Origin of the sequence: Acinetobacter sp. YH01010 (assembly GCF_013420775.1) — a bacterium.
Taxonomy (GTDB): domain Bacteria; phylum Pseudomonadota; class Gammaproteobacteria; order Pseudomonadales; family Moraxellaceae; genus Acinetobacter; species Acinetobacter amyesii.
The window spans coordinates 56,434-114,104 of record NZ_VOYF01000001.1 but is presented as its reverse complement, the minus strand read 5'-3'; the positions used below and the strand labels follow the sequence as shown (position 1 = coordinate 114,104).

54 protein-coding genes, 4 tRNA genes and 1 pseudogene (2 of these 59 only partly in view) are annotated in these 57,671 nt (G+C 39.9%); 40 read left to right on the top strand and 19 right to left on the bottom strand.

The genetic code is table 11. The annotated features are described in order from the left end of the window. Positions 1 to 1,246: the 5' portion of an NAD(P)/FAD-dependent oxidoreductase gene (locus tag FTT77_RS00610; protein ID WP_180108788.1), read on the bottom strand. It extends 284 nt beyond the left edge of the window; only the first 1,246 of its 1,530 coding nucleotides appear in the window; the start codon lies at positions 1,244 to 1,246; its stop codon lies off the left edge, out of view. A gap of 157 nt (positions 1,247 to 1,403) precedes the next feature. On the opposite strand from FTT77_RS00610, the gene FTT77_RS00605 reads away from it, so the two are divergent. The 5 genes from FTT77_RS00605 (at position 1,404) to FTT77_RS00585 (ending at position 8,453) form a co-directional block, all read left to right on the top strand. Next, a complete protein-coding gene (locus FTT77_RS00605) occupies positions 1,404 to 2,411 on the top strand; it encodes an AraC family transcriptional regulator (RefSeq protein ID WP_111885051.1) in 1,008 nt (335 codons plus the stop codon). Between the two features lie 84 nt (positions 2,412 to 2,495). After that, on the top strand, positions 2,496 to 3,647 hold the full coding sequence (zapE, locus tag FTT77_RS00600; RefSeq protein ID WP_111885050.1) for a cell division protein ZapE: 1,152 nt from the start codon (positions 2,496 to 2,498) through the stop codon (positions 3,645 to 3,647). Between the two features lie 524 nt (positions 3,648 to 4,171). Further along, a complete protein-coding gene (locus FTT77_RS00595) occupies positions 4,172 to 6,334 on the top strand; it encodes a malate synthase G (RefSeq protein ID WP_180108743.1) in 2,163 nt (720 codons plus the stop codon). Between the two features lie 87 nt (positions 6,335 to 6,421). Then, the gene (locus FTT77_RS00590) at positions 6,422 to 6,898 is read left to right on the top strand and encodes a hypothetical protein (protein ID WP_111885048.1); all 477 of its coding nucleotides are present in this window, start codon (positions 6,422 to 6,424) and stop codon (positions 6,896 to 6,898) included. 112 nt (positions 6,899 to 7,010) lie between these two features. Continuing rightward, positions 7,011 to 8,453 carry an aldehyde dehydrogenase family protein gene (locus FTT77_RS00585; RefSeq protein ID WP_180108742.1) on the top strand — a complete coding sequence of 481 codons (1,443 nt, stop codon included), beginning with the start codon at positions 7,011 to 7,013 and terminating at the stop codon, positions 8,451 to 8,453. A gap of 445 nt (positions 8,454 to 8,898) precedes the next feature. Here FTT77_RS00585 and FTT77_RS00580 read toward each other — a convergent pair whose 3' ends face one another. Beyond that, positions 8,899 to 9,576, bottom strand: a complete 678-nt coding sequence (locus FTT77_RS00580) for a hypothetical protein (RefSeq protein ID WP_180108741.1) — start codon at positions 9,574 to 9,576, stop codon at positions 8,899 to 8,901. Here FTT77_RS00580 and FTT77_RS00575 point away from each other — a divergent pair. Continuing rightward, positions 9,560 to 10,219 carry an SOS response-associated peptidase family protein gene (locus FTT77_RS00575; protein ID WP_180040273.1) on the top strand — a complete coding sequence of 220 codons (660 nt, stop codon included), beginning with the start codon at positions 9,560 to 9,562 and terminating at the stop codon, positions 10,217 to 10,219. The two genes, FTT77_RS00580 and FTT77_RS00575, sit on opposite strands and share 17 nt — an antisense overlap. 21 nt (positions 10,220 to 10,240) lie before the next feature. Here FTT77_RS00575 and FTT77_RS00570 read toward each other — a convergent pair whose 3' ends face one another. Beyond that, the gene (locus FTT77_RS00570; protein ID WP_078193646.1) at positions 10,241 to 10,705 is read right to left on the bottom strand and encodes a MarR family winged helix-turn-helix transcriptional regulator; all 465 of its coding nucleotides are present in this window, start codon (positions 10,703 to 10,705) and stop codon (positions 10,241 to 10,243) included. A 616-nt stretch (positions 10,706 to 11,321) separates the two neighbouring features. On the opposite strand from FTT77_RS00570, the gene FTT77_RS00565 reads away from it, so the two are divergent. The 3 genes from FTT77_RS00565 (at position 11,322) to FTT77_RS00555 (ending at position 14,520) form a co-directional block, all read left to right on the top strand. Then, a complete protein-coding gene (locus FTT77_RS00565) occupies positions 11,322 to 12,842 on the top strand; it encodes a transporter associated domain-containing protein (RefSeq protein ID WP_180040254.1) in 1,521 nt (506 codons plus the stop codon). 378 nt (positions 12,843 to 13,220) lie between these two features. Further along, positions 13,221 to 13,949 carry a hypothetical protein gene (locus FTT77_RS00560; protein WP_180108740.1) on the top strand — a complete coding sequence of 243 codons (729 nt, stop codon included), beginning with the start codon at positions 13,221 to 13,223 and terminating at the stop codon, positions 13,947 to 13,949. Positions 13,950 to 13,968: 19 nt separating this feature from the next. Then, entirely contained in the window at positions 13,969 to 14,520 is a 552-nt protein-coding gene (locus FTT77_RS00555) for a DUF3828 domain-containing protein (protein WP_180108739.1), read from the top strand. A gap of 94 nt (positions 14,521 to 14,614) precedes the next feature. Here the strand turns inward: FTT77_RS00555 and thiM are convergent, their stop codons facing one another. The 3 genes from thiM to FTT77_RS00540 all read right to left on the bottom strand — a co-directional run bounded on the left by thiM (position 14,615) and on the right by FTT77_RS00540 (position 17,066). Beyond that, on the bottom strand, positions 14,615 to 15,484 hold the full coding sequence (gene thiM, locus FTT77_RS00550; RefSeq protein ID WP_180108738.1) for a hydroxyethylthiazole kinase: 870 nt from the start codon (positions 15,482 to 15,484) through the stop codon (positions 14,615 to 14,617). A gap of 11 nt (positions 15,485 to 15,495) precedes the next feature. After that, positions 15,496 to 16,653 carry a hypothetical protein gene (locus tag FTT77_RS00545; protein WP_111885041.1) on the bottom strand — a complete coding sequence of 386 codons (1,158 nt, stop codon included), beginning with the start codon at positions 16,651 to 16,653 and terminating at the stop codon, positions 15,496 to 15,498. A 149-nt stretch (positions 16,654 to 16,802) separates the two neighbouring features. Beyond that, a complete protein-coding gene (locus FTT77_RS00540) occupies positions 16,803 to 17,066 on the bottom strand; it encodes a hypothetical protein (RefSeq protein WP_078193641.1) in 264 nt (87 codons plus the stop codon). 494 nt (positions 17,067 to 17,560) lie between these two features. Between FTT77_RS00540 and FTT77_RS00535 the strand changes: the two genes are divergently transcribed. The 6 genes from FTT77_RS00535 (at position 17,561) to FTT77_RS00510 (ending at position 24,927) form a co-directional block, all read left to right on the top strand. Continuing rightward, the gene (locus FTT77_RS00535) at positions 17,561 to 17,836 is read left to right on the top strand and encodes a hypothetical protein (protein WP_180007321.1); all 276 of its coding nucleotides are present in this window, start codon (positions 17,561 to 17,563) and stop codon (positions 17,834 to 17,836) included. Positions 17,837 to 18,191: 355 nt separating this feature from the next. Beyond that, positions 18,192 to 20,801 carry an aminopeptidase N gene (gene pepN, locus FTT77_RS00530; RefSeq protein ID WP_180108737.1) on the top strand — a complete coding sequence of 870 codons (2,610 nt, stop codon included), beginning with the start codon at positions 18,192 to 18,194 and terminating at the stop codon, positions 20,799 to 20,801. Between the two features lie 332 nt (positions 20,802 to 21,133). Further along, a complete protein-coding gene (locus FTT77_RS00525; RefSeq protein ID WP_180003031.1) occupies positions 21,134 to 21,346 on the top strand; it encodes a hypothetical protein in 213 nt (70 codons plus the stop codon). Between the two features lie 225 nt (positions 21,347 to 21,571). Continuing rightward, positions 21,572 to 22,348 (top strand): Rossmann-like and DUF2520 domain-containing protein, encoded by a 777-nt coding sequence (locus FTT77_RS00520; protein ID WP_180108736.1) that lies wholly within the window; start codon positions 21,572 to 21,574, stop codon positions 22,346 to 22,348. 62 nt (positions 22,349 to 22,410) lie between these two features. Then, positions 22,411 to 23,094 (top strand): class I SAM-dependent methyltransferase, encoded by a 684-nt coding sequence (locus FTT77_RS00515; RefSeq protein ID WP_180108735.1) that lies wholly within the window; start codon positions 22,411 to 22,413, stop codon positions 23,092 to 23,094. Positions 23,095 to 23,310: 216 nt separating this feature from the next. Further along, on the top strand, positions 23,311 to 24,927 hold the full coding sequence (locus FTT77_RS00510) for a GMC family oxidoreductase (RefSeq protein ID WP_180108734.1): 1,617 nt from the start codon (positions 23,311 to 23,313) through the stop codon (positions 24,925 to 24,927). 105 nt (positions 24,928 to 25,032) lie between these two features. On the opposite strand, the gene trmB is transcribed toward FTT77_RS00510, so the two are convergent. The 3 genes from trmB to FTT77_RS00495 all read right to left on the bottom strand — a co-directional run bounded on the left by trmB (position 25,033) and on the right by FTT77_RS00495 (position 29,597). Further along, positions 25,033 to 25,749: a tRNA (guanosine(46)-N7)-methyltransferase TrmB gene (trmB, locus tag FTT77_RS00505; protein WP_078188891.1), complete on the bottom strand. Its 717-nt coding sequence runs from the start codon at positions 25,747 to 25,749 to the stop codon at positions 25,033 to 25,035. Positions 25,750 to 25,924: 175 nt separating this feature from the next. Continuing rightward, positions 25,925 to 27,865 (bottom strand): sensor histidine kinase, encoded by a 1,941-nt coding sequence (locus FTT77_RS00500; protein ID WP_257224688.1) that lies wholly within the window; start codon positions 27,863 to 27,865, stop codon positions 25,925 to 25,927. 289 nt (positions 27,866 to 28,154) lie between these two features. Then, positions 28,155 to 29,597 (bottom strand): SulP family inorganic anion transporter, encoded by a 1,443-nt coding sequence (locus FTT77_RS00495; RefSeq protein WP_180041312.1) that lies wholly within the window; start codon positions 29,595 to 29,597, stop codon positions 28,155 to 28,157. A 215-nt stretch (positions 29,598 to 29,812) separates the two neighbouring features. On the opposite strand from FTT77_RS00495, the gene FTT77_RS00490 reads away from it, so the two are divergent. Then, positions 29,813 to 30,424, top strand: coding sequence for a glutathione binding-like protein (locus FTT77_RS00490; protein ID WP_078188886.1), 612 nt, complete (start codon positions 29,813 to 29,815; stop codon positions 30,422 to 30,424). 80 nt (positions 30,425 to 30,504) lie between these two features. Here the strand turns inward: FTT77_RS00490 and FTT77_RS00485 are convergent, their stop codons facing one another. The 6 genes from FTT77_RS00485 to FTT77_RS00460 form a co-directional block, all read right to left on the bottom strand. Beyond that, the gene (locus tag FTT77_RS00485; protein ID WP_180007314.1) at positions 30,505 to 31,191 is read right to left on the bottom strand and encodes a hypothetical protein; all 687 of its coding nucleotides are present in this window, start codon (positions 31,189 to 31,191) and stop codon (positions 30,505 to 30,507) included. A gap of 67 nt (positions 31,192 to 31,258) precedes the next feature. Further along, positions 31,259 to 32,044 (bottom strand): thiazole synthase, encoded by a 786-nt coding sequence (locus FTT77_RS00480; RefSeq protein ID WP_111885685.1) that lies wholly within the window; start codon positions 32,042 to 32,044, stop codon positions 31,259 to 31,261. A 12-nt stretch (positions 32,045 to 32,056) separates the two neighbouring features. Further along, positions 32,057 to 32,254: a sulfur carrier protein ThiS gene (thiS, locus tag FTT77_RS00475; protein WP_180007313.1), complete on the bottom strand. Its 198-nt coding sequence runs from the start codon at positions 32,252 to 32,254 to the stop codon at positions 32,057 to 32,059. A 57-nt stretch (positions 32,255 to 32,311) separates the two neighbouring features. Beyond that, complete coding sequence (locus FTT77_RS00470) at positions 32,312 to 32,677, bottom strand: DUF423 domain-containing protein (RefSeq protein WP_078188880.1); 366 nt, start codon at positions 32,675 to 32,677, stop codon at positions 32,312 to 32,314. A 171-nt stretch (positions 32,678 to 32,848) separates the two neighbouring features. Then, positions 32,849 to 33,718 carry an RNA polymerase sigma factor RpoH gene (rpoH, locus tag FTT77_RS00465; RefSeq protein WP_180108732.1) on the bottom strand — a complete coding sequence of 290 codons (870 nt, stop codon included), beginning with the start codon at positions 33,716 to 33,718 and terminating at the stop codon, positions 32,849 to 32,851. 142 nt (positions 33,719 to 33,860) lie between these two features. Then, positions 33,861 to 34,055: a sulfurtransferase TusA family protein gene (locus FTT77_RS00460; protein WP_078189214.1), complete on the bottom strand. Its 195-nt coding sequence runs from the start codon at positions 34,053 to 34,055 to the stop codon at positions 33,861 to 33,863. Between the two features lie 415 nt (positions 34,056 to 34,470). On the opposite strand from FTT77_RS00460, the gene FTT77_RS00455 reads away from it, so the two are divergent. Together FTT77_RS00455 and rhlB are read left to right on the top strand one after the other, a co-directional pair. After that, entirely contained in the window at positions 34,471 to 34,683 is a 213-nt protein-coding gene (locus tag FTT77_RS00455; protein ID WP_005014923.1) for a cold-shock protein, read from the top strand. Between the two features lie 99 nt (positions 34,684 to 34,782). Then, positions 34,783 to 35,934 carry an ATP-dependent RNA helicase RhlB gene (rhlB, locus tag FTT77_RS00450; protein WP_180003018.1) on the top strand — a complete coding sequence of 384 codons (1,152 nt, stop codon included), beginning with the start codon at positions 34,783 to 34,785 and terminating at the stop codon, positions 35,932 to 35,934. Positions 35,935 to 36,032: 98 nt separating this feature from the next. Here rhlB and FTT77_RS00445 read toward each other — a convergent pair whose 3' ends face one another. Beyond that, positions 36,033 to 36,422, bottom strand: a complete 390-nt coding sequence (locus FTT77_RS00445) for a hypothetical protein (protein WP_078188876.1) — start codon at positions 36,420 to 36,422, stop codon at positions 36,033 to 36,035. 212 nt (positions 36,423 to 36,634) lie between these two features. Here FTT77_RS00445 and FTT77_RS00440 point away from each other — a divergent pair, with 212 nt between their 5' ends. The 14 genes from FTT77_RS00440 (at position 36,635) to FTT77_RS00375 (ending at position 50,193) form a co-directional block, all read left to right on the top strand. Further along, a complete protein-coding gene (locus FTT77_RS00440; RefSeq protein ID WP_218954047.1) occupies positions 36,635 to 37,225 on the top strand; it encodes a nitroreductase family protein in 591 nt (196 codons plus the stop codon). A gap of 60 nt (positions 37,226 to 37,285) precedes the next feature. Continuing rightward, positions 37,286 to 38,359 (top strand): NAD(P)H-dependent glycerol-3-phosphate dehydrogenase, encoded by a 1,074-nt coding sequence (locus FTT77_RS00435; protein ID WP_180041318.1) that lies wholly within the window; start codon positions 37,286 to 37,288, stop codon positions 38,357 to 38,359. Between the two features lie 79 nt (positions 38,360 to 38,438). Next, positions 38,439 to 38,894 carry a histidine phosphatase family protein gene (locus FTT77_RS00430; protein ID WP_180059042.1) on the top strand — a complete coding sequence of 152 codons (456 nt, stop codon included), beginning with the start codon at positions 38,439 to 38,441 and terminating at the stop codon, positions 38,892 to 38,894. A 27-nt stretch (positions 38,895 to 38,921) separates the two neighbouring features. Beyond that, the gene (gene gspL / locus FTT77_RS00425; RefSeq protein WP_180059043.1) at positions 38,922 to 40,061 is read left to right on the top strand and encodes a type II secretion system protein GspL; all 1,140 of its coding nucleotides are present in this window, start codon (positions 38,922 to 38,924) and stop codon (positions 40,059 to 40,061) included. Beyond that, entirely contained in the window at positions 40,061 to 40,540 is a 480-nt protein-coding gene (gene gspM / locus FTT77_RS00420) for a type II secretion system protein GspM (RefSeq protein ID WP_078188869.1), read from the top strand. The genes gspL and gspM overlap by 1 nt, the downstream gene beginning before the upstream one ends. Positions 40,541 to 40,630: 90 nt before the next feature. Further along, positions 40,631 to 41,632 carry a quinone-dependent dihydroorotate dehydrogenase gene (locus tag FTT77_RS00415; RefSeq protein ID WP_180003012.1) on the top strand — a complete coding sequence of 334 codons (1,002 nt, stop codon included), beginning with the start codon at positions 40,631 to 40,633 and terminating at the stop codon, positions 41,630 to 41,632. A gap of 5 nt (positions 41,633 to 41,637) precedes the next feature. Then, entirely contained in the window at positions 41,638 to 42,225 is a 588-nt protein-coding gene (locus FTT77_RS00410; protein ID WP_180059045.1) for a CvpA family protein, read from the top strand. A gap of 24 nt (positions 42,226 to 42,249) precedes the next feature. After that, a complete protein-coding gene (gene purF, locus FTT77_RS00405; RefSeq protein ID WP_078193623.1) occupies positions 42,250 to 43,788 on the top strand; it encodes an amidophosphoribosyltransferase in 1,539 nt (512 codons plus the stop codon). 91 nt (positions 43,789 to 43,879) lie between these two features. Continuing rightward, a complete protein-coding gene (locus FTT77_RS00400; RefSeq protein WP_180007308.1) occupies positions 43,880 to 45,769 on the top strand; it encodes a M48 family metalloprotease in 1,890 nt (629 codons plus the stop codon). A gap of 174 nt (positions 45,770 to 45,943) precedes the next feature. Beyond that, the gene (locus tag FTT77_RS00395) at positions 45,944 to 46,591 is read left to right on the top strand and encodes a hypothetical protein (RefSeq protein ID WP_180108731.1); all 648 of its coding nucleotides are present in this window, start codon (positions 45,944 to 45,946) and stop codon (positions 46,589 to 46,591) included. A 20-nt stretch (positions 46,592 to 46,611) separates the two neighbouring features. Beyond that, the gene (locus FTT77_RS00390; protein ID WP_180010335.1) at positions 46,612 to 47,583 is read left to right on the top strand and encodes a D-glycerate dehydrogenase; all 972 of its coding nucleotides are present in this window, start codon (positions 46,612 to 46,614) and stop codon (positions 47,581 to 47,583) included. Positions 47,584 to 47,668: 85 nt separating this feature from the next. Further along, positions 47,669 to 49,108: a M48 family metalloprotease gene (locus tag FTT77_RS00385; RefSeq protein ID WP_180074025.1), complete on the top strand. Its 1,440-nt coding sequence runs from the start codon at positions 47,669 to 47,671 to the stop codon at positions 49,106 to 49,108. A gap of 121 nt (positions 49,109 to 49,229) precedes the next feature. After that, positions 49,230 to 49,589 carry a hypothetical protein gene (locus FTT77_RS00380; protein WP_111885700.1) on the top strand — a complete coding sequence of 120 codons (360 nt, stop codon included), beginning with the start codon at positions 49,230 to 49,232 and terminating at the stop codon, positions 49,587 to 49,589. 46 nt (positions 49,590 to 49,635) lie between these two features. Further along, positions 49,636 to 50,193: a GNAT family N-acetyltransferase gene (locus FTT77_RS00375; protein WP_180108730.1), complete on the top strand. Its 558-nt coding sequence runs from the start codon at positions 49,636 to 49,638 to the stop codon at positions 50,191 to 50,193. 112 nt (positions 50,194 to 50,305) lie between these two features. Here FTT77_RS00375 and FTT77_RS00370 read toward each other — a convergent pair whose 3' ends face one another. Both FTT77_RS00370 and rpsU read right to left on the bottom strand, forming a co-directional pair. Further along, entirely contained in the window at positions 50,306 to 50,752 is a 447-nt protein-coding gene (locus FTT77_RS00370) for a GatB/YqeY domain-containing protein (RefSeq protein WP_078193617.1), read from the bottom strand. A 39-nt stretch (positions 50,753 to 50,791) separates the two neighbouring features. Continuing rightward, positions 50,792 to 51,007: a 30S ribosomal protein S21 gene (rpsU, locus tag FTT77_RS00365; protein ID WP_001136722.1), complete on the bottom strand. Its 216-nt coding sequence runs from the start codon at positions 51,005 to 51,007 to the stop codon at positions 50,792 to 50,794. A gap of 146 nt (positions 51,008 to 51,153) precedes the next feature. Between rpsU and tsaD the strand changes: the two genes are divergently transcribed. Together tsaD and FTT77_RS00355 are read left to right on the top strand one after the other, a co-directional pair. Then, positions 51,154 to 52,170: a tRNA (adenosine(37)-N6)-threonylcarbamoyltransferase complex transferase subunit TsaD gene (tsaD, locus tag FTT77_RS00360; RefSeq protein WP_180108786.1), complete on the top strand. Its 1,017-nt coding sequence runs from the start codon at positions 51,154 to 51,156 to the stop codon at positions 52,168 to 52,170. 124 nt (positions 52,171 to 52,294) lie between these two features. Continuing rightward, positions 52,295 to 53,626: pseudogene (locus FTT77_RS00355) on the top strand (esterase-like activity of phytase family protein). Between the two features lie 153 nt (positions 53,627 to 53,779). Here FTT77_RS00355 and FTT77_RS00350 read toward each other — a convergent pair. Next, on the bottom strand, positions 53,780 to 54,658 hold the full coding sequence (locus tag FTT77_RS00350; RefSeq protein ID WP_180007302.1) for an ATP-binding protein: 879 nt from the start codon (positions 54,656 to 54,658) through the stop codon (positions 53,780 to 53,782). Positions 54,659 to 54,847: 189 nt separating this feature from the next. Between FTT77_RS00350 and FTT77_RS00345 the strand changes: the two genes are divergently transcribed. The 6 genes from FTT77_RS00345 to FTT77_RS00320 form a co-directional block, all read left to right on the top strand. Beyond that, positions 54,848 to 56,359, top strand: a complete 1,512-nt coding sequence (locus FTT77_RS00345; RefSeq protein WP_180049395.1) for a DUF3336 domain-containing protein — start codon at positions 54,848 to 54,850, stop codon at positions 56,357 to 56,359. Continuing rightward, complete coding sequence (locus FTT77_RS00340) at positions 56,349 to 57,161, top strand: protein kinase (RefSeq protein WP_257234515.1); 813 nt, start codon at positions 56,349 to 56,351, stop codon at positions 57,159 to 57,161. The genes FTT77_RS00345 and FTT77_RS00340 overlap by 11 nt, the downstream gene beginning before the upstream one ends. A 107-nt stretch (positions 57,162 to 57,268) precedes the next feature. Beyond that, positions 57,269 to 57,353, top strand: a tRNA-Leu gene (locus FTT77_RS00335). A gap of 37 nt (positions 57,354 to 57,390) precedes the next feature. After that, a tRNA-Trp gene (locus FTT77_RS00330) sits at positions 57,391 to 57,464 on the top strand. 36 nt (positions 57,465 to 57,500) lie between these two features. Beyond that, positions 57,501 to 57,585: transfer RNA gene (locus tag FTT77_RS00325), tRNA-Leu, on the top strand. A 73-nt stretch (positions 57,586 to 57,658) separates the two neighbouring features. After that, positions 57,659 to 57,671: transfer RNA gene (locus tag FTT77_RS00320), tRNA-Leu, on the top strand (it continues 72 nt past the right edge of the window).

Genomic DNA, 57,671 nt, shown 5'->3' with positions numbered 1-57,671 from the left:
CCTCAATCATAAATACCACTGAATTATGGGCAAGCACAGTATTGGGGCCTAATAATTGGAACAGATTTGGAAAGCCTTTGGTGCAAATGCCATAAAAGCTTTCTGCGCCAGCTTGCCAAACTTGTTTGAGTTCTTGAGCATTTTCACCAATACATTCAAATGATTTTAAATAAATTCTTGGATCGGTAATAAAGCCTGTGCCATAGATCAGACAATCGATTTCACGGGATTTTCCATCTTTGGTAATAATGGCATTTTCAGTGATTTCTTGTATTGCATCACTGACCAATTCCACATTCGGTCGATTAAACGTTGGAAAGTATTTATTAGAAATTAAAATGCGTTTACAGCCCATGATGTAGTTTGGGGTTAGTTTCTTGGCAAGTTCAGCATCTTTCACTTGATACTTAATATATAGTTCTGCCAGTTTTTGCGCATATTTCATGGTGGTTGGTTTAACAATTGGCACGACACGTGATTCGTTGGTCCAATACAGGCGAGCACGGTGAATTTTTCGAAACCAATCATATTTTTTAAATAGTGATTTTTCTAAACCATGATAACTACGCTCATCTCGTGGAATGACCCAAGCAGCTGTACGCTGAAAAACATACAGTTGCTTTGTTTGTGGTGCGATTTCAGGAATGTATTGGATGGCACTGCCGCCTGTACCAATCGATGCGACTTTTTTACCTGCTAATGGATATTGATGATCCCATTGCGAAGAATGGAACACTTTACCCTTAAATTTTTCAATGCCTGGAATATGTGGAATTTGTGGGACATGTAACGGGCCAGATGCAAAAATCACGTATTGAGCGATAATTTTAACGCCATCTTTAAGTTCTAAATGCCAATCACAGGTTGATTCATTGTATTGGCTTGAAAGCACTTCACTGTTAAAGCGACAGAATTGTTTTAAATTATATTCACGGGTGACATGTTGGATATAATCAAATATTTCCGGCGCTTCGGCGTAACGCTTTGACCAATCTGTTTTGGGTGCAAAAGAAAGTGAATACATATGTGATTGCACATCGCAGGCAGCGCCAGGGTAGCGGTTTTCACGCCAGGTTCCACCAAAATCATTGGCTTTTTCGAGGATCAGAAAATCTTGATTACCTTGTTGTAAAAGTCGTATCGCCATAGCAATACCACCAAAACCACCGCCGATGATGGCGATTTGTGTATGTATTTCAGAATTGGCGTTTGGGGTTTGCACTGTTTTTGTTTGCGCTTCCTGCATCATTTTTTTAATTCCAAGCGAGATTACAAACTAAGCATACTTGAGTTCATGATCAGAACAATATGATTGAGATGACAGAAAAATTGATCGAAACGGCAATGTTCATAATTGCAAATTTGTAGTAAAAAAGAAGAAATTTAATGTCATTTTACGATTTATGAAACGATCCATTCTAAGCCTGATGTATCTTGTACAAGGAATGCGTAAAGCAGGCGTAGATGTCGATCAACGTTTGCAAACTATCGGGCTGCGTGTCGATGCACTCGATCCTACTTCGGTGATTCATCCGAGTTTGGAGTGGGATGTACTGAAAGTCATTGGTAAAGATGTAGAACCTGAGCAAGGGTTATTTATTGGTCAGCATTATACGTTGGCGGGTTATGGTCCGTTGCTGATGTTATTGGTCACCAGTGATACTTTACGCCAAGCTTTAAATCAGGGGATTCGATTTCAACAGTTGACGCATCTAACTGGGCGTTTGAGTTTGCAAATCAGTCAGCATAAAGTGGCCTTATGTTATCAACCCCAAGATGTGTATGCACCACTGGGTGCATTATTGGCACAGTCGGAAATTTCTGGAACGTATAAATTCATCCGTGATCTGTACAAAATGATGGGTCTATCTACACCGCAAGTTCAAATTGATTTGCCGTTTGCTGAACCCAAAGATCCTGAAAAATTAAAAATGTTTACTGATTATTATGGCTCTCAAGTTCGATTTGGTGCGCCATTTGCGGCATTTTGGTTCGATGAAGATGTTTTAGATATTCGGATCCCTTCCGCAGATATTATTACTTTTCGATTATATGAGTCGAAATGTATTGCGGAGTTAGAACGTTTAAGCGCCGATGAAGATGCGCCATCATTGGTTCAACGTGTGCAAGATTATTTGGAATTACAAAGTGGTGCGATGCCAAGTATGGCAGCAACTGCTCAAGCGTTGAACTTGCCTGAAAGAACTTTGCGTCATCAACTGCAACAGTTAAATACCAGTTATAAGCAAATTCGTGAAGATATTATTAAAGATAAAGCACTCCGTATGATTGAATATAATGAATATTCAATTGAAATGATTGCAGAATTGCTGGGCTATTCAGAACCTGCGGCGTTTAATCATGCGTTTAAACGTTGGTTTGGGCATAGTCCGAGACAATATAATAAATAGCCAATGCGCTTTACTGCCAAAGTGTTATATCTTCGAGTTTATTCTTCGTTATAATTCATTTAGCCCAAAAAAGTATTTAATGATATGTCAGATTTTCAGTCACCACACAACACCGCATTTACTCCGATTTCACCGGCTGAGCGTTATGCTCAAGCTTTAGCATCTGGTCAGTTTTTACCAGATCAGGAACAGGCGCAAGCGGTGCATGAGTTGGATCGAGTTTGGCAAGAATTAATCCAACGTTTTAAGGCTTCTAAAAAAGCGTTTCGTCGTTTCCGTCGTCAAACTGCACCGAAAGGGGTGTATATGTGGGGCGGTGTAGGACGTGGTAAAACGTGGCTGATGGATCAGTTTTATGATTCTGTGCCATTTCGACGCAAAACTCGTATGCATTTCCATCACTTTATGCAGTACGTACACCGTGAATTAAATAAGCTTTCAGGTCAGCGTAATCCACTAGACCTTGTTGCCGACCAAATTTATAAAGAAGCAGTCGTGATCTGCTTTGATGAATTCTTTGTATCCAATGTCACGGATGCAATGATTTTGAGTGATCTATTCCAAAAATTATTTACGCGTGGGATCACCCTTGTTGCAACATCTAACATCGCACCAGATGGTTTATATAAAAACGGGATCCACCGTGACCGTTTTATCCCAACCATCGAAATGGTAAAAAAGAACTGTGTGATTTTAAATGTAGACTCAGGCGTAGACTATCGTTTACGTGTATTGAAACAAGCGCAGTTGTTTAAGTCGCCTTTAACACATGAACATAAGTTGTGGATGGCACAGCGTTTTACAGCATTAACGCAAACCCAAACGGTTTCACAAGAGCCAATTATTATTAATCAGCGTATTGTAGAAACCATTGGTCATACGGAAGATGTGCTGTGGTGTGAATATTCTGAGCTTTGCCTAAAACCACGTAGTCCAGCGGACTTTATTGAAATTGCCAATATTTATAATACGGTCTTGGTAAGTAATGTGCCGCACATGACCGATTATTTGTCTGAAGGGACACGTCGTTTTATCTACTTGGTTGATGAATTTTATGACCGTGGGGTGAAGTTGTTGCTTACTTCAGAAGATACGATTATTGAATTATATCAAGGTGAAAAATTGGCATTTGAAATTGAGCGTACACGTTCGCGCTTATTGGAAATGCAATCTGATGATTATCTACATACCTCTCACCGTCAAATCAATGCACCAGAATCTACCGCAGAAAATTAAGCCTTTCTGTTGGAATGAAAAAGAACGTCTTATTGGCGTTCTTTTTTTTGATTTTTTGTTTTAGATAATTTGTATAAATTAAGAAAAGCTGTGGAACGAACAATAGAAGTTAAAGCCAAGTCTCAAGATAAAAGCATCATTTAATAAGAAGTAGGGCAGTTTAATAATTCATCGATAAAAGCGTTAAATTTAAACTGATTGGTTGAAGTTGTAGCATCGACATTGGCAGCATTTCATGGCTTAATCGAGTGAGTTTGTTTGACGCTTGGGTCTATTTGTTCAGTTTTAGAACAAAATTCTGCACTTAAGTCTAATTTCGACATTTCAAAAACTTTATACACTGTAAAAAGGTATTCAGGCTGATGATGACGTCGTATTTCTGATCTTTATTATGTTGAATGATGAGGGTATTTCATTACATAGAAAATGATCATTATTTAGGAATGTGATAGTACTATTCAGCAAAGTATAAATGGGTATACTAGAATCTCTTGTTATAAAAAATAGCAATATCAGGAAAGACAATGACTGCACGTATTCAAAAAGGCAAGTTAGCGATTGCTAAAGAACTTTACGATTTCATCGAAAATGAAGCACTACCGGGTTCAGGTTTAGACAGTGAAACTTACTGGAAAAACTTTGAACAAGTCGTTGTCGATCTTAGCCCAAAGAATAAAGCACTATTGGCTAAGCGTGACGACATTCAAGCTAAAATTGATGAATGGCACCGCAACAACAAATTTGAACTCGAAGCTTACAAAGCTTTCCTTACTGAAATTGGCTACTTATTACCAGAAGTAGAAGATTTCCAAATCAGCACAGAAAATGTAGACGAAGAAATCGCATTATTGGCTGGTGCGCAATTGGTAGTACCTGTGCGTAATGCACGTTACTGCTTAAACGCTGCGAACGCACGTTGGGGTTCACTCTACGATGCTCTTTACGGTTTTGACGTGATCTCTGAAGAAGGCGGCGCGGAAAAAGGTAAGGGCTATAACCCAGCTCGTGGCGCAAAAGTTATCGAATTTGCTAAAAACTTCTTAAATGAAACTTTCCCGCTAGCTAATGGTTCGCATGCAGATGCAACTAAATATGCAGTAGAAGGCAAAAAGTTAGTTGTAAGCCTAAAAGATGGCTCAACTGCAACTTTAGCGAAAGAAGCTCAGTTTGTTGGTTTTAATGGTGACGAAGCTGCGCCAACTGAAATCGTACTTTTAAACAATGGTTTGCATGTAATCATTGAAATTGATGCGACGAGCCCAATTGGTTCAACTGATGCTGCGGGCGTTAAAGACTTAGTTCTTGAAGCTGCAGTAACCACAATTCAAGACTTAGAAGACTCAATTGCAGCAGTTGATGCTGAAGAGAAAGTTGAAGGCTACCGTAATTGGTTAGGCTTAATGAAAGGTACACTTTCTGAGTCAATCGAGAAAAATGGTAAGACCATCACGCGTACATTAAATAAAGACCGTACGCACAAAAACTTAATCGGTGGTGAAACTACGCTTCACGGTCGTTCATTGATGTTGCTTCGTAATGTAGGTCATTTGATGACAAACCCTGCGATCCTTGTAGATGGTGCTGAAATCTACGAAGGCATCATGGATGCATTGATCACACCGTTATTGACGTTTGCAGACATTAAAGGCGAAAACGAAAACAAGAACTCTCGTAAAGGTTCTATGTACATCGTTAAACCAAAAATGCATGGTCCAGAAGAAGTTGCATTTGCAGTTGAATTATTTGAGCGTGCTGAACAAGCGCTTGGTCTACCTGCGAAGACTTTGAAAATCGGTATCATGGACGAAGAACGTCGTACTTCTGTGAACTTGAAAAACTGTATCGCGCAAGCGAAAGATCGTACGATCTTTATTAATACAGGTTTCATGGACCGTACGGGTGATGAAATCCATACTTTCATGGAAGCAGGTCCATTCGTTCGTAAAGGCGAAGTGAAGTCTCAAATCTGGTTCCCTGCATATGAAAACCGTAACGTGATGATCGGTCTTCAAGCCGGCTTACGTGGTAAAGCGCAAATCGGTAAAGGCATGTGGCCAAAACCAGATATGTTGCTTGATATGTACAAAACTAAGATTGAGCATCCAGAAGCTGGCGCAAGCTGTGCATGGGTTCCGTCTCCATCTGGCGCTGTAATTCACGCGATCCATTACCATCAGTGCAATGTTTCTGAGCGTCAAAAAGAGTTGTTGAATACTCAGCCGCTATCTTTAGATGACTTGTTAACGCCGCCTTTAGCGACAGATACAAACTGGTCTGAAGAAGAGAAAACCAAAGAACTCGAAAACAACCTTCAAGGTATCTTGGGTTATGTGGTTCGTTGGGTTGATTTGGGTGTAGGTTGTTCAAAAGTACTAGACATCAACAACGTTGGTTTGATGGAAGACCGTGCAACTTTACGTATTTCTTCTCAACACGTTGCGAACTGGTTACGTCACGGTATCGTAACTGCTGAACAAGTTGAAGAAGTATTTAAGCGCATGGCGAAAGTTGTAGATGAGCAAAATGCCAACGATCCACTTTACACACCAATGGCACCAGGCTTTGATGGTTATGCATACAAAGCTGCTTATGACTTAGTATTCAAAGGTGGCGAGCAGCCTTCTGGTTATACAGAGCCGCTTCTTCATGCTTACCGTTTAAAATTAAAAGGTTATACAGGTGACTAATCTGTAAATCAAAAAAAGCCTCTTCGGAGGCTTTTTTATTGCTTGAGAAAGTTAGAATGTCGACATAAAAAATGAAAAGGAAACTCCATGTATTTATGGAATGTAAATCGGTTGGTGGATGATATACGACTGAATAAAGTCTCTGAAACCCATTATAAAAACTACTATATTGCCAGCTCAATATTGATTTTCTTTAGCTACTTAGCACTGACCTTAACCCCAGAATCCAAACCTACAGAAGCTTGGGCTTCGTTTGTTTTACAAGTTGGTCTACTGATTAGCTGGGTGAATGCCATATTTAAAGCCAATGGCGGCGAGCAAGGCCGAGATTTTTTAAAGCGCTTTATTGCATTGTATCTGCCGGTGACGATTCAGAGTTTAGTCCTGTTTATCTTGATCGCTGTGGTTGTCGAAGGGCTGTTACCTATGTTGACCCTAAACATGGAGGAGGCTGCACTTGAGCAACTCACCACAGTTAAAGACCTGAGTTTTGAAGTCATTATTAGCTGTTATATTTATTGGCGAATCTATAAAGCGATGCGGCAGATTCATCAGCCGGTTTAGATTAAAGGGCTGCACCCGAAATTATTTCTTAAAGTTTCATCCTGTTTTTCTCATAGCTTTTCGATGCTGAAGCCTTTACATTGGAATGAATGATAAAAATGGGATAGAAGCGATGTCAACATATACCGCATTAGATTTGCAATATATTGGTGGGCAGTGGCGGGCAGGGACGTCAACCCGCCACATCAAAAATATCAATCCTTTTAGCCAAGCAGAGATTTTTGAATTGCAGGCAGCCAGCAGTGTCGATGTAGACAGTGCTTATAGTGCGGCAGAAGCTGCCTTTAAATTAGAAATGACCAAGTCTATTAAAGTACGTCAGCAAGTTATCAACAAATTAGCTCAAACCATTCAGCAACGCAGAGAAGAAATTATTCAATGGCTGATAGATGAATCTGGGAGTACACGTTTAAAAGCCAATATTGAAGTTGATGCTGCGCTCGGCATTATCCAAGAATCGTTGTGTTTTCCTGAAAAAATGCAAACTATGAAGCTAGAGAGTAAAGACCCTAGCCGCAAGAGTTTTGTACTGCGCAAACCCTTGGGAGTCATAGCAGTGATTAGCCCTTGGAATTTTCCATTTCATTTATCGATGCGTTCTGTGGTGACGGCGATTGCTTGTGGAAACTCTGTTGTTCTTAAACCAGCCAGTGATACGCCAGTCACAGGTGGTACATTACTCGGCAAATTATTTGAAGAAGCAGGTTTGCCGCATGGCGTATTGAATGTTGTTGCAGGCAGCGGCAGTGAAATTGGGGATTATTTTGTAGAACATTCTGTACCTAAAATGATTTCTTTTACTGGCTCTACAGAAGTCGGTAAGCAAGTTGGCGTGAAAGCTTTGGCAAGTTCACGAATTAAGCGGCTTGCACTAGAGTTGGGTGGTAATGCGCCATTGGTAATTTTGGATGATGCAGATTTAGATTTAGCTGTTGAATTGACTGTAATGGGGCGGTTTTTGCATCAAGGTCAAATCTGTATGAGTACGAACCGCGTCATTGTGGATGAATCTATACATGATGCTTATGTGGATAAGCTTATTCAGCGAGTAAAAACAATTGTCGTCGGTGATCCAAATGCTACTGAAACCCTCATAGGGCCTATCATCAACAAGGCGCAGGTTGATAAATTAAAAACCATTATTCAAAATGCTATTCAGCAAGATGCAATTTTAGCCTATGCAGGCGGCATTGAAGGTCAATTGGTTGCACCGCATATTTTTACCCATGTGGATGCACACGCTGATATTGCATTGGAAGAAAGCTTTGGGCCAATCTTGCCGATTTTAAAAGCGCGAGATGAAGCACATGCACTAGAATTGGCGAATTCAACCCGATTTGGTTTATCGAGTGCGGTATGTACGTCAAACTTAGCGCGCGGCGGAGAGTTTGCTGCCAAACTCGATATAGGCATGACGCATATCAATGGCATCAGTGTGGCGGATCATTCTAATGCACCCTTTGGTGGTGAACGTAATTCAGGCCTTGGCCGTTTTAATGGTGAGTGGATATTTGAGGAATTTACCCGCACCCATTGGCAGACTTTCCCCGCTTAAAATACACAAAATGAAGTCTATTCTATCTTGTGCAATAGACTTCACAACAGGTTCTGTTGCGCAGGAGCAGGACCTCTCTAGTTTATTTCCATGAAATATCAGGAAGTATATAGTCCCAAAAACGACTCCAACGTGTTTTGTAATACAGAAAAGCGCCAATATCCTGACTTGAACAATTATTCTGATAGTACATTTGCTGATTCATCAACAGCATAGGCTTACGTTGCAAGGTCGTTATATACAGCTTTACCTGCACTTTATAATTGTAGATTGAATAATTAGAAGAAATAGTCTCGGTTTTCATTTTTTGGATATTGTTAATATACACATCAAACTTCAAGCCATTTTTGTAATCCGTTGCCTCATGAATTGTTCGATCTTCGATTGGAATAAGCGAATTGTTATCACTAAACGCTAAATATGCATTATGTTTTTGTTTTCCTTGTTAATCATTAAACTGAATAGCTGAATTTGCAGTGGTGAAATAGGGGAGCGCATCCAGAGGATTGATCTTAAAAGTGCCTGTACAATCTGTCCTGACACGGCCTTCATCTGTGTTCACTGTAAACCAGTCAAATTGATCTTCTAATTCTGTCGTGTGGGCTTCATCTGCGTCAGGAAGAATCACGCCAAATTGATCTCGTTGTCTTTGCTGATTTTGCATCAAGCGATAACTATTTTGAGCATGTTTTGCAAAACGGATTTCAGGAAACATTTCTGGAGATGTAATTTTAAAGTCAGAGACATTGATCATTTCACCATAGGGCAGGATGACTAATGAGAACTGCTGCTCTTGGGTGTTGGGAAGATTTTTGACCGTGACCCAATGATGTGTACTGATCATTTGCTGATTGCGAAAATGCTTATATTGAATGCGGTATTTGCCTGCAGGGATCTCGATTTCATTGATCAGGCTTTGTTTAAATGGATATTCATTGAGATATAGCGCGTCGAGACTAAAAGGTAGAAATGAAACGGTATGTACAGAAACTTTTGCTGCTTTGCAGTTGGATATAGACTTAAACTGAGAATTAAAACGATAAAGCGACTTCGGTCTAGATTTTTCATTTATTATAAAGATTGAATTTTTGCGGATTATGGCAAATATGTGTGCCAATTTCAAACCGATTACCTTAGCGCAATTAAAGTCGCAAAACTTGCCTGAAATCAGTTTTGAATATCCTGAGGAAGTCTATCCAAATTATGATTTACCGCTGCTCTTTAAGTCTGAGCAAGGGCTAGAGTGGCGAAAAGTGGGTTTTGGCATGGTGCCTAAATGGGCCGAAGACAAATCTATTGCACTAAAAACCTATAATGCCCGAAATGAAACTTTGTATCAAAAGCCGTCTTTTATCAATGCGATCTCAAAATGTAAGTTTGGCGTAATTCCAGTGTCTGAATTTTATGAGTCTATGTATATCGACAATAAACCGCAGCGTTGGAGTGTTAAACGCAAAGATGGAGAAGCGTTTTATATCGCTGCCTTATATGACATTTGTCGGCAAGGTGATGAGATTGTACGTTCTGCAACCATGATTACGATGGATGCTATTCAGCATGAGATGATGAAACACTTTCATGAGCCAGGTAATGTAAAACGCTCAGTGATTGTGATTCCGCATGCACGATTAGAGGAATGGCTGAGTTGGAAATCACCGAATATCCAAAGTTTTGTACAGGGTTTTCCTGTTGACGAATTTGAATGTGAGCATGCACCCAAAATAAAAATCGAAAAAATCAGTCCCCAACTGAACTTTTTCGATTGATACTTCGGTGATGCAGAATGCTTAGCGCGCTAAGTTTTTGAAAATGTGCTTTAAACTTTCCATGGTTTTTTCAATTTGTAGCGGTGTTAAGCCTTCAAAAGATTGTTCTAGAACGACATTCGTTAGATCGTTAATCTTTTGCGTCATAGCAGTGCCTTTATCGGTTAACACGACGCGAGTAATACGTGCATCATCTTCACAAGAATAAGTGTCTACTAAGCCTTCATCTTTTAAGCGATAAACAATTTTGGTTGTCGTCGACATTTTAGACACGACCATTTCAGATAAATCCGAAACGCTCGCATGTGGTTTAGACTTGAGTGCGAGCAGGATGCGACGACGTGAATTATCTACGCCATACTTTTTTAAGGCATGGTCGACGTTTAAAACATATTGTGAATGCACCTGAGTGACCCAGTAGAAAGGAAAATTTTCTAAACTAAAGTCATCGGTGGATGGTAAAAATTTTGAATACTTTTTTGTCATGAAGGAGTCCCCTGAATATTTGTTTTAATTTTATTTAATGTTTTAACATTCTATTGAAAAATAGAGGGTAATAGCAAGAGTTCACAATAAAAAAATAGAAAGTAGAAGATATCTCATTTTTAGATTATCTTAATAGATTATATTGATATTCTTTCCAAGCGATTAAAAGAGAATAAAAGCAAAGTTGGGTAAAGAGATAGTGTAGTGAAAATAAATAAGTTTTTAATTTGAATTGAATATTAATATTTTTTACCAAAAGGTAGAAATAAATAATTCATTAGATTTGTCATACAATCTCATACAACGTATTTAATTACATTTAATTAAAAGTCAGGTGAATTCATACTTTTTTTAAAGTGGAAGAGGAGATCTCAAAAAGTAGGTTTTAACATCTAGATGTGTATTTTATATCGCCCATTCGATTTGTAATACATTCAGCGTTTTTAACATTTTGTCATATTGTTGCTGCGAAAAAATATGCTTGAATACATTACAAATGCGCAAGATTATGCATAATGGAATGGTCTCTAGTTACACAGGTTAAATTTATGGATCCGTCGCCGTGCGTTGGTCTGATTGAAGATATTCTTACAATCCAGAATGAGGAAGAGAGCTAATGGAATTTTTGTTAGATCCTGGAATCTGGGTTGGTTTACTTACATTAATTATTTTAGAAATTGTACTAGGGATTGATAACCTAGTCTTCATTGCCATTTTGGCAGAAAAACTCCCTCCAGAACAACGTGACAAAGCCCGTATACTTGGTCTTTCACTCGCATTGTTAATGCGATTAGGATTGTTATTTGCAATCTCTTGGTTGGTCACATTAACAAAGCCCTTGATTACCGTTTTTGATTGGACATTCTCTGGTCGAGATCTCATTTTATTGTTCGGTGGATTATTCTTAGTCTATAAGGCGGTCACAGAGCTGCATGAGAAATTAGAAGGTAAACCAGAAGTTCAAGTGACAACAAAAGTGGCTTATGCGAGCTTTACAGCAGTCGTGGCGCAAATTGTTGTCTTAGATGCAGTTTTCTCTCTAGATTCTGTCATTACAGCAATCGGTATGGTCGACAACATTTATGTCATGATGGCTGCAATGATTGTTGCAATGGCTGTGATGTTACTTGCATCTAAACCGTTAACGGCCTTTGTTAACCGACATCCGACCGTCGTGATCTTATGCTTAAGCTTCTTATTGCTTATTGGTATTAGTTTGATTGCAGAAGGTTTTGGTTTCCATATTCCGAAAGGCTATATCTACTCAGGTATTGGTGTTGCGATTATCATCGAAGCCTTTAACCAGTTTAGTCAGCGTAATGCTCAAAAACACGAAGCGAAAATTCCATTACGTCACCGTACTGCAGACAGTATTTTAAAGCTGATGGGTGGACGCTTAGAAGCCGATCAAGTCGGTAATCAAGCACAAGAAACCTTTGCAGACGAAGAACGTTACATGATTGGTGGTGTATTGACGCTTGCAGAGCGTTCAGTTGCGTCGATCATGACCCCTCGTAATCAAATTTCTTGGGTTGATTTAAATGACACACCTGAGCAAATTCGTGAGCAAGTACTTTCAGTGCCGCACAGTTTATTCCCTGTGTGTCGTGGTAGCTTGGACAAAGTGATTAGTATTGTCCGTGCGAAAGAACTTATTGATGTTCTAGATAGCGAAGATGATCTAAAAGTATTGATTAAACGTCATCGTCCGATCTTTATTTTCCAAAAAATGAAGGTGATTGATGCGATTAATACCTTGCGTACCTCTAAAGGCTCTTTGGTACTAGTTACGGATGAATTTGGTGCGGTACAGGGTCTGATTTCACCACTCGATGTGTTTGAAGCAATTGCTGGTGAATTCCCAGATGCGGATGAACAACTTGATTTGATTAAAATCGATGATGAACATTGGAAAGCTTCAGGCATGCTCGATCTGTATCAGTTAGAACTTGAATTGGAAATGCTGGATTTGATCGAAGAAGATGATGGTTATATCAGTGTTTCAGGCCTTATTTTAGATCAGACTCACGGTAATGTAGAAGTCGGGACTGTGGTTGATTTTAAAGGCATCCAATTTAAAGTCACGGCAATGGATGAAAACCGCATTAAAACGGTTGATATTTATTACCAAGCTTAATGCTTAAATTTTAAAATAACTCAAAGACAGCTTTTCGAAGCTGTCTTTTTTGTATGACTAGAAAGTATAAGAAATCCTATCCAAGGGGGCTGTAATTCACGATGTTAAAACGTATTATATTTACATGATGTAACAGTCAAAAAACGCTGCATCTTTTGAGCTTGTTAGAGGGCTAAAACGGTTCAAAAGTAAAAAATTTTGATATGGTTGGTTTTAAAGAGCATAAGTTAAATAGCGATTTATTTTAGCTCGGGGTTTTAATCATCATAGATGATCTATTAATAATTTTTATTTCGTTTTATATATCGGTTTTGAAAAATTTATAACTAGGTACTTTGAAGAAATTCAAAGTTAATCCATTAAAAAATGGGTGTTGGTATGGCGATTACTGAAAATATCATTGATTTTAGTAAGCTCAAGACTGAAGAAAAACATGAGTTGTTTCAACGGCTCTGGGAGTTTGATCAATGTATTTTTCCGACTTCGAAAATTGAGCAACTCTATCAATATATGCATGACCCCGATATTGTCGCATTACCGATTATTCAGTATTTTGAAAAAGATAAACTGATCGGGCAAAACATTGTACGCATATTAAAAATTATGCATAACAATCGGCCGATTTTTATTTTTAATTCACGTGCTGGGGTATTGGTTGATTATCGTCGGAAAAACCTGACCTTAAACTCGGCGATTAAAGTGGCGATGCAACATCAGATACGATTTCCAGCGATTCCGATGTGGTTTGTGGCTACATTGGCACAACCAAAGGTATATACATTATTTGCCTCGCGCTCTGTTAAGTTTTATCCAAGGCACGGTATCCCGATGCCCACTGAGTATGTGGATGTTTTAAATAGTTATAAAATCCGTCAGCATGATGTACAGCATCGGGCTGAGGATATTTTTGTTCATCGTTGTGATTTACCGAAGGTGACGCCTGAGCAGTTGGTGCGGCTACGGAAAAAATCTGATGAACATGTTCAATTTTTTATGCAGCACGTGCCAGATTATTTTGATGGCATGGGTTTAATGTGTATTTGTAAATTAAATGTTTCAACCATTTTCGAAGCAAGTATGAATCTGGCAGTTGGGCGGGCAGTTTAATGACGGACATGGATATGTTATGCGACAAATGATGATATATCGATTATTCGGTTTCGGTGCGGCAATCTTTTTAACGGCTTGTCAGCCTGCAGAGCAAAAAGTACAAGAGCAATCGCAGAAATGTGTTGCCCCCGAAAAACTGGTCAAACAAATTTATGATCAAGAGTTGAAGTTACATGCTTTGAGTAAAGATCAACTTACTGCCTATTTTGAGCCATCGTTAGCGGAACGTATGCAAGAAGAAATTAACTGTAAGCAGTCGCAACAAGCGTGTAATGTGGATTTTGATATTTTCACGGATAGCCAAGATCCGCAGCAAGATTCGAAAAAAGGTGTTCAGCCTAAACTGAGTTTTGATGAAAATAAAAACGTCGTTCGTGCTGAGTTTAAAATTGGTGATGAAGCCAAAGTCTTAAATTATGAAATGAGTGATGGCGACTGTTCAAAAATCAAAAATATTGTTTATGCGGGAGACTATGACCTCGACATGATTTTGAGTAATCCAACAGAAACGATCGAAGATTCAGAAATGTTTGATGCTAATGCTGCAAGTGACAGCACGGCACAGTAAGCTTTTGACGCGTTCTAATTATAAAAAACAGCGTGAAACCCTGAACAGCTTGAGTCTTTTACTCAAGCTATTTTTTTCTCAAGCTATCGTAGCTTCATAGTGCATAAATTTGCATGTTGGCAAGTTGATTGAAATCATCTTCATTGAGATTATAAATTTCATCTAAAAATGCAACATTAAAACTGCCGACACTTGAGCTAATTTCATAGGCTTTTTGACCCGCAATCGCAAAGTGCAAATGTGCTGCGACCGTGCCAGCAGTTAGTGATTCACTTACGGCGCAATAAGCTGCTGTTAGCGCACCTAAAGCGCAGCCAGAAGCCGTCACTTTGGGTTGTAAGTAAGACCCACCATTAATCTGTATCACTGCATTCATTTCTTTCGATAAGATGAAATCTGATTCGCCTGAAATTGCCACACATTCACAGTGTTCTAACAAGGGCACAGCATTTAAATAAATCTCGGCACTATTGAGCGTGCTATCGACACCGCGGGATTCACCTTGATTACCTGCAAGACAGCTGATTTCTGATGCGTTGCCACGGATTATGCTTGGCTTGTACTGGAGTAATTGGTCAACCATTTCAGATCGCCACGGCAAAACGGGGCCATAACCGACAGGGTCAAGCACCCAAGGTTTATTTAAATTTTGTGCTGTTTGTGCAGCAATTTGCATGGCCTGCATTTGTTCAGACGTTGGCGTGCCTAAATTGATATTCAAGGCACTGGCAATTGAGGCAAAGCTTTCGGCTTCAAAGGGATTGTCAATCATTGCAGGAGAAGCACCCGCAGCCAAAAGGACATTGGCGACGTAATTGCTCGCAACTGCATTGGTGATGATGTGCACCAAAGGTTGTTTGGATTGAAGTTCAATCCACGCATTAATGACGCTTTGCAAAAGCGGGCTATTTAAGTCAGTCAATTCACTGTTCATGGTCGTTTCAAAATTTTCAGATTGATTCATCGGTTTCTCCCTTAGCGGGTGAAGTAATGGTCTTGATGTTTACAATTACGGCAGAACAGGGTCACATAATCTGCGGCATCATAATCGACAGAGAGTTCTTGTGAACCACAGTACATGCAACGCTTTGTGGAATAAAAATTTAAGCGAGGTTCGATTTTTTTCCAAGCATGGCGTATTGGTTGCACAAAGATACTTTCATCGAGTCCTAAAAAGTTAAAGAGTAAAATTTCACTCATTTTACTAAAGGGGAGTTGTGGCGGACGAGGGAGGGTAAAGGTTTCCCATTTTTCCTGTAAGCCACGTTCACGGTATTGCTGTAAGGTCTTTTTTAACAGATTGGTGTTAATGAAATTTTCATTACGAACTTGCAGGGCTTTTTGTTTATGTAGGTATTCGAGTGCTGACTGAATCATATAATAAATCTGCCCAACCGCAAGATGGTCGAGTAGGCGATAACAGAACACTTGAAAGCTTTTATTCCCTGCAATTTGAATGCCCCATGTCTTACAGTAAAACTGCATGAATTGGACAATTTCTTGAAAAAGTAGGAGATACAAGCATTCTTTCACTTCGTCAGCACTTTTAAAGGGAACACCCAAGGCTAAATTTTCATAAAACCAATGACGGAGTTGCTGCGCTACGCTAAAAAGACTGGGCTCCGAATAGCCATCCAGACGGACATTGATATAATACTGTTCAGCTTGTAGTGCATCATCTTTCACAATCAAAATTTGCTCATGCACGAGATGCTTTTTGAGTGATTGTTGGAAGAAATAATTCGGGCTGATGTTATGATACTTAATAGCGTCCCAGTCGATAAATTCTTGATGCGCCGTATGTTCTTGGACGTGATTATCCAATAAAGCCAGCAAAAAGAGTTTCTGTAAAAAACTCAGTTCACTTAATTCACGTTCAACGATATCTTTATTTTTAAGTTTACGCTGTTCTTGTAAGCGGGTTTCTTTGAGTAGTTTTTTTCGTGCGGCCTGACAGTTTTCACAATGACAGTTGTATTGCTGTTCTGGAAATATTTGATGATGACAGTGGCTACACTGATAAAAATTAAATTCTTGCTCATCTAATTTTTCAGCATCTACCCAATACATAGATGCACGACACAACGGGCATTGCGTACTTTCATCCATTTGTTTGCGTAGAATATTGAACATGTTGCCAGCGTTTCTTGAAAGGTTAAATTGATTATACACATCTCTGTTTAAAGACGGGTTTGCAATTTCAGTTGCAGCAGCTCAGGCGAGAAGTCGACAAATAAAAAAAGCTGCATAGTGATGATGCAGCTTTTAGTTAGAATGGATTATTAATAGGCGGCTGGGCATGGGATCGATTCGTCCTCCTCTCCAAGTTGTTTGGCTTGTATTAAAGCTTGCACTTTTTTAGACGCCACTTTTTTAGTGCCTAATGCACTATATGAGTTAAGTAATGAACTGACCTCAAAGGCTTTGAGTGGAATCCCTTCGCAGGTCATAAACATTGCAATCACTTGATGGTCGATATTTGCAGCATCAAGCGCTTGCAGAGTCTTCATATTTTCAATACGGATGATATGTTCTTTAATAAACATAATGCACCTCTTGTTGTTTTAGTCTGAATATTTTGCTTTTGGCAATTAAGTAGATGCAAAACACGTGCTCAAATGTTTTGAGTGGATATTTAAAAGCAGATAAACTGTATATTTATTTGATAAGATATTGAAAATAAATTATTAATTTAAAAGTAACAAAATGATATTGATGCGTATTACTATCTCAGATGAATTCTAAAACTGCTTAAACTGTTGAAAAAGAAATATCTTGGTGCAAGGTCTAAACAGAAGTCTGCAATCAAATCCAAATGAGAAGAGGGATATGATTTGAGAGCTAGGCGCTTTTTAGAAGGAATCACCTAAGCGATTGGATTTGAAAAGTATATTTGTATATATTGAACTTATAATTTTTTAATGATCTCAACTTTTAGAATTGAAACCAAGCGGAATCTACTGAACTTGATACACAATATGATTCAGCTTGATTTCTAAAGGTTTTGATCTTTTTAACCCTTTCTCTGTATGGAATACATATGTCAGACGCACTTAAAAACAGCAATATCACTCGCATGCAATTATATAAGCAGCCACAGGGTACGGTTGGTGCGCTGATTATTGGGCATGATCAAACTTTAGAAAAGACGATCGAGTTACTGGGCCTAGCGCAGCAACATCAAGTATCAAAAATTTATGTGGCGGGTGCGACGGCAGAAATTCAGCAATTCCTCAGCTCAAAAGTCACGGCATTTCAATTTTACTTTGCTGCAGACTATGACCGCGCACTCGATTTAATTTTCGAAAATCAATAATCCTCTAAGTCTTAAGCAGCAAAGTTTGAGCACAATAATTTGAAGTTACAGATAGAAATAAAGAACCTGTGCTTTATTTTTCTAGTATATAGGCGCTTTATTTATTTTAGGTAGATAAAAAATTTGCACATTGTTATAGCTGTACTCAACTCAGGCATTTATTTTGCTTAAACATGGCGAAAATATGTGCCAGCCTTTAAATTATTCTATAAAGATGATTGAAAACAACATGCGCTGAGCCCATATATAAATCATTGTAAATGCGAAGACAGCTTATGCATCTTGTCGTATGATCAAGTCATTCACAATGTGTTCAAAAAGCTGATGAAGCAATAACTAAGGAATAGGACGAGATATGAATATTGCGGCAAATCCAGTGGTCGAAGCAGACCAAACTGTTTATTTAAAAGATTATCAAAAACCATCATTTGTCGTAGATAGTATCGATCTTGATATTCAAGTCTTTGATGACCATACCAATGTAAATGCAAAATTAGTGATGCAGCGTCAAACGGCAGGGGATTTGGTGTTATTGGGTCGTGATTTGGAACTCAAATCAATTCGCTTAAATGGTCAAGTCTTGCCAGCAGATGCCTATGTTGTAGATGCAGAACAACTGGTGATATCAAATGCACCTGACCAAGCTGTCATTGAAACCGAAGTCGTGATTCATCCTGAAAGTAATACTCAACTCGAAGGCTTATACCAAGCGGCAGGCGATCTATTCGTCACTCAAAACGAGCCTGAAGGCTTCCGTAAAATTACCTATTATCCTGACCGTCCTGATGTGCTATCGGTATTTACCACACGTGTCGAAGCGGATAAAAAATTCCCTGTATTACTTGCCAATGGTAATTTGATTGAAGCGGGTGAAACCGGTGAAGGTCGTCATTATACCGTTTGGCAAGATCCAACCAAAAAACCATCGTATCTTTTTGCTTGTGTGATTGGTGATTTGGCGGTACTTAAAGACTCTTACGTGACGTCTGAAGGTCGTAATGTTGCTTTAGAAATCTATGCAGAAGAAAAAGACATTCCAAAATGTCATATTGCGATGGAAGCTTTAAAGCACTCGATGCGTTGGGACGAAGAACATTATGGTCGTCCTTATGATTTAGACAATTATATGATCGTGGCAACCAGTGCATTTAATATGGGTGCAATGGAAAACAAAGGTTTGAATATTTTCAATACCTCTTGTGTGCTTGCTGATGAAGAATACACCACTGATGCAGCGATCATGCGCGTTCAGTCTGTGATTGCACATGAATACTTCCATAACTGGACGGGTAACCGTATTACCTGTCGTGATTGGTTCCAACTCTGCTTAAAAGAAGGTTTGACAGTATTCCGTGATCAGTCGTTCTCAGAAGATTTACAATCTGCTGCGGTACAACGGATCGATGACGTTGCTGTGTTAAAAGCTCATCAGTTCCCAGAAGATTCAGGCCCGCTTTCACATCCACCGCGTCCAGATCATTTTGTTGAAATTAATAACTTTTATACCGCAACTGTGTATGAAAAAGGTGCGGAAATTAACCGCATGATGGCGACACTCTTGGGCAAAGAAAAATTCCGTGCAGGTACTGACGAATATTTCAAACGCCACGATGGTCAAGCTGTGACTGTTGAAGATTGGGTAGCAGCTCTGACAGCGGGTTCTGGTGTAGATTTGTCGAGTTTCTTGATTTGGTATAACCAACCGGGTACACCAAAACTTGAAGCAAAAGGTGAGTACGATGCTGCAAATCAAACCTATACTTTAAGCTTGAAACAAAGCTTAAAAGCTCATCCGAAATATCCAAATTTAAAAGCTGTGCCTATTCCTGTGGCTTTGGCATTGTTTGATGCGACGAGTGGTGAACAGTTAGTTCTCAGCTCAGATGCATTGGTTGAAAATGGCATCAAAGATGGCGTGTATTTATTTGATACCGATACTGCAACCATTACATTTAGCGGTGTAAAAACTCAGCCTGTTGTTTCTTTACTACGTAACTTCTCTGCACCTGTTAATCTTGAATTTAACTATTCAGATGAAGAGCTTGCATTCCTTCTGCAGTATGAAACCAATGGCTTTAACCAATGGCAGGCGGCGCAGAGCCTGGTCGAAAACATTCTGCTGAAAGATCATGATGCGCAAATTTATTTAGATGCGATCAGTTCGCCTAAGCTGCTGCCTCAATTGGTCTGCAAAGATCCGTTATTGGCTTCACGCTTGCTGGATGTTCCGGCTGAGGGCTATTTGGGCAGCCGTATTGATGAGAACTACAATCCAGCCATGATCCAAGAAAAGCGCAATGCTTTACTTACCGCTGTTGCATTGTCATTTACCGGTTTCTGGAAAAATATTTATCAAACATTAGAAGCGCCTGCAGAGTTCAGTCAGGCAATGGGTGTGCGCGCGCTGAAAAATATCGCTTTGAATATGATGGCGCGTCAGGGGGATAAGTCAGTATTTGATTTAGCCTTTGAACAGTTTAAAACCACGCAAAATATGTCTGAACGCCTTGGTGCTTTAAAAGTATTGGTTTGGAATGATGCACCACAAGCACAGCAAGCTTTAGAAACCTTCTATACACGCTTTAAAAATGAAGCTTTGTCGATAGACCAATGGTTTATGTTGCAAGCGGCTCATCCGAAAGCAACTGCGGAAACCATCAAAGCACTGACTGCTCATCCTGACTATGACTTGAAAGTACCGAACCGTATTCGTGCGGTTACAGGCGGTTTAAATAGCAATCCTGTTAATACATGGAGCTTTGGTGTGCAGCACATTGTTGAATTGGCAAAATTCCTCGATGAGAAGAATCCAATTGTCGGTTCACGGTTACTGCAAATTTTGTCCCGTTGGTACACTTTGGCAGAACCGCAGCGTAGTGAAGTCAAAGCAAAACTTGAAGCACTTAAACCTGTTGTGAAATCGAAGAATGTGTCAGAAACATTAAACAGTATGTTGAGTGTTTAATCGTTCAACCACATTGTACGATTGATTTGAGTTAAATCAGTCGTACTGAAATGAGCCTATTGCCATGGCTATGGCAGCAGGCTTTTTTATATCCAGTCTTTTTATCCAATCTTTAGCTAGGATTGAAAATCAATCATGTTTAGATGACTGGAACTGAATGATTTTCTCTAATTATTCATTTAAATTGCATAATAATTGCAATACAAATCACATAATGGCGTTACAATGATTTCGGTTTATCCTATTTATAACTGTATGCGGTAAGGCATCCAAGTTTATGAATGTTTAGATATTTTTATCTATTTCATTATGCAAGATTTTTGAGGCGAGTCATGTTAGTTAAGGTTGATGATGGTTTTTATTTAAACTCACATCATATTATTGCAATTCGGATTAATAGAGATTTGCTTGATACCTTTGTTGTTTCGGTAGAATACACACCGAACAGTGTGCAAAACACAGGTGTATTTGAAAAGAAATTCAATGCGCGCCGTGACGCAGAACAATACCTACAGACTCTGAATCAAATCATTGGTAAATCGTAAAAGCTAAAGTGCATATCGAATATTGTCTAGATTGAAAGCGATATGATATGCATTAGACTTAGATTGACGTCTAGCAAAAGGGATGAAACGCATCCCTTTTTTTGTGCTTATCTGAGCGAAACTAATGTGAAGAATTGAAAATAAATCATTCTATCGATACAACTCGATTTGCACGTCCGATATTTTCCTGACATGCTGTAGCCATCGAAAATGAGTTAAAACTATATGCGAATCAGTATTGTGGGTGCAGGTCGTGTTGCACATCATTTGCTCAAAGTACTTCATCCACAACATCACATTGTGCAAGTTTATGCGCGAAATCTTGAAAAGGCAGAAAAACTTGCAGCAAGTGTAGGTGCAAAAGCCGTTGATACCCCGACAAAGTTGAATGCTGAGATTGATCTTTTGATCATTGCGGTGAGCGACCAATCGATTGCAACCGTTATTCAGCAAGTTACAGCCTATCTGCCACAGGTTTTGATCGTGCATACTTCAGGTAGCACCAATATCACGGTACTGACCCAGCAGCATTTGCGAGCAGGGGTGTTTTATCCTTTACAAACCTTTAGTTTAGATCGAGATGTGGACTGGACGTCTACACCGATCTTTGTAGAAGCCGCGGATTCTACAGATTTGAGGACACTAACAGATTTAGCAAACAGCATGAGTCAAAGGGTTTATCAATATGATTCGGCACAACGTTTAAGTCTGCATCTTGCTGCGGTGTTCGCATGTAATTTTAGTAATTATTGTTATGACATGGCAAAGCAGGTTGTCGATGCAAAATACGTCGATTTTAGCTTGCTTTATCCATTGATTTTAGAGACAGCCAATAAAGCGACTCAGGCTGAACCGCGTAACATGCAAACAGGCCCTGCAATGCGTGGGGATCAAAATATCATGCAGATACACGCCAATATGCTTGGGCAAGCGGATCAAGTCGATCTGAAAGCGGTCTATGAAATGCTGAGTCAGCAGATTTTTGAGCATCATCAGAAATAAACAATCTATAAAGAACAATGAATATTTATTAGCATAGAAATACATGTCAATCAGGATGTTACATGGCAAAAGATTTTAATAACCCGCAAGTGGTCGAAAGTTATGATGCGCATATTCGAAAATTAATTCCCGGCTATGAACTTGTCCATCAGCAGATTCAGGCGGTGTTGAATTGCTATGTCACTGAAGATGCCCATGTACTGATCATTGGATGTGGGACGGGCTATGAACTGGGGTATCTCATGGCCTTGAATCCAACATGGTCATTTACCGTTACAGAATTGTCTGAAAATATGCTGAATCAAACACGGCAACGAGTTGAAGCCGCTGGACAGTTGCATCGCGTCAATTTTGTTTTGGGCAGTCATACCACTTTTGAGCAGATGAGTTGTTTTGATGCAGTTCTGAGTATTTTGGTGACGCATTTCATTCCGTTGTCAGAGAAAACGAATTTTTTAACAAAAGCTTTTGAATTGCTTAAACCGCAGGGCATTTTTTTAAGTTTTGACTTGATGCAAACTCATTCGAATTTTGAGCAGCGTGTCCTGCCTGAATTTTGCCAAATGCAAGGTTTATCTGCTGCGCAAGCGACAAAAATGATGCAGCGTTTAGAGGATGACTTTGAACTGATTAGTCAGCAGCACTATCAAAGCTTACTGAGGGAAATAGGTTTTGATCAAATCTATTGTTTCAGTCAAATCTTTAGCTATGCGGCTTACTGTGCTTTTAAAACATCGATTAATTAAAAAATAATAGAGTCCAAGATTGGGCGTATCAAGTTCATCGATCATTTGGACAGATATTGTTGCTACCTTGCATGAGTGAAGCATGAAACAAAATTTCGATCATCAGTTTCATCCTTCTTGCACGGTATCGCGCTCACTATTTTAAAAAAGAAACTTTTCAGTCAGGGTTAAATCACTTATTGTGCATTTATAAAAAGAATCAATTGGATGAAAATAATGTCAAAAATGGAATTTGATTATATTGTGATTGGTGGCGGAAGTGCGGGATGCGTACTGGCTGCACGACTCAGTGAAGATCCGAATATATCTGTGTGCTTGCTAGAAGCAGGTGGACAAGGTGATCAGTGGACGGTCAATATTCCAGCTGCATGCGTGGTGAGCTTGCCGACCAAGATCAATAATTGGGCTTTTGAAACTGTGCCACAAGCTGGCTTGAATGGTCGTAAAAGCTATCAACCACGTGGAAAATGCCTAGGCGGTTCATCTAGTATTAATGCCATGATTTATATTCGTGGTCATAAAAATGATTATGATCAATGGGCGGTACAGGGCAATACTGGTTGGTCATACGACGAGGTCTTGCCATATTTTATTCGCTCAGAAAATAACAACCGAATACACAATGAATTCCACGGAAATGACGGCCCTCTATCCGTCACAGATGTACAAAGTGACAATATTTTCCATCAACGCTATACCGAAGCGGCTCGTGCACAAGGCCATAAAGTCCTCGATGATTTTAATGGTGCAGAACAAGAAGGCTTAGGGGTTTATCAAGTTACGCATATCAATGGAGAGCGTTGTAGTGTGGCGCGTGCGTACTTATTTCCACATTTAGATCGGCCAAATTTAACCGTATTGACCAAAGCCACAACGCATAAAATTACCATAGAGCATCAAGTTGCGACTGGTGTAGAAGTACAACATGCAGGGCAAATGAAACACCTAAAAGCCAGACGTGAAGTCTTGCTCAGTGCCGGAGCGATGCAGTCACCGCAGATTTTAATGTTGTCTGGAGTGGGAGATCAGGCCGAGCTACAAGCGCATGGCATTGAATTGAAGCACCATTTACCGGGTGTAGGAAAGAACTTCCACGATCATCCCGATTTCATTTTTGGTTATAAAGTCAAAGAATATCAAGGCACATTTGGGGGGTCCTTACCAGGCTCAATTGATATGTTTAAGCAGATCAGTCGCTATCGTAAGGAGCGACGGGGCATGATTGCTTCAAATTTTGCAGAATGTGGCGGATTTTTAAAGACTTCACCAGAGCTGGAAATTCCGAACTTACAATTACATTTTGTTGTGGCACTTGTAGATGATCATGCACGTAAGTTCCATGCCAGTCACGGCTTGTCTTGCCATGTATGTCTGCTGAATCCACGTAGTCGCGGTACAATTAAAATCAGTGGTTCGAGTATTCATGATCCATTATTGATTGATCCAAACTTTTTAGGGGATGAACAGGATTTAGAAGATTTGGTACAAGGCTTTAAGTTGACGCAGCAATTAATGATGTCGCCGTCTTTATCGATTCATTATCAGCAAGATTTATTTACCTCACTGGTCAAAACCGATGATGACATACGTGCAATCTTACGTCAGCGTGTGGATACGGTTTATCACCCTGTCGGCAGTTGTAAGATGGGCGTAGATGAGATGTCTGTGGTTGACCCTGAATTGAAAGTCTACGGGATTCAAAACCTTCGTGTAGTCGATGCTTCTATTATGCCTTCTGTGGTGAATGGCAATACCAATGCGCCGACAGTGATGATTGCTGAAAAAGCCGTGGATATGATTCGACAAAGTCAGCTCCAAGCGCAAGTAGCCTAGTGGTTATTTGTTTTTATGTGATTTGAAACAACACAGAGAAATCTCAGATCAAAAATAGCAATAAAAAAACCACCGCTAACGGTGGTTTTTTGCTTCATTCAAAATTTAATTTACTTTTTTGAAGATGAAGTCATTAATTTTATGGCCTGCTTCAATTCCGCGACGTTCAAACTTAGTTTGTGGACGCCAGTCTGGACGAGGGTAGCTATTGCCTTTACCTGCAAGGTTTTCAAGACGTGGACGTTCTTCAAGCACTTCGATCATCCATTCAGCATACGGTTCCCAGTCAGTTGCTGAGTGGAATGTGCCGCCGATTTCTAATTTTTCTTCAACCAATGGCATACGGTCATGAGATACAAAACGACGTTTGAAATGACGTTTCTTCTGCCATGGATCTGGGAAGTATAATTGGACAGTATTAATACTGTTGTCTGGCATTTCACGTAGCACTTGGATGGCATCGGCATCCAATACTCGTAGGTTAGTTAAACCTGCAAGACCGGCTTCATACACACATTGAGCGATACCCGGAACATGCACTTCAATGCCGACAAAGTTGCGTTCTGGATTTGCTTTTGCCATTAGTACCAAAGAGCGGCCCATACCAAAACCGATTTCTACAGTTAGTGGGCGTTCAGGGTGTTCAAAATGCTGACGCAAATCACCAACAGGGTATTCCAAAATTAGATGACCATATTGTTCCAGCGCAGTACGTTGCGAAGTATTAAGTGGCGCAGAGCGGCGCATAAACGTCACGATTTCACGGTGTTCGTTTAGGTTATCCAGATCTACTGCGTGCTGGTCTAATTGATCGTTCGACATAACTTTGGCAAATGTAAAAAATTCGAATGCGGTATTTTAAGTCCTGAGATGCACAAGTCAAATTTTTTACCGTGAATAAATCCGCTTTTTGCTCAATCTCACCGACTGAAGCCGTGCTGAGCATTTGCAATGAGCAGTCAAATGCTCAGCTCAAAAGTCATGAATTAACATTAATCTAGGCTGTTTTTTCATCAAGATCTTCACTGTCAGCACCATCAGGTTTAAATGGCAAAATGGCCTCAATAACGGTACAACCCGGCTGTGACTGTATTTTAAATTCACCACCGATACGATGGATTCGTGTTTGCATACTATGTAGGCCGACATGTAGGCCTTGCTCAACTTCGTCAGGGTTGAAGCCGATACCGTTATCTTCAATACGTAATATCAGTTGAGTCTCTGTTTCGCACAAACTGACCTGAACTTTGCTTGCCTGACTATGCTTTAGAATATTGGTCAGGGTTTCTTCTGCGACACGAGTCAAATTGAGACATTGGGTCGCAGAGGGTGAGTGAATCCATTCGGTAGCAAATTTCCAGCTTGAGCTCATGTCTAATTCTTCAAAGAGCTGTACAAAGCGATGGCGAATCGGCGCCGCCCATTCGATCGGGGTGTCTGGAACTTTCGTCCCTATACTTGAACCCGAATCGATGACTTGTCTTAAATCATTACGGAACAGTTTAAGCATCGACATGATTTGTGGTTTTTCAATTTTGTCATTTTGTTCTAACAGTAAAATTGAACGGACAATTGATCCGCCTAAACCATCATGTAAGTCATGAGATAAATGAATTCGTTCTTGAAGTCGTGCATTTTCAAGCGCGAGTTGATGTTGTTGACCAAGTGAGGTAGCGAGTTTCAGTTCAGCTCGTTGTACATTTTCAGTTAAGGTCTTATTAAAACGCTCAATTTGACGGGTGTGTCGAGCTAAACGCAAAGCCAGTACGCCGCCCAAAACGAGGGTGGTTAGTGGGCCAGTATATGGTGAGAGCGCATGGCCTTCCATGGTCATCATAAAGTGCGCATCATGTACCGCAATTGGTAAATAAATCAAATACAGCGTTGCAAGCAAATAGGTTTCAGCCATTTTGGCTTTATACGCCAAGTAGGGGTAGCTAATACATTTGGCCACAAAGACCAAAACAAAGAAGCTAAAACAAATTTGGATGACGGTCTTTAAATAAGCCTCTGGTGCAAAACCGATACAGAGTGCTGCGATAGTGGCAAGGCTTAATAACAGCTTTTGAATTTTCGGGAAAGGATGGTTTGCAAAATACCACGCACCAATACAGCCAAAAACCGTATAAAAACAGAAAATGATATTTTGTAGGCGGTCGACCTGTACGGTGGTTAGAAATGAAATTGGTCCATTAAAAATAATACACAGGCTATAAAATACCCAAGCCATGCCTGTGATGGTTAACCATAAGTAAGCTCTTTCATTACGATTGGCGAGCCATGCTAAAAAAAAGAACACAGCCACGACGAAATTAATCATCGTATTGAGTTCGACTAATTGTCGTTGTTCGAGTAACCAAATTTTAAAGGTGTCATAGACTTGCTGGTATTCCCCAATTTGAACTGAACTGAGTCCTGATTTTTGGGTCACTGAACCATACACTTGCACCCAAATGGTATTAACACCTTGCTTTAAACTCGAGCTAGGCAAGTTCAAAATTCTTGGTTGATGTTGGCTTCGTGAAAAATGTTCTGCTGAAATGTAATCTTGCCAAAGTAGGGCATCGTTGATATAAACCCGACCACTTTGGGTGATGCCTTGTATAGCGATAGCAATGGGTTGATTTAACTGATGGAGGTCACAGTTCAACTTAAATTGGATTTTGTACCAAGCGATACCATGATAATCCGGCCAACGTTTATTCCAAGTGTCTGGAAGCTTTTGCAGATTTTGCCAACCTGTACGTGGGCGCTCTTGCTCGACAGCGCTTTTAGCTGTGGCAATATGGGTAATTTCAATAAGACAATGACTGCTTGAGATCTGAGGGGTGGCATTGGCAAAACTGGGTATAGCAATACAACATAGCAGGCAAAATAGACTCGCTAAGACCAGCAGCCGATTTGCTTGAATGCAGTGTCGTGACCAAAACCATACCATCAAAATTCCCCCAATTTTGTGTATCCACAATTTAAAAAAATAAATAGAAAGTCACATCAAATCTTTGTTTTATTTTTGATAGTTATAATTTTATGAGATGAATTATACAGTTAAATCGAATGAATGGTGAATTTTTCGCTTTTTTATAGGCTTAGTATTTTATGTAATGTCATTACAAATGAGACTTTGATTATTGAAACCCTTTGCTATATATATCCTGCTTAGGGTCCCAATAGGTCGCGCTTTATTGAAAATTGATTTGATTCAAAGTGAATATTTCAAAAATCCATTAGTCACTGACACGGTCAAGTAAAGTGCTACTTGCTTCATTTAAGCCAAAAACCTCTACTTGAATCTGTTTTGACTCAAATTTTTGCACGACATTTTTTAAAATATTGACGGAAGTAATATCCCAAATATGTGCATGACTCAGATCAATTCGCACATGACTAACCCTCTCCTGAAAATCAAAAAATTGATAAAAACTCTCAGAGCTACTAAAGAAAATTTGTCCATAGACTGTGTAGCTACGAATATTGTCTTTAAGTTCTGATGTGACTTTTACCGAACTTTCCAGTTGATTGATAATAAACAACGCAGAGAGGAGCACACCAACCAATACGCCAAGCGCCAAATTATGTGTTGCAAGCACCACGATCACCACAGTAATCATCACGACATTAAAAGACATTGGATGCTTTGAAAATTGCTTGACTGAATTCCATTGGAACGTAGTGAATGACACCATGACCATAATCGCGACTAAGGCCGCCATTGGGACATAGGCCAACCAGTCTTTTAAGAACACCACCAAACACAACAAAAATACACCTGCAACCAAAGTGGAAAGGCGAGTTCGCGCGCCAGAACTAACATTAATAATCGACTGACCAATCATGGCGCAACCTGCCATGCCGCCCATAAAGCCACTGACAATATTGGCAATCCCTTGACCACGACATTCCTGATGACGATCTCCTTCGGTTCCAGTGACTTCATTGATCACTGTCGTGGTCATCATGGTTTCTAATAGGCCAACTGTTGCTAGGGTGATGGAATAAGGGAAAATAATCGTGAAGGTTTCAAGATTGAAAGGAATTTCAGGAATCAAGAAAATAGGTAGAGTCTCTGGAAACTTACCCAAATCACTCACAGTACGCAGGTCTGCACCTAGAAATAATGCCAAGCCACTGAGGACAATAATGCAAATCAGCGGTGATGGAATAGCTTTGCCAATTTTAGGTAGATATGGAAACAGATAAATAATCGCAAGCCCTAAAAGCATAAACACATAGCCCCAACTATCCATCTTTGACATTTCAGGTAGCTGTGCGACAAAAATTAAAATCGCGAGAGCATTTAAAAAACCATACACCACTGACTGCGAGACGAAGCGCATAAGTTTTGCGACTTTAAAATAGCCAGCAATGATTTGAATCACACCAGTTAAAACCGTGGCAGCCAAAAGGTATTGCAAACCATGATCTTTGACCAATGTGATCATAAGTAAGGCCATCGCACCCGTAGCAGCAGAAATCATTGCTGTACGACCACCAAAAAAGGCAATGGTGACGGCAATACAAAACGAAGCGTACAAACCAACCTGAGGGTCAACCCCAGCAATAGCTGAAAAGGCGATCGATTCTGGAATTAGCGCCAGTCCAACCACCAAGCCTGCGAGCACATCGGTACGAATATTGGAAAACCATTGTTCTTTTTTAAGTTGTAACACGGTAACTTTTCATCAAATCTTAAACGCGGCTATGTTAAAACAACTGAGTATAAAAATGCATAACAGATTGACTTGAATTCTTCTTAATTATGGACAATAGTCAATGAGTATATGTGTTTCAGCATTTACGCTTTTTTGCAATTTACAGGTTTGATCACTTGAAAGTTTGACAGAAGAGATTTAAAACATTGAATAGTACATAACAAGGATCAGATATGAAGCTTTATTATTCTCCAGGTGCATGTTCATTAGCATCACATATAATTTTAAATGAAATTAATGTCGATTTTGATTTGGTCCGTGTTGACCTAAAAAACCATAAAACAGAAAAAGGGGTGGATTATTACGAGATCAACCCAAAAGGTTATGTACCTGCATTAGAAATTAACCCAGGTTTGATCCTGACCGAGAACGTGGCAATTTTACCGTTTCTTGCACAGCATGATCCAAAACAAGATTTAATTCCGCCATCAGGTTTAGGTCGTGCCAAAGTTTTAGAATGGCTTGGCTATTTGAACTCAGAATTACATGATGCTTATGCCGTATTCTTTGGTGCTCCACTAGATGCAGACGCTAAAGAAAAAGCTTATGCAGAAATTGATCGTTTATTGACATACATCGATAAAGCGATTGGTGAATCGGATAACGACTATTTGGTCGATGATAACTTTGGCCCAGCAGATGCTTATCTCTTTGTACTGACAAATTGGTCAAATGGCATCGGTCATGATTTAACGCCATATAAAAATATCATTGCTTTACGCAACAAAGTTGCAGAGCGTCAATCAGTTCAAATTGCGATGCGTGATGAAGGTTTAATTCCTTAAGTTAAGTTTTGAAATTGAATAAACAAACCGCCGAAATTGGCGGTTTGTTTATTGCTAGATTGGCATTGCTCAGGTTCAACTTAGTACTCGAACTGTGTATAGAAATCATCAAAGTTAATATTTTTAAGCGTCAGTTGCTGTGGTGATTTGAAGGTTGACCATTTGGTTTGAGTTTTGGCATCTTCAAACATATTGCCGCCTACAATTTCCTTACGTTTTAAGGTCGAAAAATTATAGCTTTTCGATGTTTCTTCACCTGAAGCTCGGTGAAAGCTACTGTAGTCAAAACCAATCAGGTTAAAGCGTTGATTTTGCCAACGGAAGGTATAACTATGTCGGGGCCATTCCCAGCCACCACAAGCCATAAAATAACTAAAATGAACGAGTAAATTGCCTTTACTGATTTGGATGTCTTCTGCTTCAGCAAGTGGGTCAAGTAAGCATGAATTGGGTTGCTGAGCGACAGGGATGCTATTGTTTTCAACGATACGTTGATATCCCTTTGCGGTTTTAAAAAACACGATGAGTTTTCGTGGATGGTTATGAACGACTTTGCCATCGTCATCATAGGTCGCCACATCGACTTTTTGTTTTTCCACGATCATCGCAATATCTGGCTTTTGATCTTTGTTTAGGTCGCCAGTCGTAGTCATCAAAATGTTCCAACCTTGAGGCGCAAGTGATTTGGCTGTGCTAGGCACTTGGGCAGACAGCCAACTAGATGCGGCACAAAGACTCAAAGTACACAATATATGGGATTTTTTCATTGTTATCAGGTTTTCAAAATCAAAAAGAGGACTCAATAGAGTCCTCTTTTATACCGTGAATGAGTTCTTATTTAAAGAAGTATCCGGTTTCAGGTGAACTGGCATTTGCCATGCGTTTACGCGGCATACGTCCTGCTAGGAATGCTTCACGACCGGCTTCGACTGCTTTTTTCATCGCTGAAGCCATTAGAACAGGGTTTTGAGCTGCTGCAATTGCCGTATTCATTAATACGCCATCACAGCCCAATTCCATCGCTATCGCTGCATCACTTGCGGTACCTACACCGGCATCGACCAAGACAGGCACTTTGGCGTTGTCTTTAATGATCGAAATAGTATGTGGGTTGAGAATGCCTAAACCTGAGCCAATAAGGCTACCTAAAGGCATAATGGCTACACAGCCCATGCTTTCGAGTTCTTGTGCCACTATTGGGTCATCTGAGGTATAAACCATGATTTCAAAGCCATCGTCAATCAACGTACGTGCAGCTTTTAAAGTCTCAGTAATATTTGGATATAGGGTTTTCTCATCCCCTAAAACCTCAAGTTTAACCAAATTGTGACCATCTAAGAGTTCTCGTGCCAACATGCAAGTACGGACCGCACTGTTCGCATCGAAACAACCTGCTGTATTTGGCAAAATCGTATATTTCTCAGGTGGAACCACTGAAAGCAAGTTCGGCTGGTCTGGATGCTGACCAATATTCACACGGCGAATGGCAACGGTCACAATTTCAGCACCACTGGCTTGAATGGCCTGGTCAGTTTCCGTTAAGTCCTTGTACTTACCTGTACCAACTAAAAGTCGTGAATTAAATGTACGTGAACCAATGATTAGGGGTGTATCTTCCATGGGAGCTCCATTTTAGCCGCCACCTACGGCATGAATAATTTCAATATGATCTTGCTCAGTAATTGGGGTTTGTTCCAATTTACTTTTCGAGATGATCATTTCATTTTTTTCAACAGCGAAGCGTTTGCCTTCCAATTGTAATTGTTGAACCAATTGCAAGAGGTTGACACATTCGGTTTGTGTAGCTTCGCCGTTTAAATAAATTTGCATTTGTGGATTCCGTTCTTGCAGCCTTGCCAATTGCATAAGGCCAATATCTGCTGTTGATTATTTTGCGTATTTAAACGCATTCCATGCCAATATGAGCCATCCAGCAATCATCAGCGCTCCACCAATCGGGGTAATGGCACCGAGACCGCGTGGTAAGCCTAGAGCCATCACATATAAAGAACCACAGAAGAAGAAAATACCAATTTGTATGAGTAGGAAACTGGCTTTTATTGGAAGTTGGGGAATGACTTTGGATAAGATCGCGAGGGCAAGTAAGCCCAGTGCATGATAAAAGAAATAGTCCGTTGCAGTTTGCCACCAAGCCAATTGGGCTTCAGTCGCGCGAGCTTTTAATCCGTGTGCACCAAAGGCACCAAGCATCACAGCAAAAGCTAAGTTAAGTGCGGAAATGGCAATCCACATGTGCATTCACCTTAACAAAATTTGCGCATAACCATAGCATATTTAGCGTGCAGGATTAAAGCAAAAATGCCCAAAGTTTTTGTGTTACAGCCTATCATTCAATAATATTCAGAAACAAAAAAAAGAGCATCGAAATGCTCTTTTTTAGAATAACAATGAAAAGCCTTCAACTTAGTTTGAAGACATTGCGACTTTAATTTTTTCCATCGCATTTTTTTCCAACTGACGAATACGTTCAGCAGATACATTATATTCCGCTGCCAATTCATGCAGCGTCGACTTTTCGTCATCTAACCAACGACGTTGTAAGATGTTACGCGAACGATCATCCAGCTGATCCATGGCTTCATGTAAAGCTGAAGTACTCTGTTCTTCGTAATCTTCATCTTCCGCTAAACGCGCAGGGTCATAACGGTTATCTTCGAGATAAAGGGCAGGAGCGACATGAGTCGAACCTTCATCGTCGTCATCACTTTGAGCTTCAAATGCAGCATCATAAGCGGTTAAACGGCCTTCCATTTCTAAGACTTGTTCGGGTGTCACATTTAAGTCATTGGCAATCGACTGTGCTTCAGCCAAAGTTAATTTTTTAGATGACTTTTTTAAGCTACGTAAATTAAAGAATAATTTACGCTGCGCTTTAGTGGTCGCAATTTTGACAATACGCCAGTTACGAATCACATATTCATGAATTTCTGCTTTAATCCAATGCACAGCAAAAGATACGAGACGTACACCCATATTTGGGTCAAAACGTTTTACCGCTTTCATTAAGCCCAAGTTACCTTCTTGAATCAGGTCACCTTGTGGCAAGCCGTAGCCTGCATAGCTACGTGCGATATGCACAACAAAACGAAGATGTGACATCACCAGCATTTTAGCTGCGTCTAAATCTTGGTCATAATAATAACGTTCGGCCAGCTCTTTTTCTTGTTCGGCCGATAAAATTGGAATCTGATTAACAGTACTAATATAAGCACCAAGATTCACCCCAGGTGCCGATAATGACAGGGGCATCAATTGATTGCTGCTGTCACTCATGTTTTCTCCTTGAGAATTAAAATGGGTAAGCCCAATAACTAAGATTCATCTTAATCCAATATTTCCGTAAATTATGGAAAATTGGGTATAGAAATGTAAACTTTTATTCAATTATGAAGCAATTTAGTTTAGCTGAATCTTTTTAAGATTCAATTAAGTAATGAAACTCAGAATCGGAAATTTTGCGCATTTCACAGTTTAACTGATGTATTTGACAGTATCGTGATACATCTTGTTGGCTGTGCGGATCGGATGACTTTAACAATAAAGATTGGTCTGGACTTTTCTTTAAAGCTTTTTTGAGCATCAATAGTGGCATCGGGCAGGGTTTACCCATTGCATCTACAGTTAAAAGCGAATTTTGGCTGTCACTCACGAAGCAGATCCAACATGTTTACATTTCAATGGAAATATTAGCAAATACAGTGCCAAATCCCAACCTAAAATAGGTAAAAATCCTTTGTGATTTATAACTCAAACGATGTGAAAAAATAAGAATATTCAAAAGGAAAATAGATCAAAAAAATCTATTAATTGCGGTAAACCCGTGTTAAGCTCGTTGCGTTGTTAAGATTTTTGTTGGCTGTGAAGCCTCTTAACTCTTGATATATTTGGATGTAACCGGGATTTTGTTGATAGTTTTACAGAATGATTACAAGCTTAGAAATAAAAATATTTTTTTTAACCTTGTTTGGTCTGCTGTTTGCAACACCGGGTGGTCCTTCTTTTTTAAATACGATAAGGATTAACTTATGACAGCTCGTGAACAAGGCGTTGTTAAATGGTTCAACGACACTAAAGGCTTTGGCTTTATTCAACGTAACGGCGGCGACGACGTATTCGTTCATTTCCGCGCAATTATGGGCGAAGGCCACCGTTCACTTCGTGACGGCCAACGCGTAGAATTCAGCGTTGTTAAAGGTCAAAAAGGCTTCCAAGCTGAAGAAGTACAACCTTTAGACTAATCGTCTGAATGTACTCAAAAACGCTCCAATGTAAATTGGGGCGTTTTTTGTTTATAATGCTTCAGCAATTTTGTGATTATTCAATTAGGGCACATCTATATGTCATCAGGTTTTGAAACCTTAAATTTACATCCGAACCTTAAAAAAGCCATTGATGCTTTAGGTTTTAAGGATATGACGCCTATTCAGCAAAAGGTTTTAAAATTTACATTGGCTGGACATGACGCTATTGGTCGTGCTCAAACTGGTACAGGGAAGACAGCTGCTTTCTTGGTCAGTGTGATCAATGACTTGTTGAATAATCCAATTAAGGAACAGCGTTATCGTGGTGAACCGCGTGCATTGATTCTTGCACCTACGCGCGAACTTGCTTTGCAAATTGAAAGTGATGCAAAAGAATTAGTGAAATACACTGATCTCAATGTCATGACTTTGCTCGGTGGGGTAGATTTTGATAAGCAAAAAAATCTATTAAATCGTAATTTTGTCGACATTATGGTTGCAACCCCAGGTCGCTTAATTGACTTTGTGGAACAAAAAGAAGTTTGGCTCGATCAAATTGAATTTTTAGTGATCGATGAAGCTGACCGTCTTTTAGATATGGGCTTTATTCCTTCAGTGAAACGTATCGTGCGCTTTTCACCACGTAAAGAACAACGACAAACTTTGATGTTCTCTGCAACATTTAGTTATGACGTTTTAAATTTGGCACAGCAATGGTTGTTTGAACCAGTAACTGTTGAAATTGAACCTGAGAAAAAAACCAATGCAGATGTAGAGCAACGTGTCTACATGGTGGCGAAGTCTGATAAATATAAATTATTGGAAGACATCTTACGTGATGAACCAATTGAAAAGGTCATGATCTTTGCCAACCGTCGTGATCAAGTGCGTAAACTTTATGATCACCTCAAAAAAGATGGTTATAAAGTGGTGATGTTGTCAGGTGAAATCGCTCAAGATAAACGTTTGAAAATGCTTGATCAGTTCAAAAATGGTCAACATAACATCATGATTGCAACAGACGTTGCGGGTCGTGGTATCCATGTCGATGGTGTTTCTCATGTAGTGAACTTCACACTTCCTGAACAGTCTGATGATTATGTACACCGTATCGGTCGTACAGGTCGTGCGGGTACTCGTGGTGTGAGTATTAGTTTCTTGTCTGAAGATGATGCTTTTTCACTGCCTGAAATTGAAAAAGCCATTGGTCAAAAATTACCTTTAACCCGTTTAGACGGTTATTGCTAATTTTGCTTCTAAATAGCCTGCAGATTTGCAGGCTTTTTTATTTCATGTCGACTATTTCATTTTGAGTTAATGACAAAACAAAATCACAGACTAACGTTTTAGTTTGCACGGCAACTAAAGGTTAGTACAGTTTGGTAATCATCATCCTTGCTGATGCTACCGCTATTTCCTGTAATGGTACCAAGTACGCCAGCTGCCGCCTGAATCATTTGACCTGTCTTTTCATCGACCACGCCTTTTAAAACTCCGTTGTATTCTTGCTTTTCATCTACCACGACAGGGGTCGCATTTTTACCACAGGTACTATTTGCAGCTGCAATTGCATTATTTTTTGCCGCTAAACTGGTTTTACCTACGGCAGTCACTTCATATTGATTATTTGGTTTTTGAATCGCTAAAGATTTTGTTGGCGTAGATGTACATGCAGCTAAAAGCACAGTTGCGCTTAGCGTGCTAACAATGGCAACAGTTTTGTTGAATTTTTTCATGCGGTGCCCCGAGTTAGAAACAATTTGATTTATTTGAACATAAAATTTCTTATAGAACAGGGAACTGCTGTACAAGTTATGCGGTTTTTTTATAGTAAATCTGTGAATAAAGCTGACTTAACAAATAAGCACCGAGTCTGATGTAAACATTCTAGAGTAAGTTATTGAGAATATGCTAATCTTGAGCAAACGTTTTAAAGTACAGTGTATAGATGTCAATTCTAAAATCAGCAGTTGATACAGTTCATCAAAATATTCATCAGCGTCAGTCGATTGGTCATTTAATTGAACCTGCGCCGAATGCTGAGCAATTGGAAAATGCGTTTCAAGCCGCTTTAACGGCGCCAGATCATCATCGTCTTAAGCCTACGCGTTTCGTGATTATTCCTGAAACTGAACGTGAAGCATTTGGTGAATTACTTTCACATGCCTTAGCTGATACTGGACAAACAGAAGAAGCGCAGTTGGAACGTGTGAAATACCATCCATTTCGTGCGCCACTATTGGTTTTGGCTTTAACTCAATTACAAGATCATCCCAAAGTTCCGCATTTCGAACAAATCTTAAGTTCAGGCGCAGCAGTACAAAACTTTTTGCTCTCTTTACAAGTACAGGGCTTTTCAACCATGTGGCGTAGTGGGGCGGTGGTTGAATCTAAATTGTTTAAACAAGCCTTAGGCTTAACGGAAAATGATTTGATTTCAGGCATTATTTATATCGGTACAGCAGTGAAAGCAATTCCACCGCGTGCTGAAATACAGTCTGCTGACTTTGTAAGCCATTGGCATAAAGCAAACCAATAAAAGTGAAAAATAGTTCGATTGAACAAGATCGATCAGTAAAGAAATTAGGATAAAAGAACAATGTCAGAACTTGATTTTGCAAGTCTTGTTAGCCCTGTGTCAGTTGACCAAAAAACTGCACTGCGTGTTACGGTATTGGGTGGCGGGAGTTTTGGTACTGCGATGGCCAATACCGCAGTACGTAATGGCTGTGACACCATGATATGGATTCGTGATGAGGCGGCGGCTGCGGATATCAATGCAACACATATCAATAAACGTTACTTGCCAGATTTTCAATTAGAAGCTGGGTTGCTCGCTGTTTCAGATTTAGAAAAAGCAGTATGTAATCGTGACATTATTTTAGTGGCTATTCCGAGCCATTCTTTCCGTAGTGTTTTACAGCAGATCAAACCTTTTATCACGTCACAAGCAGTGGTGTCTTTGACCAAAGGTATTGAAGCCAATACCTTTAGTTTTATGAGCGATATTATTCGTGAAGAACTTCCTGAAGTCCCTTATGGTGTGCTTTCAGGGCCAAACTTGGCGAAGGAAATTGTTGCGGGACAACCTGCGGGGACTGTGATTGCAAGCCAATCTGAACTGGTTCGTTATGCAGTTCAACAAGCGCTACACAGTGCTTTGTTCCGTGTGTTTGCAAGTGATGATGTGCATGGTGTGGAATTGGGCGGTGCACTGAAAAATATCTATGCAGTCGCGATGGGTTTAGCTGCAGCTTATGGTGTCGGTGAAAATACCAAGAGTATGATTTTGACACGTGCTTTGGCAGAAATGAGCCGCTTTGCAGTGAAATTAGGCGCAAACCCATTAACATTCCTAGGTTTATCTGGTGTCGGTGATTTATTTGCAACTTGTAGTAGTCCGCTCAGTCGTAATTACCAAGTCGGTTTTGCACTCGGCAGTGGTAAAAGCTTAGAACAAGCGACCAAAGAACTAGGACAAACTGCGGAAGGGATTAATACTATTGTGCAAGTACGCGCACGCTCTGAGGAGTTGGGTGTATATATGCCAATTACCAGTGCATTGTATGAAGTGATTTTTGAAGGTGCGCCGGCCCTGAACATTGCTTTGTCATTGATGAAAAATGGACATCGCAGTGACGTTGAATTTGTCTTGCCACATCAGCAAGTTTAAGTTTGCTGATTAATATGCAATACACATAGCTTTGTCATACTGGCTGTATATAATGTGCGGAATAGAATAAGGAAATTTTATGCAACTGACATTGGTTAGGCATGGCGAAGCTGCTCCACCTGTAATGGGGAATGATGAAAAGCGTCCTTTAACAGCGCGTGGACAAACTCAAGCGGAAGAAACTGCAGCATATTTGAAAGATTTAATTCAACCAGACGTTTTTGTGGTGAGTCCGTTACTGCGTGCGCAGCAAACACTTTCATTTTTGCAAAAACATTTTCCACATGTACCTGTGGTTATTTGTAATGCCATCAAACCGGAAGATGATGCCAAAGTTGCAGTGGAATGGTTGTCACATTTACCGTATGAGTCTATTGTGGTGGTGTGCCATATGAACGTTGTGGCACATATGGCCAGTGTTTTGGTCTCAGAATATTTTAATCCCTATGCTTTGGCAGAAGCGCGCATTTATGAACAAGCGGTCATTGCTCCAGGGTTATCAACTCAAATTAAAACGTTTATACCATCAACATAAAAACCAATTAAAACGGCAGAAAAATTAATGTTGTATTTATGGATGCCCGAAGCCAATGGGGTTTGGCAATGGTCAGAAGGGGATTTCTGGAAGCAGTCATCGACACTTGAACAGTTGATTCAGGAAATTCAGCCACATGCGGGAAAGGAAGCGGTTGTTTTCTTTCCGAGTCGTGATGTACAAATCATTCAGCAAAATTTTCCAAAAAACCAATATAAAAAACTTGGCCCAGACGGCGTAAAATATTTACTTGAGGAATATGTCATTTTGCCTTTGGATGCAATGAAAGTATTGCATCATTTTCAAAGTCCAGATGAATTAACGGTCATGGGGATTGCACATAGTGCAGTCGAAACGATGCAGCATGCTTTGACGCTAATTCCTGTAAAAGTTATTTCATTATTACCAGACTTTTTGGTCTTACCAAGTCCAGAATCAGGGCAACATGTTTTGGCAAATGTCAGCGGTCATTTATTGGTCCGAAATAATGAATATGTCGGTCAGTCTGTTGATGATTTGGCATTGTATTTAGATTATCAAATTGGTCAGCCGAACTATAAGATTTCAAATCTAAGTTCAGATCAGACGCATAGTCTTGAAGCCGCTGTAACGCATGATTACATTGAATCTTTTCATTATGAACTACCCAATATAAAAAAACCGAAACAACATCCACTGAATGTTTTGCCGAAAGCCAAAGCCAATACGGGTGTGAGTGGTTATTGGAAAGCATGTGCAGCAGTTTTGGTTGCGGCTTTAATTACACAGTTTAGCTATGATGCAGTTCGTTGGTATCAATACAAAAAAGTGGCAAATATCACTGCGTCACAAGCGATTGATCAGTTTAAATATTGGTTTGGTCAAAGCTATCCTGTGACTGAACAAACGCTGAAAAGCCAGTTCGAATCACAATTGCGTCAGAGTCAAACAGGCAATGCGCAGGCTTTGTCTTTACTGAGCCGTGTCGGGCCAGTTTTAATGCAAAACCAAATTTCTGCAAATCGTGTCAGCTATGAAGCCTCGATGTTGAATATGGAGCTAAAAGCCAATTCGGCAGAAGTACTACAAACCCTAACCAATCAATTAAAACAACAAGGTTTTAAGGTTGAATTAGGGAATATTCAACCAAGTGCCAACGGCGCGATTGGATTGGTGAAAATACAATAATGACAAAAATGGAAAACTTACAGCAACGAATAGATGGGCAAATTGAGCGCATCACTGATTATTTAGACCAACTTTCTACTCGTGAACGAGTCATGGTGATCTTTACCACGATTTTTGTTGTAGTGGCAGCGATTGGTTCGGCACTGTTTTATATGAACAAAGCTGCAAATTTTCAACAAAAGCGCGTGAATGAACTCAAAGATACTGTTGTTTGGATGCAAAGTAATGCCGTCACGATGAAACCAGCAGGTGATACACAACTGAGCGCGTTGGAAAAAGTTCAGCGTGTATCGCAACAACAGGGCTTGTCAGTAGCATCGCAACAAGTCGGTGAGCAAATACAGATTGCAGTGATGCATGAAAATTATGCAATTCTGGCCAATTTTTTGACGCAATTGGTTCAAATGGGCTTAAGTATTGAAAAGATGGAATTAAGTTCTGAAGCGGGACAGGTCAAATTAACAGCGAGTGTGCAATAATCGGTAAAAATAAAGATCTGCTAAGCATGGTGTTTTATTTGTGCTGTGCCTATAATATGCCGACTTAAAAAGCAGTAGACTTTTATAGATATGTTGTATTCTCTAGCCCGCCCTTTGTTGTTTACTTTAGCACCAGAGCGTGCACATGAGCTGACATTATCGCTGTTGAAATCTTCTCACAAGATGGGAATGATGCGTCAAAACGTGGCGTCTAAACCAGTGACATGTATGGGAATCGAATTTCCTAATCCAGTTGGTTTAGCAGCCGGTCTTGATAAAAACGGTGCTTATATCGATGCGCTGGCGAGCCAGGGCTTCGGCTTTATTGAAATTGGTACAATTACCCCACTTCCACAATCAGGTAACCCTGAACCTCGTTTATTTCGTTTACCGAAAGCAAAAGCCATTATTAACCGTATGGGTTTTAACAACGATGGCGTGGATCAGCTGATCGAAAATGTCAAAGCTGCAAAATTTAAGGGTGTACTTGGGATCAATATCGGTAAAAATGCAGTTACACCTGTTGAAAAAGCAGTTGATGATTATCTGATTTGTCTAGAAAAAGTTTATAACTACGCTTCTTATATTACGGTTAATATTTCATCTCCTAACACTAAAAATCTTCGCAGCTTACAAAGCGGTGATGCTTTGACTGAACTGTTAGAGACACTCAAGAAACGTCAACTCGAGTTGGCGGATGAAAATCAACATTATGTACCCTTAGTACTTAAAGTTGCACCAGATCTAGAACCAGAAGACATTAATTTTATTGCCCAACAATTGTTAAAATTTAAAATTGATGGTCTGATTGTTACCAATACGACTTTGTCACGTGAAGGTGTTGAAGGCCTTCCATATGGTGATGAAGCAGGTGGTCTATCCGGTGCGCCAGTCTTTGAAAAAAGTACGGCATGTTTGGCGGCTTTTGCTAAAGTATTAAACGGTCAAATTCCATTGATCGGTGTAGGTGGTATTTTGTCGGGCGCGGATGCTGTTGCGAAACAAAAAGCAGGAGCTAGCCTTGTACAAGTGTATAGTGGCCTCATATATACAGGTCCGACACTTGTAAAAGACTGCGTAGACGCATTGTAAATATCATGAATACCATTGATATCTTTATACTGATTATTTTGCTCATTGGAGGGCTTAACGGTTTGCGTCAAGGATTTGTAAAAGCCTTTGCGAACTTCATTGGATGGATTCTTGCACTTGTCATTGCGGCAAAGTATGCAACCGTCCTTGCACCTTCGATGACATCTTTAAGTACAGATCCAGTGGTACAGAAGATTGCCGCGTTCGCATTTATTGTATTGTTGATTGTAGTCATGACTTGGGTCGCGACATGGTTATTGAACAGTATTTTGAAAACATTAAAGCTCGGTCCGTTAAATCGACTGGCAGGTGGTGTTTTTGGAAGCTTAAAAGGATTGTTGGTGGTGCTGATCACTATGCAGGGGCTAGGTCCTTGGGTAGAAAGTTCACCACATTGGAAACAATCTAAAATGGTTCAGTCATTATTGCCATATGCGCCTTGGGCAACCGAATTGTCCAAAGATGCTGCAAATCAAGCACTTCATCATATTCAGTCTGAAGATGCTCAGAAATCTTCAGACCTCCCATCTGAGTCGCAGAACAGGCACGGACGTTCTGGATCGGATGAGTCAACAAATAATCCTTTTTATTAACCCTAGCTTGTCTGCGAGGTTGCTATGTGTGGAGTAGTTGGTATAGCTGGTAAATCACCTGTTAACCAAATGTTGTTTGATGCGTTAACGATGTTACAACATCGTGGACAGGATGCAGCCGGGATCGTAACTTGTCAGGATGGTCGTTTATTCCTGCGTAAAGATACGGGTATGGTACGTGATGTGTTCCACACACGTCATATGCGTGCATTACAGGGTAATTATGGTATTGGCCATGTTCGTTACCCAACTGCGGGTTCTTCTAGCAGTGCTGAAGCTCAGCCATTCTATGTAAACTCACCTTATGGCATTACGCTTGCACATAACGGTAACTTAACCAATGCTGCTGAAATTCATGATGACTTGTTCAAGACTGACTTACGTCATATGAACACCGATTCAGACTCAGAAGTATTATTAAACGTATTTGCTCACGAATTGCAAAAACGCGCAAAACTTACACCAAGCGCTGAAGATGTATTCCACGTGGTTTCACGTGTGCATGAACGTTGCAAAGGTGGTTATGCGGTTGTTGCTATGATCACCGGTCAGGGCCTTGTTGGTTTCCGTGATCCAAATGGTATTCGCCCATTGATCTACGGTTCGCGTGAGACTGAAAATGGTATGGAATATATCATTGCGTCTGAATCTGTCGCAATTACAGCGCTCGGCTTTAAGGTTGAGCGTGATATTGCACCGGGTGAAGCAATTTATATTACTGCTGATGGCGTGATGTCGACCAAGCAGTGTGCAGTAGCCCCTGAATATCGTCCTTGTATCTTTGAATACGTATATTTTGCGCGTCCAGATGCAACCATTGACGGTATTTCAGTTTACAAAGCACGTTTGAAAATGGGCGAAAAACTTGCTCAGAAAATTCTACGTGAATGGGGCGATGAGCACGATATCGATGTCGTGATCCCAATTCCTGATACTTCACGTACTTCGGCGCTAGAACTTGCAAATACCTTAGGTGTGAAATTCCGTGAAGGCTTCATGAAGAACCGTTATATCGGTCGTACCTTCATTATGCCGGGTCAGCAACTTCGTAAGAAATCTGTGCGTCAAAAGCTTAACCCTGTAGAGCTAGAGTTCCAAGGCAAAAACGTACTTTTGGTCGATGACTCGATTGTACGTGGTACGACTTGTAATGAAATCATTCAAATGGCGCGTGATGCGGGTGCGAAAAAAGTATTCTTTGCATCTGCTGCACCGATGGTGAAATATCCAAACGTGTATGGTATCGATATGCCTGCCAAATCTGAACTGATTGCGTCTGAACGTAGCGTTGAAGAAATTCGTGAAATTATTGGTGCTGATCGCCTAATTTTCCAAGACTTGGAAGATCTAAAATCTGCTGTTCGCACCAAGAAAGTCCCTGAGTTACAAGACTTTGATTGCTCGGTATTTGATGGTAAATATGTGGCAGGTGGTATTGATGCTGAATATTTGGCAGCATTAGAGCGTAAGCGTAATGACTCTGCAAAAAATGAAAAGCCAGCTTATATCGATGTTAACATTGATGCAGCTTCTGTGGATTTAACAGGTGTTCGCGAAGAATAATCTGCTGAAAACACACTGAAAAAGCGGGAATTTCCCGCTTTTTTCATTTATGATGAGCAAACAAAAGACAATGTAGCTTAAGGGTATTACATTGAGACGTGTGGGTTATGATTTTATAAAAAACAAAAATATGTTTTGGCCTGTCACCATGTGTATGGCGGCAGTGTTTTTGACCGTCGCAATTATTAATGTAATTGTCGGTTTAATTGTGGATTATTATGATTCCACTCAGTCTATCTATTGGCATGTCCTTAGCCCATTTTTAGTGGCGGCTGTGCTGCTGATTATGTTGGTTTCAGTTCTCTATGATTTTTACACCTTTCGCTTAGGTGGTTATTCACTTGCCAAACAGTTAGGTGCGCGTCGTCTGAGTCTGATAGAAAGTATTCCAGAAGAAAGTGTTGCACTGCGTATGACTGAGCAGCTGGCAGATACCTTTCTAATCGATACTCCCGCACTTTATGTCCTACCTGATGAAGTGGGCGTGAATGCGCTCACCGCTGGTTTTAGCCCTCGAGATACATCGATCATTTTAACTTGGGGTGCCTTACAAACCTTAGATGAGATGGAAATGTATGGTTTGCTGAGCCATGAATTTAATAAAATCTTGTCGGGCGAAGCTGCAGAAAATACCCGTTTGAAAATCTTATATAGCGGGTTGACGACCTTTAGTCAGTGGGGCAGTAAAATTGCAAAACGTGGCTTCTATAAAAATGGACAAGCACGGGACAATAAGTTTGAAACCCTCTTTGTAGCGATTGGCGCGGTCATTTGGTTGATCGGAAGCTTAGGTGTTTTGATTTCCCGCTTTATTAAATATATCTCTTTGGGTTCTCGAACCTATCGTAATGACCAGAAAACCAAACGTCTGATTCAAAATGATGCTAATATTCAAACCTTATTAAGGATTTATGTGCATCATTCAGGTTCGCAAATTCATAGTGAATATGCGGAATCGATTTCTCATATGTGTTTTGCAAACTCACTCAGTCCGCAAAACTGGATGAATATTCACCCAAGTATTGAACAGCGTATTTTTGAATTAAATCCGGCGCTCATTCATGACCTGCAACTAGAAAATTTAAAAAAACTGCGAAACCAGCCGCTATTTTATTTATTCCGTTCACTAGAAGAAGCTAGTCCAGATGTTGCAACACCATGGAACTCGCCACAACCATTACCTTTACTGCGCTTGTCACCGATTAGTTTTGCGATACGAGATGCAATTAAACCGTTGAACCCTGAGATTCGTGAAAATTGGCAGCGGCCTGAATTGATCCAACGTGCCTTGCAAACAGCAACGGGTTCGCGTGAGGTGATGGTTGCTATTTTAATGATTCGTCAGTATCGAGAGTTTATTCCGACTGAAGCTGAAGTGAGTCGTGCGATTGTAGATGCATTATTGAATCTTGATGGTCGTGTGCATATCTCCATTTTTCATGAGGCATGTAAAAATATTGGCACTATGCCTGCAACAATTTCACGGCAGTTCTTAACCAAGCTTGCCAAGATTATTCAAGAAGATGGTGAAATTGGATTACTCGACGCCTTACTACTTGAAACAGTGAAATATGAGTTGAATCTGTTGCCTGCACATACACCTACGTCTTTAGAAGATGTAAAACCGAGTATTGTGCGTTTGATTGATGCCTTGTTGCATGTGCAACAAATTAACAGTGACAACCAACTCGAAGTGCGTGAAAAAATCCTCAATCGAATCTTAACGAAAGAAGAACTTGAGTTCTATCGCGATATATCTGATGAGCCAATTGATTTGGCTGAAATCCTAAATGATATTTCTGGGCTGCTGCTGCGTGAGCGGTTAAGCATTCTTGGGGTTGCTGAAATATGTTTATGGAATGATCGAATTATCACGCAAGATGAGTTGGATGTTTTGCAACTATTATATTGGCGTATTGGATTTGAATCAGCTGAGATAGTTGAACTAATGCAAAAGAAAAATAGTTTGATGATCGTATAATTATTTATAGCGGCTTGATTTATGAATAAATTGTTTAATTTTAAGTCAAAATTAGTCTGAGCAATTCTAAAGAATCTTTAAAGAAATAGTATGATCTAATTGATTTATAAAAGTTCAGCAAAACAGAGTGAATCCCGTTAGAATATCAAGCCTTGAATAGGTGAAAATGAAAGCATGATTGGGCATCAGCGAAGCATAATGGCGGCAATGGGAATTGATGTATGGATTCCTCAGGCGGCACCGTGTCAGCAATTTAGCTCAAATATCTGGCGAGATCAGGCGGCTCCTGAAATAGTCTCTGAAATTCTACTCAAAAATGAGCCTCAGCCAACGCCTGTTTCATCACAGACTGAGCTTAAAAACAACGTTGATGTTGTTGTAAATCAACCTGTAGAAGCACCTAAGGATGAACCAAAGGTTTTTGAACATGTTGAAGTTCGTCCGATTGTTCAAATCCCTTCGTTTAACTTAGAAGCCATCTGTTTAATGCACTGTGTCATTGTCATTGATGCCACCGAATTAACTGCAGAGCAGCAAGTTTTGTGGAGCAATATTCAGCGCGCAGTCAGTGCCGATTTCTTTGCTTTACAGTGGCCATTTGGTTGGGTGAATTTGGAAGATGGTCGTGGTGCAGCATCTTATGTGCAGGGCTTTATTGATGCGATGAGCTTGGATAAAAATGTTATTTGCTTAGGCGATATTCCGCATTTAGAGCATGCGAAGGTGTATCCATTGGCATCTTTACAGCAAATGATTGAACAGCCTTTATTGAAAAAACGCTTATGGCAATTTATGCAAAATAAGGCAGGACAAAATACTTAAATTACGTAAATGGAAAATTTATGCAAAAAAAAGTAGTGGTTTTTAGTCAAATAGATCAAGAAATAATTCAACGTTTAGAACAGCAATTTAAAGTTTTCCAAATTAGCCCTAAATTGGGTGATGTGAATCAGCAAATTCTTGAGCATTCAAAAGATGCTGACGCCATGATCGGTGCGGGACGTTTGTTGAATGCTTCGAATTTAGAGCATGCATCACAATTAAAAGTCATCTCAAGTGTAAGTGTCGGTTATGATAACTATGATCTTACATTTTTAAACCAAAAAAATATATGGTTGAGCCATACTCCGCATGTATTGACGGAAACTACAGCAGATTTAGCCTTTACCTTGCTGATGAGTGCAGCACGGAAAGTGCCTGTATTGGATCAATGGACCAAACAAGGGCAGTGGAAGCGTACAGTGGGCCCTGAGCAATTTGGCATGGATGTCTTTGCTAAAACCATCGGAATTATTGGCTTAGGACATATTGGAGCAGCGATTGGGCGTCGTGCTCGCTACGGCTTTAATATGAATGTGCTCTATCATAATCGCCGGGAAAAAATTGAATTGGCTGAATCTTTATCAGCGCAATATTGCGATTTGGATGATTTGTTGCAACGTGCTGACTTTGTGGTCGTTGCAGTGGATTTAAATGCAGAATCGAAAGCTTTAATTGGTGAGCGTGAGTTGGCCTTGATGCAATCACATGCGGTATTGGTCAATATTTCACGGGGTTCAGTGATTGATGAAGCCGCATTAATCGATGCATTAAGTCGTGGTCAAATATTTGCAGCAGGCTTAGATGTGTATGAGCAAGAGCCACTTCAAGAATCCCCTTTATTTACATTAGCCAATGTCGTGACATTGCCCCATGTGGGTTCAGCAACAGCGGCAACCCGTAAACGTATGGCAGAGTTGGCTTATCAAAATTTAGTGGATGTTTTGGTACATGAGCGCGCGCCGCGCTATGTGGTCAATCCAAAATTTGAATAAACAATCACAACAGTTTTCTCCATAATTCACCAAAATTCAATGCTATATTCGATGAAGTACGAATATGAAATTTAGAGAATAGACTTTGAAAAAGATTTTACTGGCATGTGGTCTCGGGCTTTGTTCGACATTGGCGCAGACGCAGTCCGTAGATTTTAGTTCATCCCCACAATTTTCTGTGCCTGAAATAGGTAGTGGCGTCGGCTTGTTGGATCAACAAAAAGAGCGTGCCATTGGCGAGAAGGTGTATCGTGAGGTGCATCGTCAACTTCCTGTGACTGAAAATCCGTGGATGGAAGATCGTCTTTTATCTGTCTTTACGCATATTTTGAGCCAAACCCAACTCAACCAACCGGTCGGTTTGTTATTAATTAATGATCCACAAATTAACGCTTTTGCTGTGCCGGGAGGTTTATTTGCATTAAATGCTGGATTAATTAATTCAGCTCGCAACATGGATGAAGTGGCAGGGGTGATGGCGCATGAAATTGCACATGTCTCACAACGTCATTACAGTCGTTCACAAGAAGCTTTTAAAGGGCAAGGTTTATTGTCACTAGCCGGTATTTTGGTCGGAGCCTTGGTGGCCTCACAGGCAGATGGTGATGTCGGTGCGGCTGTAATGATGGGTTCACAAGCCGCTTTGATGGATAAACAGCTAACCTATAGCCGCAATCAAGAACGTGAAGCAGACCGCATCGGGATGCAGTATATGTACCGTGCAGGATACAATCCGCAAAGCATGGCTGACTTTTTTGAAGTGATGCATCGCTCTACGAGTCGAGTGAGCTTTCTGCCTGATTTTTGGTTGACACATCCTTTAACCACGGAACGTATGAGCGAGGCGCGCTTACGTGCCAATCAGTTGCCTCAAGTTAAAACTAGTTTGGTTGATCAAGATTTTGAAATTCTGCGCTGGTATAGTCGAGTACTCTCAGGTCAGGCAACTGAATTGCAATTAAATACAATGGTGGCACAAAAGAATTATGCAGCTGAGTTGGCTTTGGTGAGCTTGCATATTAAACAAGGTGACTTTAGTGCTGCTCAAAAGTTATTAAATGAAGCAGCAAAACAAAATGCATCGCATGCACTTTTTACTATTTTGCAGACCGATGTGCTGTTGGGCCAAAATAAAGCAGCCGATGCCGTGAACGCTGTGAAAAGTTCGGCAATCATCATGCCTGAAAATCGTGCATTAAATTATAAATATGCAGAGGCTTTGATTCGAAACAAAGAATATGCGCAAGCACAACTGATTCTACAGCGATTTTTACAAGCGAACCCACGTGACTTGAGTGGTTGGCGACTGATGTTGCAAATGGCTGATGCAGACAAAGACGCAAGCTTCCGTTCTATTAATGTGCTGCGCTATCGAGCTGAAGTAGAGTATTGGGGCGGGGATGAAGAACGTGCGATTAAATCTTTGCTACAGGCGCAGCGCATCACCAAAGACTCGAAAAGTCTTTCTGCAAAAATCAAGCAGCGTGTAGACGAAATGCAAAATGAACGGAAATTAAAAATATAAAGATTTCAACTGTGATGCACTTATCTATGTCGATTATAAAGTGCAAATTGTAGTTTTAGTGGCTTAGATTAATCAGTGTAAACTAGCTGGATGTAAAAAGTTTATGATTAAGAACTTACAAATGAAAAATATGATTTTGGCGGCCTGTCTGTTGGGCTTAGCAACGAATATTGCAGCAGCTAGCGCAGAACAATATGTGATTGCTGTGAATGATATTAACGAAAAATATAAAACTGATGTACGCCAATTTTTTAGTCAGTTAGACCCGCAGCAACAGGGATTTAAAGCAGACCAGCAAGTGAAATACTGCGGTATTGTTCAGACTTATGTGAATGATCTTTATCGTGCTGCAGACGAAAATCGTGCATTTTTAGATCGTGAGTACCGTAATATGAATAAGCAGGATGTGATTCAGCAGGTGATCGCATCAAAAGAGATGCAATTATTAAAAAAATATAATGTGCAGTGTGCCCTAAATTAAAATTGGTTTTACAAACATTTTAAATCATTGCGAGAAACTGAAAAAAATGAAACTCGATGATTTTGATATAAGTCATGGCAGAATCACGCTTCAGTTGATTCAGCGTCACGATGCAAAAGCACTTTATGAAGCGATCTGTCAAAGTATAGAGACCTTACGAATGTTTCCTGCAAGTTTGGCTTGGTCCTTACAAGAACCTAATTTAGATGCTTCATTGGCATTTTGTGATTCGAGAGTGTTGGCTGCGTTAAATCAGGAAAATTTTGTTTATGTGATTCGTGAGCAACAGTCGCATAACTTTCTAGGTGTCATGGATATTCATCAAATCAATTGGATGGAAAACCAAGCTAACGTTGGGTTTTGGGGAAATGTTGAATTTAAAGGGCAGGGTTTGATGACAGAAGCTTTGCAGTTATTTATGGATCAATTATTGAATGATCTAGGATTTCAGCAATTAAACGCTTTTGTAGATGTAGAAAACAAGCAAGCACGACGTCTATGTGAACGAGCAAATTTTAAATTGATTGAAATCGATGAAGCGGCAATTCAAAATCCAGTAGATGGAAGTTGGCGAGATATTTGTAAGTATGAAATCGTTAGATGATAAAGAAAAAATAAATGATGTGTGGATTTGAATTTTTTTGAATTTGGATAATTTGGCTATTTAAGTCATCAGCGTACTTAAATAGACCAAATCAAACAATATAGATGAAAGATTAAGAGAGTTTCGCTTTAATTTTAGCTGAAACTTGTGCAGGATCGGCACGTCCGGCTATGAGCGGACGTAGAGAGTTCATCACCTTACCCATATCTTTCATGCTAGTAGCTTCTTGCGCAGTAATTGTTTGCGCAATGATGGAATCAAGTTCTTCCTCAGTCATAGCTTCTGGTAGAAATTGAGATAACACCTCAATCTCGGCTTGTTCCTTACTAGCTAAATCATCTCGATTTGCACCTAAAAAGGCTTTAACCGATTCTTTGCGTTGTTTGATTTGCTTTTCAATGACCGCAAGAACTTGCTTATCGTCAAGCTCTATGCGCTCATCGACTTCGATTTGCTTGATTGCTGCCTGTAGACTACGTATTACCGTTAACTTGTCCATTTCTTTAGCACGCATAGCGGCTTTTAAAACTTCAGTTATTTGGTTTTTTAAAGTAGTCATTTATCTTGTCCAGGTTAGTCAATCAATCACAAATTAATCTTAGTAAAGGCGAGTAGTACGTACTGATTCGCGAGCCAATTTCTTTTGGTAGCGTTTAACAGCAGCAGCTTTTTTACGTTTACGTTCTTGAGTTGGTTTTTCGTAGAATTCACGTTTACGAACGTCAGCAAGAACACCCGCTTTTTCGCATGAACGTTTGAAACGACGGATAGCTACGTCTACTGGTTCGCCTTCTTTCAATTTAACTTGTGGCATGAAGAATCCTCATTAAGTTATGGATAAGATCTCGGGTCGAATTACCCTTGATCACAAGTGAAGGTCAGTATTTTACTCATTTACATCTCATATCACAAGTCTATAATAGGTTTCGCAATATTTTGAAATGGGCAAAAGGCAGTTTAATGATCGTTTTAGGCTTGGAAACTTCGTGTGATGAAACAGGACTCGCACTCTACGATAGTGAGCAAGGATTACGCGGACAAGTATTGTATAGCCAAATCAAACTGCATGCAGAATATGGTGGTGTGGTACCTGAATTAGCTTCACGTGACCATGTGCGTAAGTTAATTCCGTTATTAAAACAATTGCTTGAAGAAAGTAAAGTTGATAAATCAGAAATTGATGCAATTGCATATACTCGCGGGCCGGGCTTGATGGGTGCATTAATGACAGGCGCATTGTTTGGTCGTACGTTGGCATTTGCACTGAATAAACCTGCAATTGGTGTACATCATATGGAAGGTCATATGTTGGCGCCTTTGTTGTCTAAAACTCCACCAGAATTTCCATTTGTGGCACTTTTAGTCTCTGGCGGACATACTCAATTGATGGCTGCTTATGGAATTGGTCAATATGAATTATTGGGTGAGTCGATTGATGATGCAGCAGGTGAGGCATTCGATAAAGTCGCTAAAATGATGGGTCTACCATACCCAGGTGGTCCAAATATTTCGAAATTGGCGATCAATGGCGACATCAATGCCTTTGAATTTCCACGTCCAATGCTACACCAAGGTTTAGATTTTTCATTTAGTGGTTTAAAAACTGCCGTTTCAGTTCAATTGAAAAAAGTTGAAGGCGAAGGTCGTGAGGCGGATATCGCTGCATCATTCCAAGAAGCGTTGGTTGATACATTGGTGAAAAAATCAGTCAAAGCCTTAAAACAAACTGGTTTAAAACGTTTAGTTATTGCCGGTGGTGTAAGTGCAAACAAGCGTTTACGTGAGCGCTTAGAAGCTGACTTGGCAAAAATCCGTGCAAATGTGTTTTATGCAGAACCTGCACTGTGTACAGATAATGGTGCAATGATTGCGTTTGCAGGTTATCAGCGTCTTAAAGCGGGTCAGCATGATGGTTTGTCTGTTACAACTACACCGCGTTGGCCGATGACTGAGTTGACTAATCCAAACGAAGCGTAAAAATCGTTTAAAAAGGAGGCTAAATTAGCCTCTTTTTTATTGTGTGTTTCAAAAAAGAGATTGTGGTTTTAGATCATTATTGTGGATATGATGGCTCAATAAATAATTAGAGCCATGTGAAATAATGACAAAAAATAATGAAGCTTTGGATCAATCAAAACCAAATCAAAGTCATATTGACCTAAAGAAATTTTATAAAGGTGTTTCTTTACCCTATGAAACTTTGGATATCCACAATATTCCAGATGGGGCAAAACAAGACCATTTTATTGAAATTCATTGTGGAGGTTTTGGGTCGGAAATTTTCTCACATCCCACTCAAAAATATCAATTTTATGCTCTTACGGATCGAGGTCCGAATACAACCTATGATGTGAATGGAGATAAAGGCAAGATATTCTTAGATCCAAGCTATACGCCAAAAATCAGACTTTTTGAATTGCAGCTCGATGGATCGATTAAAAAATTGAAAGAAATATTACTCAAAGATCCAACTGGGAGACCTATAACAGGTTTGCCAAATCAGCATTTCGGTGCAACAAAAGAAGTGGCTTATGATCAAAATGGTGTGGTTTTAGCAATTGGCACAGATGAATATGGCTTAGATTCTGAGGGTTTGGTTGCATTAAAAGATGGCACATTTTGGGTGAGTGATGAATATGGGCCTCATCTCGTTCATTTTAATAGCGAAGGCGTGGAAATAGACCGTATTAATGCATACAAATAAGATGAGCGTTGCAAGTCGGGTTATTTTCTTCCAAATGCATTTGCCAATCGTAAGCAAAATCGAGGGATGGAAGGTTTGACGATTACACCAGATCAAAAAAAATTGGTCGGCATCATGCAGTCGACGATGAGTAATCCAGATTCATCAGTCACAACGTCAGACTTGGTTCGTATTGTGGTGGTCAATTTAGACGATGGGTCAATTGCACAATATTTATATCGGCAAGAACTTAGGTCAAACTCAAATACAGCTATTGTTGCGCTGAGTGAGACATGCTTTTTAGTAGCTGAACGTGATGATGATTTTTATAAAGATAATTCAAACGCTTTTAAACGAATCTATAAAATATATCTCGATGCGGCGACAAACCTAGAAAAAGTTCAACTAAGTGATCATTTTCAGCAAAATGAATCTTTAGGATTGCTCATTGATGGGCAAACACTTGAACAATATCTGCTTAATGATGGTTGGGAAGCACTCAAAAAGTTAAATATTTTGCCTGTGGCAAAGAGCTTAGTTGTCGATTTAGTCGAAACTTTACATTATCCACACGATAAAGTTGAAGGCTTGAGGGTGATTGATGAACAGCATTTGGCAATTATAAATGATGATGATTATGGTTTTACAGAAACGGATGGGATCTTGGAGCAAAAATACCTTGATGCGGAGAAAAGTGTGATTGATTGCAATACCTTATATGTGATTGGTCAACTCAATTTAGCGCCATAAGTGGTGTGTTCTTAATGATTTTCAAGCAATTGGTTCAATCAAGAGTTTATTAGCATTTAAAAGCAGCCAACGAGGATGTGGCTGCTTTTAGCTGAAATTGTCTGACTTGCTTTGCAGAACTTATATTTTCAGATCATAAAAATATTGTAGACGTTATTTTTCCAAAGCCTTTAGATTTTCAGACCCAATCCAATGCTTTGAAAACTGATAAGCAGCACGGCCTGAACGCTGCCCACGAGACTGACACCATCTTAAGGCTTCAGCACGAACTTCGCTGGTCATGGCTAAATCAGCCTTGGCAAGATAGTGTTCCACAATTTCGAGATATAAATTTTGATCCATTGGGTAGAACGAGAGCCAAAGCCCAAAACGGTCAGAAAGGGATATTTTTTCTTCGATCGCTTCTTGTGGATGGAGCTCAGTATATTGAGGAACATCTACCTTAGTTACAGGTGTATTTTCATGCATGAATTCAGGTAATAAATGACGACGGTTGCTCGTAGCATAAATTATAAAATTACTTGAACCTGACTGTAATGAACCATCTAAAACACTTTTTAAACTGCGATAGTTTTCATCTTCAGCATTGAATGCCAAATCATCACAATATACGATAAATTTTTCAGGACGATTTTCAATTAACTTTTGAATTTCTGGCAAATCAGATAAATCATCACGCTCAATTTCAATTAAACGTAAACCTTGGTCTGCATAATGGGTGAGCAGAGCACGGACGATGGATGATTTACCTGTACCACGAGAGCCAGTGAGTAAAACATCATTGGCAGGTAAGCCTTTTAAAAACTGTAAAGTGTTTTGAATCACTTTTTCTTTTTGACGTTCAATTCCTTTTAAATCTTCTAAATACATGACTTTGGGCTGTTGAATGGCTTTAAGCTGTTTATCTTGCCATTTAAACGCGATACTCGAAAAATCGGGTGCTTGTTTAAGCTCAGGCAAACTGTGCTGTAGTTGTAAGAGTACAGTAGATAGCGATTGAAGGATGTTGTCAGGTAAATCAATTGTAGCCATGATAAGTCAGCTTGTCGTGTCTTGTTGTTGGTTAGTATATGACAGCAGTGTACATCAATAATGCAGTTATAATTGCTGAAATATGTCAAAGTTAAATGATTGTTCTGGCAGATCTGCGCTATTCGAACAACCAAAAAGTTGTTATAAATCTAGCCGAGTGAACAGTTTAAAATGTGCTGAGGGATAGTCATGTTGTTTACAGAGTTTTCAAAAAGTATTAATCCACATCAGGCATATCGGATAAAAAAATTAAAGCGTCAGCTCGACCGTGCTGAATGTTATGAAGAATGGAAAGATATCGCACTTAAAATAGATGAAGAATCGGGTGCGCAAGAATGGAAACTCGATAATAGTTCACCGTATTTTGATGCAGAAATTATTACTCATCGTTTAGGGTTGCTGAGACGATATCGAGCTCAGAAACGTACTCGAGATTTGATGTATATTTTAAGTGAAGGTTTAACTTATGATGTGGGCAATATTGCCCATCCCTTGCTGTTTACAGTAGCCTACGTCGGCACCAAAAAAATTATTGAAGACTATGTTGATGAGGTGAGTCAAAGTTTGGCTTTTATCGCATCCGAAGAATGCGTTTGTCTCAATGCCGCACAAAAAATTGAATTTTTTGAACAAAGCCAAAAAGCGTATGGTCAACCTGTTTTGATGTTTTCAGGCGGTTCAACTTTAGGTTTGTTTCATACCGGTGTGTGTAAAGCACTGATGGAACAAGATTTAATGCCAAAAGTTCTGTCTGGTTCCAGTGCTGGCGCCATTATGACCGGGATGTTGGGTGTATCTAAACCGTCAGAATTTACCAATTTATTAAACGGACAAAACTTCTTTAGTGAGGCATTTCACTTTCGTAAATTGACTGAGTTAGTGCAGGGTAATGGCGGTTTGGCAGATGTAAAATATCTGAAAAAGTTTTTGGTTGAAAACTTAGGTGACTTAACTTTTGCCGAAGCATATAAGCAATCAGGTCTACATATCAATGTGGCAGTTGCGCCTTATGATGCATCACAAGATGCAAGAATTATGAATGCGTATACCTCACCCGATTTGTTGGTATGGAGTGCGGTGTTGGCATCTTGTGCAGTGCCTATTCTATTTCCACCGGTACGACTGACCAGTAAGCGTTATGACGGGCAATTTACGCCATATATGTCGGCTACACGTTGGGTGGATGGTAGTGTGCGCAGTGATTTCCCACAGGAGAAAATGGCGCGTCTATATAATATTAATTATAGTATCGCCAGTCAGGTCAATCCGCATATTGTGCCATTTATGCAGGATGATGCTTCACGTTTTCGTAAAAGCATGTTGAGTTGGCCTGAGCGGATCGTTCGTCGTCAAGGCAAGGTGATTAGTAAAGGGGTGATGGATTTTGCCCGTGAGCGTGCAGGAAGTATTCCACCGGTAAGACGTTTGCTTGATCATGGTTATGGTGTGGTGGATCAGCGTTATTATGGTGATGTCAATATTGTTGGGAAATATGGCTTAAGACACTATAGTTATATGTTGCAAAATCCGCGACCTTATCTGTTTAAGGTCTTGCAGCGTGAAGGTGAAAGAGCCACATGGCCGAAAATTTCATTAATCGAAACGCAAGCCCGCATCGGTAAGACCATTCAGCATTGTTTGGAATTATTAAATTATCAAAATGCACCCAATCAACGCCATGCAGAATTTATTGCGGTTTAAATCCACAGATTTAACGCAAATCATTTATGAGCCAAAAACCAAATCCAAAAGTTTGGTTTTTGGCCGTCGTCTATATCAATTTCAATTCAATCAACAACTTTATTGGCTCAAGGCGCAAGTCAGTAACAGCAGCCTTGAACATGCAGCTAGTTTTGGTCATGAAATTGAGCTGTATAAACTATTCAGTCAAGCGTCTAGACAAAACAGCATCACGTTACCTTTTCAAGTGATAAAAGAGAAGCATCTCAGTATTCAGCAAGAGCCTATTGATCACTTATTAATACTGCCCAATGCTGAGCCTTGGTTCTTACAGCCTGTATCGAATTTGAGCATTGAGCAGGTGAGGCAAGTGCTATGGCAAGCAATCGATGTGGTTGAACGATTAAGCTTGCACGGTTGGATACATGCAGATTTAAAACAAGAGCATTTTGTGAATTGGCAAGGGCAGTGCAGACTCATCGACTTTGAGCAAGCGCTCCCGTTGGCTGTTGACCAGCAAAATGCCTTAACTGCGACACCACGTTATATGGCTCCAGAACTTTTCCATGGACAAGCAAAATCTTTGCACAGTGATATCTATGCGCTGGGGATTATTTTCTTGGAATGGCTGACATCACAGCGTTTAGAGGCGAAAAACTATCAAGATTGGGCCTATTTACATTGCCAACGCTTAAAGCTTGATCTGCCAATGCAATATCAAGGGTTTAGTCAGCTATTGCAACACATGTTGATGAAGCAAAAAAATGACAGATTGGTGGATTTTTATCGCTTAAAAAGCGACTTAGTTGCTGAATTTGCTTAAGAAAAATACAAAAAAAGCACTATTGTTTTTTATTTAAACAAACAAGATGCTTTTTTATAAAAAAGGCTTGTCATGTAGGGGTGATCTCTATAATATACACAGCCATCGGGGACGTGGCGAAATTGGTAGACGCACTGGATTTAGGTTCCAGCGCCGCGAGGTGTGAGAGTTCGAGTCTCTCCGTCCCCACCACTGAATTACTAAACATGAGTTTAGTAGTGAATGTCACAGAGGATTGGTGTAATGGTAGCATGACGGTCTCCAAAACCGTTCGTCAAGGTTCGAATCCTTGATCCTCTGCCAAGTTTTAAAAAGTCTGACATTGTCAGCAACCCTGTTGGGGACGTGGCGAAATTGGTAGACGCACTGGATTTAGGTTCCAGCGCCGCGAGGTGTGAGAGTTCGAGTCTCTCCGTCCCCACCACTTAATTTATTAAGTTGCCAAATAAACAGGTTTTTAAAACAAATTAAAGTCTGACATTGTCAGCACCCGAGTTGGGGACGTGGCGA

Coding starts and splice junctions, on each gene's coding strand:
- FTT77_RS00540 (WP_078193641.1), bottom strand. CDS start 17,066: ATGTTTATTAAAGAACATATCATCCGTATTGAAAATATGAAGACTCTG.
- pepN (WP_180108737.1), top strand. CDS start 18,192: ATGAATATTGCGGCAAATCCAGTGGTCGAAGCAGACCAAACTGTTTAT.
- FTT77_RS00595 (WP_180108743.1), top strand. CDS start 4,172: ATGACTGCACGTATTCAAAAAGGCAAGTTAGCGATTGCTAAAGAACTT.
- FTT77_RS00500 (WP_257224688.1), bottom strand. CDS start 27,865: ATGGTATGGTTTTGGTCACGACACTGCATTCAAGCAAATCGGCTGCTG.
- FTT77_RS00445 (WP_078188876.1), bottom strand. CDS start 36,422: ATGAAAAAATTCAACAAAACTGTTGCCATTGTTAGCACGCTAAGCGCA.
- FTT77_RS00525 (WP_180003031.1), top strand. CDS start 21,134: ATGTTAGTTAAGGTTGATGATGGTTTTTATTTAAACTCACATCATATT.
- trmB (WP_078188891.1), bottom strand. CDS start 25,749: ATGTCGAACGATCAATTAGACCAGCACGCAGTAGATCTGGATAACCTA.
- FTT77_RS00345 (WP_180049395.1), top strand. CDS start 54,848: ATGTTGTTTACAGAGTTTTCAAAAAGTATTAATCCACATCAGGCATAT.
- rpsU (WP_001136722.1), bottom strand. CDS start 51,007: ATGCCACAAGTTAAATTGAAAGAAGGCGAACCAGTAGACGTAGCTATC.
- FTT77_RS00555 (WP_180108739.1), top strand. CDS start 13,969: ATGCGACAAATGATGATATATCGATTATTCGGTTTCGGTGCGGCAATC.
- FTT77_RS00455 (WP_005014923.1), top strand. CDS start 34,471: ATGACAGCTCGTGAACAAGGCGTTGTTAAATGGTTCAACGACACTAAA.
- FTT77_RS00480 (WP_111885685.1), bottom strand. CDS start 32,044: ATGGAAGATACACCCCTAATCATTGGTTCACGTACATTTAATTCACGA.
- FTT77_RS00515 (WP_180108735.1), top strand. CDS start 22,411: ATGGCAAAAGATTTTAATAACCCGCAAGTGGTCGAAAGTTATGATGCG.
- FTT77_RS00545 (WP_111885041.1), bottom strand. CDS start 16,653: ATGTTCAATATTCTACGCAAACAAATGGATGAAAGTACGCAATGCCCG.
- FTT77_RS00535 (WP_180007321.1), top strand. CDS start 17,561: ATGTCAGACGCACTTAAAAACAGCAATATCACTCGCATGCAATTATAT.
- zapE (WP_111885050.1), top strand. CDS start 2,496: ATGTCAGATTTTCAGTCACCACACAACACCGCATTTACTCCGATTTCA.
- FTT77_RS00380 (WP_111885700.1), top strand. CDS start 49,230: ATGAAAAATATGATTTTGGCGGCCTGTCTGTTGGGCTTAGCAACGAAT.
- thiS (WP_180007313.1), bottom strand. CDS start 32,254: ATGCAAATTTATTTAAACGGCGAAGCTACACAAACCGAATGTGTCAAC.
- FTT77_RS00510 (WP_180108734.1), top strand. CDS start 23,311: ATGTCAAAAATGGAATTTGATTATATTGTGATTGGTGGCGGAAGTGCG.
- FTT77_RS00590 (WP_111885048.1), top strand. CDS start 6,422: ATGTATTTATGGAATGTAAATCGGTTGGTGGATGATATACGACTGAAT.
- FTT77_RS00415 (WP_180003012.1), top strand. CDS start 40,631: ATGTTGTATTCTCTAGCCCGCCCTTTGTTGTTTACTTTAGCACCAGAG.
- tsaD (WP_180108786.1), top strand. CDS start 51,154: ATGATCGTTTTAGGCTTGGAAACTTCGTGTGATGAAACAGGACTCGCA.
- FTT77_RS00565 (WP_180040254.1), top strand. CDS start 11,322: ATGGAATTTTTGTTAGATCCTGGAATCTGGGTTGGTTTACTTACATTA.
- rpoH (WP_180108732.1), bottom strand. CDS start 33,718: ATGAGTGACAGCAGCAATCAATTGATGCCCCTGTCATTATCGGCACCT.
- FTT77_RS00350 (WP_180007302.1), bottom strand. CDS start 54,658: ATGGCTACAATTGATTTACCTGACAACATCCTTCAATCGCTATCTACT.
- FTT77_RS00395 (WP_180108731.1), top strand. CDS start 45,944: ATGATTGGGCATCAGCGAAGCATAATGGCGGCAATGGGAATTGATGTA.
- FTT77_RS00485 (WP_180007314.1), bottom strand. CDS start 31,191: ATGAAAAAATCCCATATATTGTGTACTTTGAGTCTTTGTGCCGCATCT.
- FTT77_RS00520 (WP_180108736.1), top strand. CDS start 21,572: ATGCGAATCAGTATTGTGGGTGCAGGTCGTGTTGCACATCATTTGCTC.
- FTT77_RS00585 (WP_180108742.1), top strand. CDS start 7,011: ATGTCAACATATACCGCATTAGATTTGCAATATATTGGTGGGCAGTGG.
- FTT77_RS00460 (WP_078189214.1), bottom strand. CDS start 34,055: ATGGGTAAACCCTGCCCGATGCCACTATTGATGCTCAAAAAAGCTTTA.
- FTT77_RS00375 (WP_180108730.1), top strand. CDS start 49,636: ATGAAACTCGATGATTTTGATATAAGTCATGGCAGAATCACGCTTCAG.
- FTT77_RS00490 (WP_078188886.1), top strand. CDS start 29,813: ATGAAGCTTTATTATTCTCCAGGTGCATGTTCATTAGCATCACATATA.
- FTT77_RS00435 (WP_180041318.1), top strand. CDS start 37,286: ATGTCAGAACTTGATTTTGCAAGTCTTGTTAGCCCTGTGTCAGTTGAC.
- FTT77_RS00370 (WP_078193617.1), bottom strand. CDS start 50,752: ATGACTACTTTAAAAAACCAAATAACTGAAGTTTTAAAAGCCGCTATG.
- thiM (WP_180108738.1), bottom strand. CDS start 15,484: ATGAATCAATCTGAAAATTTTGAAACGACCATGAACAGTGAATTGACT.
- FTT77_RS00470 (WP_078188880.1), bottom strand. CDS start 32,677: ATGTGGATTGCCATTTCCGCACTTAACTTAGCTTTTGCTGTGATGCTT.
- FTT77_RS00440 (WP_218954047.1), top strand. CDS start 36,635: ATGTCAATTCTAAAATCAGCAGTTGATACAGTTCATCAAAATATTCAT.
- FTT77_RS00605 (WP_111885051.1), top strand. CDS start 1,404: ATGAAACGATCCATTCTAAGCCTGATGTATCTTGTACAAGGAATGCGT.
- gspM (WP_078188869.1), top strand. CDS start 40,061: ATGACAAAAATGGAAAACTTACAGCAACGAATAGATGGGCAAATTGAG.
- FTT77_RS00410 (WP_180059045.1), top strand. CDS start 41,638: ATGAATACCATTGATATCTTTATACTGATTATTTTGCTCATTGGAGGG.
- FTT77_RS00560 (WP_180108740.1), top strand. CDS start 13,221: ATGGCGATTACTGAAAATATCATTGATTTTAGTAAGCTCAAGACTGAA.
- FTT77_RS00430 (WP_180059042.1), top strand. CDS start 38,439: ATGCAACTGACATTGGTTAGGCATGGCGAAGCTGCTCCACCTGTAATG.
- rhlB (WP_180003018.1), top strand. CDS start 34,783: ATGTCATCAGGTTTTGAAACCTTAAATTTACATCCGAACCTTAAAAAA.
- FTT77_RS00570 (WP_078193646.1), bottom strand. CDS start 10,705: ATGACAAAAAAGTATTCAAAATTTTTACCATCCACCGATGACTTTAGT.
- FTT77_RS00390 (WP_180010335.1), top strand. CDS start 46,612: ATGCAAAAAAAAGTAGTGGTTTTTAGTCAAATAGATCAAGAAATAATT.
- FTT77_RS00575 (WP_180040273.1), top strand. CDS start 9,560: ATGTGTGCCAATTTCAAACCGATTACCTTAGCGCAATTAAAGTCGCAA.
- gspL (WP_180059043.1), top strand. CDS start 38,922: ATGTTGTATTTATGGATGCCCGAAGCCAATGGGGTTTGGCAATGGTCA.
- purF (WP_078193623.1), top strand. CDS start 42,250: ATGTGTGGAGTAGTTGGTATAGCTGGTAAATCACCTGTTAACCAAATG.